Source organism: Turicibacter bilis, assembly GCF_024499055.1.
GTDB classification, from domain to species: domain Bacteria; phylum Bacillota_I; class Bacilli_A; order MOL361; family Turicibacteraceae; genus Turicibacter; species Turicibacter bilis.
The window spans coordinates 2664730-2722400 of record NZ_CP071249.1 but is presented as its reverse complement, the minus strand read 5'-3'; the positions used below and the strand labels follow the sequence as shown (position 1 = coordinate 2722400).

Genomic DNA, 57671 nt, shown 5'->3' with positions numbered 1-57671 from the left:
TATTTGTCATTCCGACTCCTCCTCAAGATTGTGAATTCATTCACTTACTTACAACGCTATTATATTACATTGTGAATTATTTGTCTAATGAAAACGGATTGAAAACGTTTATAATTTCACAAATAGTAAATTTTATGATAGAAAGCGTTTTTCACTTATATATTTTACCTTATTTAACTATAAATGTAAAAATATAGATTTTTATTTCTTTCTACATTCGCACCCAAGAAAGATTATAGTTCGACAAAAAATAACTTTAACAGTACAAATTAATCGTTTTATCATTAATATTTTTTTCTAATTGAGGTATATTTTTTTGATTCATAAAATGAACTTAAATACAAAAAAAGCTGGAAGAATATTACTTCTTTCAGCTTTTTATTTATATCAATTAGAATAAATCATTTAATGGACAAGCAGTATTATCTTCTAACTCAATGATTTCACCCGCATGAACTGTAATGATTTCTGTATTATCAATACATTTTTGTACTAATGATTCAAAATCAAAGTTTTGTTCAAATTCAATACATTTTTCAAGCGATGGATTAGTCGCTGGGTGCTCTGGAACAAAGACCGTACAGCAATCTTCATATGGACGAATTGAAATATCATATGTATCGATTTGTTTCGCAATTTCAATAATTTCATTTTTATCAAGTGTAGCAACTGGACGAATAATTGGCATATTCGTTACAGCATTAATTGCATACATACTTGCTAATGTTTGAGAAGCAACTTGCCCTAAACTTTCACCATTTGCTAAAACTAAAATCTCACGTTTTTTAGCAATTCCTTCAGCGATACGATACATCATACGACGCATAACTGTCATTGTATAGCTGCTAGGAATATTCTCATAAATGGCTGTTTGTAATTCCGTGAATGGAACTACATGAACATCAATTGAGTCTACCGGTGCATAATGAGCATTTTTCTCCATTAAGTCTAACACTTTTTGTTTTGAACGAACTGATGTATATGGTGGTGATGCAAAGTGAATCGCTTCAATCTCAACTCCACGTTTTTGCATTAGGTATCCAGCAACTGGACTATCAATTCCACCTGAAATCATTAATAAACCTTTTCCACTAATTCCAACTGGGAACCCACCAAGACCTTTAATGTGATCAGCCATAATGAATGTTCCTTCGCGACGAACTTCAACAAACACCGTCATATCCGGATTATGAACATCCACGCTTAAGTGATCCGTATTAATTAATAAATGTGCCCCTACTCCACGTGAAATTTCACCTGATTGCATTGGGAATTGTTTATCTGAACGTTTTGTTTCTACTTTAAATGTAGTTGGAACTTTTGGTTGTTCATTAATAATCTCTAAAGCTAATGCTTTAATTGCATCAATTTCATTTTCACAACGAGCAGCTAAACTATAAGATTGTAATCCGAAAACTTTATCTAGCTGCTCTGTTACTAATTCTGGCGCTGTCCCATTTAAAATGATATAGAAACGGTCACGTGTCACTTCATATTTTAACTGATCAAGCCCACGTAACTTGCGGCGAATAATTTTGTGTAATGCATTTTTAAAATACTTACGATTTTTTCCTTTAATCGATAATTCACCATAACGGACTAAAATACGGTCATAAATCATTTCATCATTTCCTTCCTCGATAACCTGCTGCGATTTGTAGTACTAGTGTTTTAGTTGTGCCACAACGATTTTTAAAGCTTTAATTAGTCGATCTACTTCCTCCATTGTCGATAGATTAGAGAAACTAACACGTACACTCTCTTGTGCAACCTCATCACTAATCCCTAATGCTAATAAGATACGTGATGCAGTCGCTGATTTAGATGAGCACGCTGATTTTGCTGAGATATAAACATCATATTCCTCAAGCGCATGAACTAACGTTTCACCTTTAATCGGAGCGGCAGCAAAATTGATGATATAAGGCGTTTGATGTTCGTGATTACTATTTACCACTACACCATCAATTTTTCTTAATTCGTTCATTGTATGATCGAATAATTGTTTAACATGTTGGTAGTTTGTTTGCAGTGGCTCTATTGCTAAGCGTAAAGCCTTAGCAAGCGCAACTGCACCCGCTACGTTAATTGTTCCTGAACGAAGGCCATACATTTGATGTCCCCCTGTAATTTCAGGTGTTAAACTTAAATATTGATTCACGATTAGTGCTCCACTTCCTTTTAATCCATGGAATTTATGAGCAGATAATGATAATAAATCAATATTCATTTTATCAATATCAACAGGAATTTTACCCACGCTTTGAACGGCATCAACATGGAATTTTACCTTTGGATATTTTTTTAATAATTGACCAATTTCATAGATTGGAAATACCATTCCCATTTCATTGTTCACATGCATGCATGAAATTAAAATTGTATCTTCACAAATGGCTTCTTGAATTTGCTTTACAATATCAGCATTGCTACCTTTGACGTCAATATATGTAACACGGAACCCTTCCGCTTCTAGTTCCTCAATTGTTTCATGAACTGAGGCATGCTCAACAGGGGTTGTAATAATGTGACGTCCACGATTTTTGTAAGCATGACACAACCCACGAATAGCCAAGTTATTACTCTCAGTTGCTCCTGATGTAAAAATAACTTTGTGTTGTTTCGCATTTAATAGGGATAAGACTTGCTTTTCTGACTGAATTAGTAATTGTTCAGCACGAGCACCAAATGCATGTAACGAACTTGGATTACCCCAAAAATTTTCATTAACTTTCACGAAAGCATTTAAAACTTCTGGATCAACAGGAGTCGTCGCACTATTGTCTAAATAAATCATTTTGATTCTCCTTCCGACATAAACATCTCAGACCCATTTTAAACTTTTAACTCTTACGAACTCTGCTCAGATAAGAGGCAGACGAATTCATTGAATATGAACCTTGTTACTTTATCGTTTCGACATTATATCACATTAAAGCTATAATCTCAAATTGCAACTATTTTCTGAGTTTATGACGTAGAAAATGGTCGTTCTATGATTTGCTTACACTATAAAGTATGAATTTCATCATGAATTTGCTAGAAAAAATTCACTTTTAATAGCAAATCATCTAGATGTTCTTATTATTATATTATGCATTTATTTTTATTTCACTTCATTTATCTGCACCATAAAACTTTTTTTGGCTCTGTTTTAGATAAGTGTTGATGAGTAAAAACATTGATCTCATCATACTTAATCAATGAGTTAGGGAAAGAAATCATGATTTTTATTAAATATCAACATTCTTTTATATCACAGCCTTATTTTTTGCATTTGTTTACTCAAAATAAAAACTGTCTATAACTCACGACGTCCTTATAGACAGTTTCCTCTATTATAATAGATAGCAATCTAATTGTTGCTTAAATTGATCATAAGTTAAATCAAAACGTGAACCTTCAATCTCTTTTAATAATTCACGCATTTTTTCAATCACTGTTTCATAATTTCCTTGACGGAATTGATCCTCAGCAATCGTTAAATCGACAACATACATTCCTTCTCGTCCAATATAACGATGACCATATACCATTAAACGTTCGGCTAATTTAGATTGTTGAACCTCAATCTCCACTCGATTAGATAATTCTTGAATCGACTCTTGTGCTAGAGCAAGCTGTTTATCAATCTCTGCAATATTAATAGGTAATCGTCCAATCGTTTCAAATAATAATTGAATGGCGAAGTTTGCACGTTTAATCATCTCTTCAGTTTCCTCATTCTTAACCGGGAAGTTAACTTGATGATACATTCCTTTAAGATGATTGAATGTTTTCAATAAATGAAGTGCACGCTGGCGACATTCTTTTTCTCCAGCATATAAGCTTTCAATTTCACCATCAAATACAGCTAATTGTTCTTTAATCTCATCTAATTGTTGGTTAAGCGATGATAACTCACGTAATAACACAGAATTTGCACTTTGATGTTCATCGACTTTTCCGACTAAATAGAATAATTCATTACTTACAATTTGAATTTCATTTAATAAAAAGACGAACTGACTCTCCTCTTCCTCAGGCATGCGATAATTTCCTTTAATATTTTCATAACGCTCTTGAAGTTGCTCGCTATGCTCTTGTAGCTCTTGCATAAGCGATTTCGTTTTAACAACCGTCTCTTTTAACACCTCTTGAAGTTCATATTCTTTCTTCATGAATTCAATCATTTGTTTAGCATTATCATGAATCTCAACCAGCATTCCTTCAATCTTAACAAAATCAAAACGTTTGATCCAATTTGGAATCTCATCTAATTGCTCATGATACACTGCAATCGTTTCTTCAATTTGAAGATGCTTTAAATAGACCCCTGATTTCATAATCGATTCATAGCTCTTTAAAACTTCACGTAATAAAGGCTTGATTTCTTGTGTAATTGTATCTTTATACATTGGAGTGCGTTCAAACATATGAACAATAATTTCAATATGTGACTTAATCAGTTCAATCGTTTCATCAGCTAAATCGTAATTACATTCTTCCATACACTCATTAAATTTTAAGAAAAAGACTTCAACATCTTTAAATAAGGTCTTCATCTCTTCTTTAAACTCAATATAGTTCTCTTCTTCTTTTTCATAACGACGTTTTAATTGTTCAAACGTTTCTTTTAATCCAACGACATTTGAACGACTACGTTCTTCTGATTTCTTTAACGACTTAATTTCTTCAATTAATTGTTCAACTTCTTCTTTTAACGACTCAAGCGTTTGTTTTAACTCTACTAAATGCTCATCGGCTTCAACGAAACTTTTATTGGCAACAAGCTCTTCCGTATAAATAATCTGCTCCGTGACGGTAATAAAGTCGGATTCTAATTTTCCCCAACGTCGTTCCCATTGTTGAACTAACTTAACAATACGCTCACTCTTTTTTGTGCTACGTAGCTTGGCTAATTCAAACGGGACCGTCTGATTAGAAATCTCATGTTTTAAATAATCAAGTTCATCAATTTTAGCATAGTATTGTTTCTTTTTTGATACGATAATAACTGAGTAAATTAATACGATTGCTAAGACGACGATCATCACTATTAAAATTAGTAATTTAAAATCTGTCATAGTATCCTCCCATCACGCTTTCTTAAACTGTTTACTGTCTTTTAATGATATCATAATTTGATAAAAAATCCTATTGTTTCTATGTTTTTCTATTTATTTTTGCTATAATGTGTGCAAACTATTTTATATCATACCAAGGGGGGAGAAAATGTTTCATCCAACTGTTTATCAAGGAACATTAGAAGAAAACTATGAAACAGTATTATTACAATTAAAAGGATTGACTTATGAGGAATCAGATTTGATTGCAAATTTATCTAATGCATCAGCTTTATTAAATCAATTTTTAGAGGACATTAACTGGGTTGGATTTTACTTAAACAAAGGCGAAGAGCTTGTACTTGGACCATTTCAAGGATTACCTGCTTGCATCCGTATTCCATTTCATAAAGGAGTTTGTGGTTATGCAGCTACAACAAAGCAAACAGTTGTCGTTAAAAATGTTCATGAATTTCCTGGACATATTGCCTGTGATGGTGCAACCAACTCTGAAATTGTAGTTCCTATTTTAAAAGATGGTGAACTAATTGGAGTATTAGATATCGATAGTCCTCGCTTAAATCGATTTAATGAAATCGATCAAAAATATTTAGAACAATTTGTGCAAATCATTGTGGAAACCATTCCTACTAACTAAATTTAAGCTTAATTATTGGAAAATGTTTAGAACTCGTATTTTTTGTTGACAATAAAGTAGAATATTGATATTATACTTGAGTGCGTATATTAAAGGCAGCTTTTTATCTGACTATAACGTATAGATTAAACCTCAATATCACTTAAAGGTATTGATGGCATATCGTATAACCTTTTGGCTGCAAAGGCGAGGATATGAGATTTTAATCTATCCTATAGTATTTGATAAATTTTCTCCTTTTTTGATATGCAAAATCAAAATTTCTGACAAATTAAAAGGAGGTCATAGCATGGCTCGTTATACTGGACCAAGCTGGAAAATTTCTCGTCGTTTAGGATACTCTATCTTAGAAAACGGAAAAGAATTACAAAAACGCCCTTATGCACCTGGGCAACACGGACAAGCTCGTAAAAAAATCTCTGAATACGGATTACAATTACAAGAGAAACAAAAATTACGTCATGCATACGGAATGACTGAGCGTCAATTCCGTCGTACATACGATCGTGCTGGTAAATTACAAGGTAAACACGGTGAGAACTTCTTATACTTATTAGAATCTCGTCTTGATAACTTAGTATACCGTTTAGGATTAGCTAACACTCGTCGTCAAGCTCGTCAGTTAGTTAACCACGGTCACATCTTAGTAGATGGACAACGCGTTGATATCCCATCTTACTCAGTAAAACCAGGACAAACTATCAGCGTTCGTGAAAAATCAGCTAACTTAGCTATCATCAAAGCTGCTTTAGAAGGAACTGTACACCGTCCAGACTTCGTATCATTCGACGAAGCTACAATGACAGGAACATTCGTACGTTTACCAGAACGTTCTGAAGTATTCGCTGACATCCACGAAAACTTAATCGTAGAGTTCTACAGCCGTTAATCTTTAATGGCACTAAAAAGACTTCGGATTTTCCGAAGTCTTTTTTTATTTCTCCAAACCTCCCTGCTCCCCATAACATTATCCCCTACTTTTAGTCATGACTACTATTACTTAAACTTTTAGCTACTTCAATTATTTTAATAAATTATAAAATCAATTTTCTCATCTATTAAATTACCATCAATTAATATGAATAGAATCTATTATGTAAAAACTGGGATATAGAAGTATAATTCTTATATCAGTTAAACGTATTATCAGATAATAAGTAAGAGCTAAGTACGTTTATAATCTAAGTATTTATAATAAGGATATTAATGATTTTAATAGGACTTTTTACACTTCTCAAACCAGATTTAACTTTAGAGATATGACTGACTCATAGAGATCTGATTATTCTAAAGAACTCTCTTAGATCTACAAAAGCTCTACAATATTTGATGGGTTAATAGTATTAGATATAGAAATTCAATATATTATCATAACTTTTATAAGTTAAAAAGGGCAACTTCAGCATTGTCCTTTTTTTAGTCTTTATCATTATTAACAATTTCTTAAAATACAGCACCGTTTTAAGATCTCATTGTCTCATCTAATTCATTTAATAAACTAATCATACACTGTACTCTTTTACTTAAAACGACTCCCTCTTTAGTCACATAGTAAAATAAACGCGATAATGTATAAGCCTCTTCTTCTAAATAACTAATTCCTTTAAAATCTTGATGTTTCATTAAGGTAGAAGCAAAAGTCATTCCGTGTTGGTGTCTTAGTGTTTCTTTAATTAAATAATTGCTTCCAAGTATCACTTTATGTTTGGGTATAATCCTTAATTTCTCTAAGAAGAAATCAGTGATTGCTCGCGTTCCAGAGCCCTCCTCTCGAATAAACCAGGCTTGCGAAGAAAAGAACGTGTGATACTGTGCTGGTGACTTAGGTAATGTTAATTTATCACTATAAGCAATCTGTAACGTATCACAATAAAACGGCTGACGATTAAGAGTTAAATGTACTTCATCATCCTCAATTAATCCAATTTCTAACTCAAGTTGATTGATTTTCTCCATTATCGTATGACTATTTTCAATAATAACCTCAAACATTAAGTTTGGATATAACTTGGATAATTGTAGCAAGATTTTAGGTAATAAATACTCTCCTATTGTTAAACTAGCTCCAATTTTCAATGTTCCTTGAACTTCTGTTTTTTGACTCTTGATCTCGTTCATCATTTCCTCATATTGATGCACAATCTTTTTAGCACGCTTATAAAGTAATTCTCCATCTGGTGTTAATAAAAAATTCTTTTGTTTATTTGAACGCAAAATTAATATGGTATCTAATTGTTTTTCAAGTCCAGAAATGTGCATACTAACTGCAGGCTGTGACAAATTCAATTTCTGAGCAGCTTTCGTAAAATTTTGTTCATCTACAACTTGAATAAATGACTTTAACTCATCTATCATTAGAAACACCTCTACTATAATTTTATCTTATTATAACTATTATAATAATTAATTTTAATTATATCAAAAACTATTATATACTTATAGCGTAGATTTTAAGAGAAGGAGTATTAAACCAATGAAAACTCAAGACTTTATCCAACAAAAACTTACAAATTTTAAAGATATCTTCCCAGGTCTTATCGTTTGTATTCTCATCGGCTTAGTAGCTAAATATCTTGGAACATTAGTTCCAACACTCGGAGGAGCAACTATTGCTATTTTACTTGGGTTATTATTAGGAAATACTGTTTTAACGCATAAAAAACTTCATAAAGGTATACGTTTTTCAGAATCAAATTTATTATCTTACTCAATTGTTCTACTTGGTGGAACCTTAAGCTATACAGTCATTTTAGAGTTAGGGGTTTCTGGTGTTAGCTTTATCATTTTACAAATGGCATTAACGATTGCATTTTGTTTATTCGTCGGTAAGCAGCTTGGATTTTCAGAAAATTTCCGCTTATTAATGGCCTCAGGAAACGCTGTATGTGGTTCTTCAGCTATCGGTGCAACAGCTCCAGTCATCAAAGCAAATGATGTGGAGAAATCAATTACAATTACCTTAGTTAACTTAACAGGTACCATCTTAATGATGATTTTACCATTTTTGACAAATCTACTATATGAAAATGAAACGATGTTATCATCCGCTTTAATCGGTGGAACATTACAATCAGTAGGACAAGTCGTCGGAAGTGCCTCAATGGTTAACCATGATGTCTTAAAGTACGCAACGATTTTTAAAATTGTTCGAATTATTTTCCTAGTATTCGTTATTTTAGGGTTCGCTAAACTAAAAAAAGATGAAGAAAATCATGACGCCGAGTTACATCATAAAAAACCAAATGCTAAAATAAAAATCCCTTGGTATGTTAAAGGATTCTTCTTAATGTGCTTCCTATTCAGTATTGGATTTATTAGCGAAAATATATCTCTTGGCTTTAAACAAATCAGTAACTACCTCGAAATCTTCGCTTTAGCCGGAATCGGAATGAGCGTTAAATTTAAAGATTTAATGAAAGCTGGATTAAAGAGTGGTGTTTACTGTTTAGCCATCGGGATTGCTCAAATAATCATTGCCATTATCTTAATTTGGATCTTACTCTAATCAAGAAAAGACGTCCCGGCGTCTTTTTTTATTTTTTGTCGAAATTAAATCTCTCTTCATCTATTGATAAATGGAAAAATATAGTTTATACTTTGTTTTACAAAGTACTTTATTCATCCTGAGACTTTCTTTTTATCTGTTGTACTTTGATATCAGATTCGAAAGGAAGAATTATTATGACGACATCAGTCTTAAATTCAGCAGAAGCTTTAAAGGATTTAAATCAAATTAAGCAAGTACTTAATGAGACGACGTATCGAGTAAACAAACTTTATCTTTTCTTTTATGGAGTATTAACTATTTATCTTATTCCTATCATTTTATCTCTGTCAATTATTTATTTCCCTATGTCTAACGATATAAGAATTCATTTATTAATGGCTCAAGGATACTTTAATTTATTTTTCCCCTTTTTACTCATTCCTTTATTTATTATTATAAAGTTTAAAATACTCCCAAAATCTAACCGTTTTGCTCATAAACTACTTCATATTTGGATGTATGGCTTTATGATTATCTTCTTTGGAGCTACACTTATCCAAATTCGCTTTTCTTATTTTATACAAACTTATATATCATCCTCTTCAAATCTAGAAGTTGATGATTTTAATATTATTAATGATATTAAGCTTGGATTTGATTATATGAATCCGTTTTTAATATCTCTTGTCCTACTTTTTATTTATCTTATTATGAACTTGATTACGAATAAAAAAGGATTTTTAATCGGATTTTTCGTAAACTTAATCGCTTATGGTGCAGTTATTTGGGTATTACCTAGTTCTCCAATTATCATTAATGAGTTATTAGAAATGAATCTACTAGACACCATCATACATCATATCATTAGTTCGGCTGATGAGATTCTTCTAATTATCAATCTTTTAGTCATGGGGACTTATTTCAAAAATATGTATCGCATGGAGCAACACGCATATGAAAATCAATGATATTCCTAATCTTTTTCAATCAAAGATACGATTGGCCATTATCACCTCGCTGATTGATGGAAGTAAGGATTTTAAACAGCTAAAAGAACTCACAGAAGCAACAGATGGCAATTTGAGTACTCATTTATCAAAATTAGAAAAAGAAGGTTATATTTTGAGTGAGAAACATTTCATTCAGCGTAAACCCAAATCTACCTATACACTAACCTTAACTGGTCGGAAAGCATTTGAAGAATACGTTGAGTTATTATCAAGTCTACTGAAAAGATAGCTATACTCAATTTTACTCTTTAGGTCCATTTTAGCCAAATAAATCATAATTAAAAGGAAGATCATAGATCTTCCTTTTTACTTTATTAAACATGTTTGATTAAGAAATATTTTTTCTTACCACGACGGATAACAGTGAATTTACCACCGATTGCATTTTCTTTTGAAACTGTAAATTCTAAATCGTTCACTTTTTCTCCGTTAATCGAGATTGAGTTATTATTGATGAACTCACGTGATTCACGTTTTGAGCTAGCTGCTTTCGTAAATACAAGTGCATCCACTAAGTTAAGATTTTCAGCTAATTCAACTGATGGTACATCTTTGAATCCAACCTCAATTTCTTCAGCTGTTAACTCAGATAAGTTTCCACTGAATAATGCTTGAGTGATTTTTAACGCTTGCTCGTATGCCTCTTGACCATGCACGATTGTTACGACTTCTTTCGCTAATGTTTTTTGTGCTAAACGCTCATGTGGTGCAGCTTTGAAAGCTTCCTCGATTGTAGCAATTTCTTCTTGTGATAAGAATGTGAAGTATTTTAAGAACTTAATAACATCTTCATCTGCTGTATTAATTAAGAATTGGTACATTTCGTAAGGTGTCGTTTTATTGCGATCTAACCATACTGCTCCACCTGCAGTTTTACCAAATTTTGTTCCATCTGCTTTTGTTACTAATGGCATTGTTAATCCAACAGCTTTTGCTTCATGCCCCATTGTTTTACGAATTAACTCTAATCCTGATGTAATGTTACCCCATTGATCTGATCCACCAATTTGTAACACACAGTTTTTCGTTTCAAATAAATGTTTGAAGTCCATTCCTTGTAGGATAGTATAAGAGAATTCAGTAAATGTCATCCCATGCTCTAAACGAGAGCATACTGTATCTTTCGCTAAGATATAGTTAATGTTGAAAAACTTACCGAAATCGCGTAAGAATTCAATCATGCTTAAGTTTGAAGTCCAATCATAGTTATTAACTAACTCAGCAGCATTTGGTTGATCTCCAAATTCCATGAATTGTGATAACTGGCGCTTAATACTTTCAGACCATTTGATCACTGTCTCATGACTATTTTCTTGACGCTCAGCTGAACGACCTGTTGGGTCACCGATTAATCCTGTTGCTCCACCTACTAATGGTAATGGTTTATGACCAGCCATTTGGAATCGTTTTAACGTTAAAATTGGTAATAAAGAACCAATATGTAAACTATCTGCTGTTGGATCAAATCCACAGTATAATGTAATTTTACCTTCTTCCATTAATGCATCTAACGCTTCTAAATCCGTGCAGTCATTAATTAATCCACGCCACTCTAATTCTTTTAAGAATTCGTTTTTCATTATTTTCACCTCATTTAATCTTTTGTAGGATAATTTTATTATCCTCTATCGTCTTAATTCAAAACCAAATTCACCTTATCAAATGAGTTGATTAATCAAAAGTTATACAAGTTGAATTAATAACCCTCTGTTAGTTCAGACTATCTTTCTCTTTAATAAATGAGCAAAACTATGATCTATATATAAACAGATAAGTATTCTACATCTTGAGTAGCAAATAAAAAATACTGATATGTTTTATCTATCAAGGCAGCCTATAGTCCAGTTAAAAATTTTCTCTGAAGAAAATTTATCTGGACTTATATAGATAAGATTTTCTAAACAAACATCCCTCTAATACAAGTCTTTTCCTTTAGTAGGGATCGACTCTGCCTCGCCTATAGACTATGGATAACACTGTCCATCAAGGGAAGATAGATTAAATAATCTACTAAAGCTAGAAATGGAACTAACAACCCTTCATGAGAATATCTAAACTACGTTAGATATTCTAGCGTTCAGGATAAGTTTACGCTAAAGTAATCCAAGATTACTAGCGCAACTAAAAAACCCTTCATTCTATCTAAAAAAGATAAAATGAAGGGACGAAAGTTCGCGGTACCACCCAACTTGTTAAATCTATGATTCAACCACTCAATTTGATAACGGTAAAGACCGGTTCATATGAACATGCTCCAAGAGTGTAATTCGTGATTATTACTGCCTTAGTTCTCACCTACCACTAAGTCTCTGTGACTGCTCTTAATAATCACTACTAAATTCTTATCATTGCACTAGTATTAATGCTTGGATTATAACAAATTGTGTATGTTTATGTCAACCTTATTTTGTTGTACTACGCCAAACAAATGAGTGAGGTAACGTGATTTGAGTTTCAGTTACTTCCTCTTCTTTCATTAATTTCGTTAATAAACGCATCGCAACAGCACCAATATCGTACGTTGGAATGTTGATTGTACTTAATTGTGGACGTGACATAATCGCATATTTTGTATTTTGGAATCCGATGATTTCTAAATCATTTGGAACACTAATTCCATGCTCAATCGCTGCATTCATGAACATGACAGCCACTGAATCACGTACAGCTAATGCTGCATCAGGAGCCGCATTATTAGCGAAGAATTCTTTAAATGCTTCTAATGAGTTTTCAAATTTATTATATAGTCCTAAAATGCGTGGTTCTAACCCTGCTTCTGCTAATGCACGACGATATCCTTGTTCTTTTAACTCGTTCATTGCATAATATGAGCTTGATGTAATAAAGGCGATATCTTTATTTCCATTTTCAATTAATTTTTTAGTAGCTTCATAAGCGGCTAATTCGTAATCAATTAAAACGGCTGGTAAACGTCCATCTAAATCTTTAACTGATAATAAAACTGTTGGCACGGTATCGTTCGCTAAGCGCTCGATTTCATCGTCACTCAGTTTATCTGCCATCATTAAAACACCATCGACTTGAGAAGCAATCATGTTTTGCCATACATTTGTAGCAATATCATTTTCATTATGTGTCACGTTTAAGAAGACTGAGTAACGGTATTTATCAGCGATATCTGCTACTCCATCGATCATTTCTGATACAGAAGCACGTGAGCATGTTGGAACAATTAATCCAACGTTTGTTGAACGACGACTTGCTAAACCACGAGCAATCGCATTCGGACGATATCCTAATTCATTAATTGCTGCTAAAACACGCTCACGAGTTTTCGGCTTTACCTTTTCAGGGTTATTTAAAACGCGTGACACTGTCGCTAATGACACATCAGCAACACGTGCTACATCATAAATTGTTACTTTAGACATAACATCAACTCCTAATACATTAAAATTTTCCTGTACCTATCTATCATTCTAACCTACAAAGTACGACCTTGTAAGCATTAACATCGTCATAATCTTCGATACTACATTCATTTTATCGAAAAAGATTTGATTAATCAACAATTTAATGAAAATTTTCATTTTAAAATCGCTTGCTTTTTTATGATTATTTTTATTATAGGCAGGAAAACTTTAACTTATTCTAGCTTAATAAATTTTTGAAAAAAACATCAAATTCTTCCAAGCTCATTTGTTGATTCGCATCTGATAATGCCACAGTCGGATTTGGATGAACTTCAGCCATAATTCCATCTGCACCAACAGCTAAAGCGGCTTTTGCAATTGGAAGTAAGATGTCTTTACGTCCCGTTGAGTGAGTAATGTCAACAAAAACTGGTAAATGCGTCTCACGTTTTAAAATTGGGACCGCTGAAATATCAAGTGTATTACGCGTTGCTTTTTCATATGTACGAATTCCACGTTCACATAACATAACATTTGGATTTCCATGCATCGTAATATATTCAGCAGCATTTACAAATTCTTCAATCGTTGCACTTAATCCACGTTTTAATAAAACAGGTTTATTAATATGTCCAACTGCTTTTAATAATGAAAAGTTTTGCATATTACGAGCACCAATTTGCACAACATCTAAATAAGGTAAAGCTGCTTCTAAATCACTTGCATCCATGATTTCACTGATCACGCGTAAATCATATTTTTTCGCCACCTCAGACATGATTTTTAAGCCTTCAATTCCAAGACCTTGGAAGTCATAAGGAGATGTTCGCGGCTTAAATGCGCCTCCTCGAATATATTTTAAACCTTTGGCAGCTAGATTAGCTGCGACACGTTCCATTTGCTCTTGTGATTCAACACTGCATGGTCCAAAAACAAAGGTTGCTTCTCCTTCCCCAATAGAATCTCCATTAACTTCGATAACTGTATCTTCCGATTTATTTTTACGCGATACTAATAATCCTTTTTTATGGCTCTTTTCTTCTTGTAATTTCACACTTACTTTGAAAATTTCTTTAAAAATGTGGACCATCATTTCATCACTCATAGGTCCTTGATTTTTTTCTTTTAATTGTTCAATGATTTGTTGTTCACGAATGGGATCATATTTTTTTAATCCCTGTTTATCTTTTTCACGACCCACTGCTTCTACTAATTCTGTACGTTCATTTAATAATTGTAAAAGTTGTAAATTAATCTCATCAATTCGATTTCTTAACTGATTTAAATTTTCATTTTTCATTTGATCACCTCATGCTATAGTCTATTTCTATTATAGCTAATAATTGATTCTTTTAAAGTTAGTTTCATTATTGAGCGGCAAAAAAGGGAACAAGATAAAAACTTGCTCCCCTTTTCTCACTATCCACGTAAAACAGCGTCATGCTCTTTAGTTAAAGCATTTAATACTTTTTGGTGTGTTGGTTGTAAATCTTCATCTGTTAATGTTTTTTCACGATCTAAATAGTAAAGTGAAATTGCCACTGATTTTTTACCTTCTTCAACACCTTTACCTTCGTAAATATCAAAGACTTCAACCGTTTGTAATAATTTATTAGCTGCTTTTTTGATGGTTTGAACTAAGTCATCTGCTAATACTTCACGATCAACGACTAACGCAATATCACGTGTCATACCCGGATGTTTAGGTACCATTGCATAAGCAGGTTTTGAAGTTTCTAATCCGAATAACACATCTAATGATAATTCAAATACATATGTTTCATGTAAGTCTAATTCACGTTGTAATTCAGGATGAACTTGTCCAACTACCCCTACTAAGATATCATTTACATAAACCATAGCCGTACGTCCTGGATGGAACTCTTTATATTCATCAGCTACGACTGGACGATAAGTGACATTTAAGTGACCCATTTCAGTTAAGACTGCATCAACATAACCTTTCGCCACATAGAAGTCTACTTTTTCAACTTTTGCTTGCCATTTATTTGTAATGATTTGTCCTGTCACAGCCCCTGAAATTTTCGTTTCTTCTGTATATTCTCCATTAGCTTGACCGTAAACTTTTCCAATTTCATAAATAGCTACCGTATCCATTGTACGTGCATTATTATAACGCACTACTTCTAATAATTGAGGAATGGTTGATTGACGTAAGTGTGAGCGATCTTCACTCATCGGCATCGCTAATTTAACTAATTCTTTCTTGTTAGCTGGGATCGATAAGAATTGCTCTGCTTTTTCAGCACTTGTTAATGAATAAGTAATGACTTGTGTTAATCCGCAAGCCATTAATGTTTGGTGTGCTTTATTGCGCATTAATTGGATTGGTTTATATCCACCTTTAATATCTGTTGAAGGTAACGTTGTTGGAATATTATCGTACCCATAAATACGTCCCGCTTCTTCAATTAAATCCTCAACAATTGTAATATCTAATCGACGAGATGGAACGTGTACCGTAAATACATTACCATTTAAATCATAAGTAAAGTTTAATCGTGTCCAAACATTTGCTACCTCTTCATTGCTCATGTTTGTTCCGAGTACTGAGTTGATTTTAGCTGCTGTAATTTCAATACTTACTGGTTCAACTGTTAACTCATCATGAGCAACGATTCCAGCACATACTTGCCCATTAGCTAACTCAGCTAATAACTGTGCTGCACGGTTAATTGCTAACTCTGTACGTTTTGCATCAATTCCTTTTTCAAAACGAGCTGATGATTCAGAACGTAATCCTAAACGAGTTGATGTTTTACGAACTGATAAACGATCGAATAATGCTGATTCTAATAACACGTTTGTTGTATTATCTGTAACCTCAGTCGCTGCTCCTCCCATCACACCAGCAATGGCAATTGGTGTTTGACCATCCGTAATGATAATATCTCCTTCTGCTAATTCACGATCTTGCCCATCCAATGTTTTCATTGTTTCACCAGCAATGGCTTCACGAACAACAATTTCTTTAGAAGCGATTGTATCGTAATCAAAAGCATGTAATGGTTGTCCCATCTCTAACATGACATAGTTCGTGATGTCAACTACGTTATTTTTCGGGCGCATTCCAGCTGCGATTAAACGAGCTTGTAACCATTGTGGAGATTCTTTGATTTCAACGTTTTTCACAACGCGTGATAAGTACATTGGTGCTTTCTCAGTTTTTGAGCTAACTTTGATTAAGTCTTTAGCAGCTTCTGCTACTTCTTCCACTGTTACTTCATCAAATTTAACGTCACGTGATAAAATAGCAGCTACTTCGTAAGCAACGCCATACATTGATAAACAATCCATACGGTTTGGCGTTAATCCAAGCTCAATCACTGTATCATGGAATTTTAAATATTCTAATGCGTCCATTCCAACTGGAGCATCATCTGCACAAATGAAGATTCCATCTGCATAAGCTTGAGGAACTAACTTTTGCTCAATCCCTAACTCTTTTAATGAACAACACATTCCGTTAGATTCTTCACCGCGTAGTTTTGATTTTTTAATTTTAAAGTTTCCTGGTAAAACAGCTCCTGGTTTAGCCACGATGATTTTTTGTCCAGCCGCTACGTTTTTCGCACCACATACGATTTGAACAACACCGTCTTCTCCACCAACATTTACTTGACATACTGATAATTTATCCGCATTTGGATGTTGTACACGTTCTTCAACATAACCAATTACAACATTCGTTGCATCTGCTAATACATTAACCGATTCTACTTCAATCCCTGTTCTTGTAATTTTTTCTGCTAAATCTTTTGGATCAATATCGCTTAAATCAATATATTGACTTAACCAATTCACTGAAACTAACATCTATATGGCCTCCATTCAATCTTATTTAAACTGATTAATAAATCTTAAATCATTTGTATAGAAGTTACGGATATCTTCAATTCCGTATTTAAGCATGGCGATACGCTCTGCTCCGATACCGAATGCAAATCCTTGATATTTCTTAGAATCAAATCCTGACATTTCTAAGACGTTTGGATGCACCATCCCTGCTCCTAAAATTTCAATCCATCCTGTTCCTTTACAGATGTTACATCCACATCCTGAACATTTTGAGCATGTTACGTCAACCTCTACTGATGGTTCAGTAAATGGGAAGAATGATGGACGTAAACGGATTTCACGATCTTCACCAAACATTTTACGAGCTAATTCTAATAATGTTCCTTTTAAGTCAGCCATTGTAATATCTGTATCAATAACTAATCCTTCAATTTGAGTAAATTGATGTGAGTGAGTCGCATCATCATCGTCACGACGATATACTTTACCAGGGCAGATAATTTTGATTGGTCCTTGACCTTTAGCTGCTTCTAAAACACGTGCTTGTACAGGTGACGTATGTGTGCGTAATAAAGACTCTTCAGTAATATAGAATGAATCTTGCATATCACGAGCTGGATGTCCTTTAGGTAAGTTTAATAATTCAAAGTTATAATGATCCCACTCTACTTCTGGACCTTCTTCAACTGTGTATCCCATTGAGATAAATAAAGCTTCTAATTCGTTCGTCACGGCTTGTAATGGATGAACAACACCAATATAGTTTGTACGTCCTGGTAATGTCACATCAATTGTTTCATTTGCTAACTGTTGTTGAATGGCTAAAGCTTCTAACTCAGCTTTTTTAGTTTCAATTGCTTGTGAAATTACAGATTTAACTTCGTTTGATACTTGCCCAGCACTTTTACGTTCTTCTGGCGCCATATCTTTCATGTTTTTCATCACTTCTTGAATTGGACCTTTTTTTCCTAGGTATTTTACGCGAAGATCATTTAATTCTTTTAAATCAGTTGTATTTGCTACTTCTGATAAAGCTTCGACTTGTAATTGTTTTAATCGATCTAGCATCTTAATTCCTCCAAACTGTTTTTTAAAAAATAAAAAAACGTCCTTAAAAAAGGACGTTTCACACGCGGTACCACCTTTATTGCTAAGATAAATTCTTAACCTCTTAAAACGGATAACGGCCGCAACCGGATGTGATTAGCATCACTCACAAGGTGAATTCATGAGTTTAACTATAAGAGTGCTTCCAGTCTTAGACACCCTCTCCCTTAATAGCAAGTTCCTCATTACTACGCCTTAATCAACGTTTTTTTATTTTTTCTTATCTCTATTATATACATTCAAATGAAAAATGTACAATATTTTATGATATTTAGTAAAATTTTCAATTCATTAAACGAATTTAAACGGTTCCGTACTTAACTCAGAGGCCAGTGCAATATCGCCCATTAATTCATTTAATAAACTTGCAACATGTTGCTTCATAATACACTCTGCATGGTGTCCCACATCTAAAATGTTTAATCCCATCTCTTGAGCATCTTGGGCATCATGGAATCCTACATCACCTGTAATAAATAAATCAGCTTTCTTAGCCTTAACAGGTCCAATATAGCTACTTCCACTTCCACCAATAATCGCAACTGTTTTAATTTTTTTATTCAGCTTACCAACGAAGCGGGCATGTGAAACATTTAAAGCCTGTTTAACGTGTTGAATATACTCAGAAGCTTCAACTGGATTTTCAACTTGCCCAATACGTCCAAGACCATACTCAGCATCAGGCATCGTCACATTTAAGGCATACACATCATATGCCATTTCTTCGTAAGGATGTACCGTTTTAATTTTAGCAATCACACAACTTACTAAAGAAGTTGGAAGTACCCCTTCAATCTTCACTTCATCCACGTATTCAATTTCACCAGTTTGTCCGATAAACGGTTGACTACCCGCTAATGGTTGAAATGAACCAGTTCCTGAAGTCGTAAATGTGCAGTGTGAATAAGCACCAATCTGTCCAATGCCTGCATCTCCCATAACCTGACGAACATCTTCAACATGTGTGCTAGGAACATAAATCGCAATTTTTGAATATTCTTCACGTTTCGTCGGAATTAAAGGTTGAATGTTCATTAACCCTAGAGCATTAGCTAAACAGTCATTCATCCCATTTTTTGCGATATCAAAGTTGGTGTGCATAGAATACACACAAATATCGTGCTTGATGCAAAGCTCTACGATTTTCCCTTTTGGAGTATTCGTATTAATTGAAGCTAATGGACGATAAATAAATGGATGATGCGCCACGATTAAATTGGCTCCACGTTCAATCGCTTCTTCAACGACCGCCTTAGTTACATCGAGTGTCACTAAAACTTTAGTTAATGGGCGATTCACATTTCCGATATGTAATCCAATAGGATCTTTATCGTAAGCTAAATGTTTTGGAAATAAGACTTCCAATTGTTTAATGACATCTGAAATACTAAGACTCATTTATAACACCTCTTTTAATAATGCTTGGCGTTGTTTTAAACTCTCCAAACGTGGATGATTCACTGGTAATTGATGAATGATGGATTCATTTTTAGCAAATTCTTTACTCCATTTTGCATGGAAAACGTCATGTTCTTTGTTTAAGCGTAAAATTGGCCCAAATTCAATATCTAACTCGCTATAAGGGACTAATTCCTCAACTGGTTTAGCAACAATAATCTCATAGAACTTTCCTTCATCTAAAACGATTTTTTCATCAATGATTTCAAATTGATGTGCTGCTAGCCAAGCACGCAATAAGTTAGCATCAATATTAGGTTGTAAGACTAAACGTTGAAATGATTGAGACAATGAGATATTGTCTTCTAAAATAGAGACAATTAATTTCCCACCCATTCCAGCAATCACAACACCTTCAACTTCAGAAGGATTTAAAACCGTTAAGCCCGGACCTAAGCGTGTTTCAATTTTCTCATTTAAGTTGTATCGAGCAATTGTTGTTTTTGCTGCTTCTAAAGGACCTACCCCGATATCAGCCGCAATTGCTTTTTTTAATTGACCATTTAAAATACCTACACAAGGTAGGTATGCATGGTCTGTTCCAACATCCGCTACAGTTTGTAGTGGTGCTAGAGAATTTAAACATGTTTGTAAACGTAACGATAAATCGTAATTCATACTATCGAATCCTATTCTTCCATGAAGTCTTTTAAGCGACGGCTACGAGAAGGATGGCGTAGTTTTCGTAATGCTTTTGCTTCAATCTGACGAATACGTTCACGAGTTACACCGAATTCTTTTCCGACTTCTTCAAGTGTACGTGTGCGTCCATCTTCAAGTCCAAAGCGTAAACGTAACACGCGCTCTTCACGATCGGTTAACGTTTCTAAGACATCATCTAATTCTTTTTTAAGCATTTCGTTAGAAGCAAACTCAGATGGTGATAATGCATCCGCATCTGGAATGAAATCTCCTAAGTGTGAATCATCTTCTTCACCTACTGGTGATTCTAATGAAACGGGTTCTTGAGAGATTTTTAAGATTTCACGAACTTTCTCAGGTGAAATTCCCATTTTTTCTGAGATTTCTTCTGGTAATGGTTCACGCCCTAATTCTTGAACTAATTGACGTTGAATACGAACTAATTTATTAATTGTTTCAACCATGTGAACTGGGATACGAATTGTACGTGCTTGGTCAGCAATCGCACGAGTGATAGCTTGACGAATCCACCATGTTGCATATGTTGAGAATTTGAATCCTTTACGGTAGTCAAACTTTTCAACGGCTTTAATTAATCCCATGTTTCCTTCTTGGATTAAGTCTAAGAATAACATTCCACGTCCCACATGACGTTTTGCAATACTTACAACTAAACGTAAGTTTGCTTCAACTAGACGTTTTTTCGCGTACTCACCTTCATGAATCACGCGACGTGCTTCTTCATCACTTAACTCAGTAATTCCAATTAAGAATTCATTTCCATCATTTGCTTCTCCAGCATCTTTAATTAAAGAGTCAATACGCTCTAATAATTCAGCTGGAAGCTCTTCATTGCGACGACGTAAATCTAAAATCTCAGTCGAAATATCTCCGCGCTCAATTTTCTTCGCAAAGTTAATCTCTTCTTGGCTTGATAATAATTCAACACGTCCGATCTCTTTTAAGTACATACGAACTGGATCGTTGATTTTAAACTGTGATGTAAACTCAAAATCATCGAATTTTTCTTCTAAATCTACTTCATCCTCAGCATTAAAGTCAGCTGGGATGTTTTCATCATCTTCATCTTCGTTATCGAAATCAGGTAAGATTAAAACTGTTTCTTCCTCTTCTGCTTGAGCAACTTCTGGTTCAACAATTTTTTCTGATTTAACGATATCAATTCCTTCTGCATCATATAAATCTAAAAATGAACTAATCATTTCTGGGTCTAAATGAACTTGTTCAAAGTTATTATTGATTTCATCGTATGTTAAATAACCACGTTTTTTTCCTAACTTGATTAATTGATTATTAATTTCTAAAATCTTTTTTTCGTCAAGTACCGGATTTGACATAAAACCACTCCTTCTATTTCCCAAACTGTTGTTTGAGTTGATTTACTTTACCTAGTAATTCCAATTTCTCGTGATCTAATGTTGCTTCGCTAATTTGTTTTTTTAATTGCTCCATCTGAGCTCTATAAACATATTCTTTAACGACAGAAATTAAATCATAAATGACTTCATCACTTCCAAGGGGTGGAAGCGACTCGCACTCAAAAATAATATCTGTAATCGGCTTAACTAAGGCTTCGTCAATCCAATTTAAAAAATATTGTAAATTCATCGTTTCATGTGTCGTGTAATAATCTAAAATATATAGCACGATATTACGACGCGTTGGATCATTCAAATAACCATTTAACTCTTTTTCTACCTGTAAAGCGACACGGCGCTCTTTTAACATGTAGTGAATTAACATTTTTTCAGAACGTTCATATTTAGTATCTCGCACTTGTCTTGAATGTATCTGTAGGTTTTCGTTTTTATTGTTATTAATATTGGCATTTTTATACACTTGACTTTTGCTACTATTGAACTCCTGCAAAATACTTTGCTCACCTATTGAAATATCATACGCTAATTTTTTTAAAATTAACTCTTGCAGAGTGTGACTTTGCAAGGTATAAGCAAAATGGTAGATTTGACGTTTAAATTGCTCTCGATGGCTAACAAATTCTAAATTAAACTGTCGTTTAATATAACGATACTGATAATCGACAGCTGGAATTGCTTGATCAATTAACTTAGAAAAGGCCTCTTTCCCGTGTGTCTTAATAAACTCATCAGGATCCATTTTATTTGGAATTTCAACGACACTGACTGAAAAGTTTTGTGCCATTAAAATAGGAATTGCTTTGTTCGCAGCAGCGAGTCCGGCTTTATCCCCATCAAAACATAATATAATTTGATCAGTTAGACGGCGTAATTCACGACTATGATCTTCGGTCAAAGCGGTTCCCATCGTCGCGACTGATTCAACAAATCCCGCTTCAACTGCGGAAATAACATCTAAAAATCCTTCAAATAATAAGACTCGATTATGACGACGAATCGCTAACTTAGCATCATTTAAATGATAAATAAGCTTTCCTTTTTGGAAAATAGGTGATTCAGGTGAGTTCACGTATTTCCCTAAATGAGTATCCCCTTCTAAGAAAACACGACCACTAAATCCAACCACGTGTCCGATTTTATCAAAAATAGGGAACATAATACGGGATTTAAATCGATCATAATATTGTCCATTATGCTCATTAAGTAAACCTAATTTCATCGCCACATCTAACGAATATCGATTATTAGCTAACGTTTTAACTAAAGCGTCCGAATAAGATGGAGCTAACCCGATTCCAAACTTCGCAATCGTTTCATCACTCATCCCACGATTATGAAGATAATCTAATGCCACTTTTCCTTCTTTTGTGTGATTTAAATAATAGTGATAAAATCCTTTAGCAAACTCTAAAATATCAAATTCATTTTTAAACTTAGCGTCTTGAATCGATTCATCTGATGGTAGAACAATGTTCGTTTCAATCCCCGCACGCTTGGCTAATTTTAAGATAGCTTGTGGATATGAAATAGCTTCAAGTGAAGAGACGAACGAAACGACGTTTCCTCCTTCTCCACAACCAAAGCACTTATAGATTCCTTTATCTGGTGACACGACAAAAGAGGGGGTATTTTCCCCATGGAAAGGACATAAACCTTTATAATTCTTCCCAGCTTTACTCAATTGTACATAGTCACTAATGACATCAACGATATCACTTTTTTCTACGACTTCATCAAATAATTCTTGTGGAATTCGACCCTTTCCCATCGTGTTCACCCTCTCTCCTATAATGTCTTAATTTTAAAATTTTAAAGCAACTTTATGTAGAAATTAAAATTGAATTTTTGAAGTAATGTACTCAACTAATTCATCGATTGCTACACGTTCTTGTTCCATTGTATCACGATGACGAACTGTTACTTTTTTATCTTCTAATGAATCATAGTCGAATGTGACACAGAATGGTGTTCCAATTGCATCTTGACGACGATAACGTTTACCGATTGTTCCCGCTTCATCATAATCAACCATCATATGTTTAGATAATTCTGCAAACACTTCTAATGATTGTTCATTCAATTTCTTAACTAATGGTAAGACCGCCACTTTGTAAGGAGCTAAAGCTGGGTGGAATTTTAAAACTTCACGTGTTTCTCCATTTTCTAACGTTTCTTCTTCATAAGCATCAATTAAGAACGCTAATGTCACACGGTCTGCTCCTACTGATGGTTCAATACAGTATGGTACATATTTTTCATTTGTTGTTGGATCTTGATATTCGAAGTTTGCTCCTGATTCTTTCATATGTGCTTTTAAGTCGAAGTCAGTACGGTTGGCAACTCCCCATAACTCTCCCCAACCAAATGGGAAACGGTACTCGATATCTGATGTTCCGTTACTGTAGTGACTTAATTCTTCTGGTGAATGTTCACGTTGACGAATATGTTCTGGATTCATTCCTAAATTTACCAACCAATTCCAGCAATATTGTTTCCAGAACTCATACCATTGTCCATCTTCACCTGGTTTACAGAAGAATTCTAATTCCATTTGTTCGAATTCACGTGTACGGAATGTAAAGTTTCCTGGTGTAATTTCGTTACGGAATGATTTCCCGATTTGTCCAATTCCAAATGGAATTTTTTTACGGCTAGTACGTTGAACATTTTTGAAATTAACGAAGATTCCTTGTGCTGTTTCTGGACGTAAATAAACAGCTGATTTATCGTCTGAAACAACTCCCATGTGTGTTTTAAACATTAATTCAAATTGACGAATATCTGTAAAGTCATGAGCTCCACAGTCTGGACATGCAATATTGTGCTCACGAATATAAGCCATCATTTGCTCTTCTGTCCATCCATCAGCTACGATATCGTCTCCATGATCTTCGATTAATTTATCTGCACGGTGACGACTCTTACATGCTTTACAGTCCATTAAAGGATCACTAAATCCTCCAACGTGCCCTGATGCAACCCAAGTTTGAGGATTCATTAAGATGGCACTATCTAACCCCACATTATATGGTGACTCTTGGATAAATTTTTTCCACCAAGCTTTTTTCACGTTATTTTTTAATTCCACACCTAACGGCCCATAATCCCAAGTATTTGCTAATCCTCCATAAATTTCGCTTCCTTGGTAAACGAATCCTTGTGTTTTACACATATTTACGATTTTTTCCATTGTTACTTGACTCATTTTAACGCTCCTTCACTTAACAAAATTCTGGTCTCGTGAACATAGAGAAAATAAAAACTCCCATACCTATGCCACGAGCATAGGGACGAGAGTTATTCCCGCGGTTCCACCCTATTTGTAAAATCCTATGATTTTACCACTTTGTTAACTATGCTCAAAAGTTCCCTTCCTTAAGACCTTGAAATCTGGCTCCCACCTTCCCAGACTCGCTGCCATTCAAATGTTCAAAAGTACTACTCTTCGTCTTCACATAAATATTGCATTATACTACTACCATTATAGTATATCAATAGTTAAAAGACAATATACAAAAATACGAAAAACGACGGCAAAAAAACAATAATTACAACTAATAATCACACATTTATTAAAATTCATACATAAAGATAATTTATACAACATGACTCTTTCTACTTTCTATTATGCTTTTCAAATATAAAGTAGAAAAAGAAGAGCAAATTCGCTCTTCTTTAAATTTCTTTCATAAATTTCTTAGTCTGAAGATGTAAACCAGCATATGAATCATAATAGGCATCTAAAAATTGCTCAATTGGTTTCAACAATTCTTCTTCTAATTCAACCTCAGGTAAATGATTAATATCAACCTTATACAGTGCACGAACAATTGGAATAAGGGGAGCATCAATTAAAATAGGTTCCGCTGGGTGATAACACTTAGCACAAACTAATCCTCCTTGGCGTACACTCAGTGTTGCGATATGTTCTGTACTTCTACACACAGCACAGCAATCCATTACAGGTTCAATGCCAATAATAGGCATCATTTTAAGTTGAAAAATTAAACTTAATAAATAAGCTGAATAACCTTGTTCAGCTGCATCTAAGAAATTTTTCAACATACGATAAACATACGAACTGTACTCAGATTCAGCCATCCCTTTTAAAATTAATTCAATCATAAAATAAAAATAAGCTATATTTTCATAATCTAACTTTACATTTAAATAATAATCAATAACGTCTCCACTATAAACATAATATAGATCGCTATTGGCATTTGTTGAGGGCTTTAAATTAAAACGTGCACAAGTCAATGGCTGGACGAGTGCACTTTTTTTTGTATTAACTTTATTGGCGTTTTGTACAAAAACGCCAATAACCCCCTGATTCTCCGTCAGAACTTTAACAATTTTATGGTGTTCTCCATAGTTAAAGCTCTTCAATATAATTCCTTCAACATCAATTGCCACGCTACTCCTCCTCTGTAACTTTAGCAGGCTTTACATTAGCAATCTCTTCTGAGAACTCAGTATTTATATTGTCTATCGCTAACTTATCTGATTCTTTCATTAACAAATAGTGATCAATTTTTCCTGTACGTTTAAAGATTTCCCATTCTAGACTATTCATGTATGATCCCTTCTTACTAGCTACGCTATTATTTTTAGCCCCTATACATTAGTATGGCTAAGAAGAGAAAATCTATGATAATTCCAATTTAATTTTGTCTTAAAAAGTCGAATTAGTATTCTTTTTCACTATATCCAAAGTCATTTAGATATAATTTTTTATTACGCCAATCTTTTTGAACTTTTACCCATAATTCTAAGTAGATTTTTGTTCCTAATAATTTAACGATATCTTTACGAGCTAATGTCCCGATGTCTTTTAACATCTTTCCACCTTTACCAATTAGGATTCCTTTTTGAGATGGACGCTCTACAACAATCGTTGCCATCACATCAATGACATTTTTCCCATCTACTTTTTCAATTTTATCAATAACAACAGCTACTGAATGTGGCACTTCTTCATGTGTTAAATGCAATACTTTCTCACGAATTAATTCTGAAATAATGAAACGTTCTGGATGATCCGTAATATGATCTGATGGGTAGAATTGTGGTCCTTCTGGCAACTCTTCTTTGATAACAGAAAGTAAAGTATCGATATTTTCTCCTGTCATCGCTGAAATTGGAATAATACCCGCAAAGTCATGCTGATCACGGAAAGTCGCAATCACTGTTAATAATTCTTCTTTTGTAATTAAATCAATTTTATTGATCACTAAGAAGACTGGTTGTTTAACTGATTTTAAATGCTCTAAAATGAATTGATCTCCGCGACCTAACTTTTCAGTGGCATTTACCATGAACATAACGGCATCGACTTCATTTAATGTTCCAATTGCTAAATCAGTCATGAATTTACCTAACTCATGCTTCGGTTTATGGATTCCTGGTGTATCGATAAAAATCGTTTGCGAATCGTGATCCGTAATAACCCCTTGAATTTTATTTCGTGTCGTTTGTGGTTTATCACTCATAATAGCAATTTTTTTTCCTAAAACTTTGTTTAAGAATGTTGATTTTCCAACATTAGGACGCCCAATGATAGAGACAAACCCTGATTTAAATGCTTCGTTAGTCATTATAGATCCTCCGATGTGAATGAATATGGTAATAATTCTGCGACTGTGTATGTTTTTACTTCATCTTTGTTACTTAATAAAATAACTTGTGCATCTTGTGGCATTAACTCACTAATCACTTGACGACAAGCTCCACATGGTGAAATTGGACGATCCGTATTAGCAACAACAGCAATCGCTTCAATATCGTCGCGACGATAACCTTTTGTAAAAGCTGTAAATAAAGCAGAACGCTCTGCACAATTTGTTAATCCAAATGAAGCATTTTCAACGTTTGCTCCATTAATAATATTTCCATCTTTTAATTTTAAAGCCGCTCCTACTGGAAATTTAGAATAAGGCACATAAGCATTTTGATAAGCTTCTTTTGCTGCTGCGATTAAGTCTGCATACATTTCTTTCATAAACTCTTCACCTACTATTTAAATATATATGGAAGAAAGATAATTCCTCCGATAATTGTCGCAAAAATAGCTGCGACAAGAACCGCTCCTGCGGCAACATCCTTTGCAATTTTAGCATAAATATGATACTCAGATGTCACTAAATCAACCGTTCTCTCAATAGCGGTATTCACCATTTCCAAACAGATGACTTGTGCACTGATGAGTAGAATAATTAGAAGCTCTACTTTACTAATACCAAAAGAAAGGCCACTTAAAACAGCAGCCAAAGCTGCTGTATAGTGGACCTTTATATTACGCCCTATTACAAACGATGTCAAGATACCACAAAAAGCATGTTGAAAAGATTTTATTAATGCTTTAACGGAATGTTCCTCTTTAACGTCGAATTCCGAGCGCATTTAAGACATCCTCCTGTTTACCAAACATGATTTTCTCTTCTTCTGGCTCTATATGATCATAACCTAACAAATGAAGACATCCATGAACAGCAAGGAAACTTAATTCACGTTCAAATGAATGTCCATAACGCTCAGCTTGCTCACGTGTTCTTGGTAAAGAAATAAAAACATCTCCAAGCATTCGAGGCATTGGAATTCCTTGAATTTTAATTTCTCCCGGCATTTCATCTTCAATAGCAAACGTAATAACATCTGTTACGGCATCTTTTTGACGGTAGTTCGCATTAATCTCACGAATTTGCTCATTATCAACGAAGATAAAACTGCACTCTAACATCTCATTTGTCAAATTTTCTTGTTTAATCGTTTCATTAACTACTGTTGTAATCATTGCTTCATAAGTCTCAACCGACTCACTCGTTTGATTATAAAATTGGATATCTACTCCCATATCTGTTACTCCTTTTTACTCACCAGTCTTTTCATAGCTTTCAATAATTTTTTGAACAAGCGTATGACGAACAACGTCAACTGTTTCGAATTGAACAAATTCAATTCCTTTTACATCTGATAAAATTTCTTTTGCATGTTTTAAACCTGATTTTACTGGTTTAGGTAAGTCAATCTGAGTCTCATCACCTGTGACTACCATCTTAGAATTAAATCCTAAACGCGTTAAGAACATTTTCATTTGCTGTTTCGTTGTATTTTGTGCTTCATCTAAAATGATATACGCATCTTCAAGGGTACGACCACGCATATAAGCAAGTGGCGCAATCTCAATAATTCCACGTTCAATCATTTTTTCTGTTTGTTCCAGACCTAGTACATCATATAATGCATCATATAGCGGACGTAAATATGGGTCAACCTTTTCTTTTAAATCTCCTGGTAAAAATCCAAGGTTTTCTCCCGCTTCAACGACTGGACGCGTTAAGATGATTTTACGAACAATATTCTTTTTAAGTAACGCAACACCAATCACAACCGCTAAATAAGTTTTTCCGGTCCCGGCTGGTCCAATTCCAAAAACAAGGTCATTGTCTTGAATTTTACGATAATATTCTTTTTGATTGAATGTTTTAGCATAGATGGTTTTTCCTTGAATCGTTTTGATAATTTTATAACGCTCATCAAAGAGTGATTCTAATTCACCTAAACGATGCTGTTCATTCATTTTTATTGCATATAACACATCACGTTCTGTAATTTCTTTTCCTTTACGATGTAACTCCACAAGTGCTAATAACACTTGACGAATAATTTCGGCTTTTTTCTCATCACCGAATAAATACAACTGATCGCCTCGTAATGAAATCTCGACATTGTAGTAATCTTCAAAGATTTTTAAATGTTTATCGTGATGTCCAACAACTGAGATTGTCTCATCAATAGTTTCAAACACTGCAGGTATTTTAATAGGGTCTTTACTCATAATTCAGCTCCTCTAATATGCAATATTTTCGTATATTGTCAGATGACACTTATAAATAAATTGTGTCTCTGTCTCTTCTTCTGATATTATCTCCAAATTCTTAATGATAAACTCCCCATCTGTCTCTTGTTTAAATTTATTTTTAACAAGTGTCAGAAGATTTGCCTTTAATTCTTCAGAAGTATTTACTCTCATTATATCACGTTTTTCATAATATTGTCTTTTTTCTAAATAAAGGGGAGATTCTTCCATAAAAAAGAATGGATTGTACTCTTTTGTCACTTCTTCATACTTCTCATAAGCAATCTCTTGTGAAGGAAAGTTAAACTTCATTCCACCCAGATGGAGAACATAAGTAGTTTGTTTGTTAGCTGTAAAACCTTCTTGTACATCAACTTTTTCCGCCGTCACATTAACTTCATACCAGGTATCTGCCCAAACTTCTCCCTTAGCCGTATCTTCAATAGGTATAATTTCAGTTGTATACGGTTGCTCGACATAGCATGTAACTAATGGATCCCCTTCTTTAACCAGCTGGTTTTGTTCAACCAACACCCGACAACTTGAAACTTTATAATTTTTAATGATCCCTGAACGCTTCGCATATAGTGTGTCAGAATAAGTATCTAAATCATCACGCTCATCCACTGGTGTATTATAAACATCGAAAACGATATCTGTTCCTTTTCGATAAATATTTATCCAAACATATTCATTATAATACGCTTCAAGTTCAGTTTTTATATCTTCAACCTCACTTTTTAAAAAGTGAAATGGTCCAACCTGATTAAAATGGGGCTCAAGTAATGCCTCTAACTCTTGTTGTTCTTGAGTATTTAAATTCCCATTAATTCGATAACCAATTGTATGTTTATTCATCAAAATCATTAATAAACACGTTAAAGCGACAATGGGAACAATAATTTTCAAGATGGCAGGATAAATCGATAACTCTGTCACAATCGGATAACGAGTTTCAAGCTGTTTGGCTACATCCTTTCGAATTGTAACCAAATAGCCATCTTCATGTTTTTTCACCCCATAAATCATTATATTTTGACACCTGAGCTGGGTGACTTCTGTCATAGAAGGCACTATAATTTGTACTTTTGTTATAAAGATACTTAACCATTTATTATTCATCCATATCACCGACTATTTCTATTTTTTTTATCCCATCACTTTCAATTCGAATGACTAAGTCACCATACTCTTTAATACGTAAGTTCACCCCAAAAATCACATAGCGGTTATCTGGGGTCTTCAAAATACAAGATTCCTCTGTAAAATTCTCTACCGTACAACGATCATTGACAATGACGCTTTTATTCTGTATGAGTTGAATAAGAGGATAACTCAAGGCTTGCTTAAAGATTAATGATTCAACCTTATTAATCATTTCCATTCTATCACCATCGTTTTTGTCTTAACTCTTCTTATACTCATAAGATTGTATGAGATGACACCTTGGAATATGAACATTTACTTAAAAATGCTTTTGATAAACTACATGAAGCCGCCATTTTTACTCTAAATTTAAATACACTACCAATCTATTACTGATTTAATTAGAATAAAAAAATCGATTCTCTAAAGAGAATCGATTTTTTTATTCTATATCTTCAACCACAAATTTAAAGACCTCAGCATCAACCATATTTGTTCCAACTGAGTTTAAATCAACAGGTTTAAGTATTGTATTTAATTTAGTTATCCCATCAATTGTTAAAATTGAAACCTCTTGTTTTGGTAAAACCTTGATACAATCAACAAATTGATGTGGATTTGATTTAATGGTTTTAATTCCTAAACATCCCTTTTTGTTACGCGTTGATAACGCAATGTCTTTTACTTTTAATTTTTTAATATTTCCACGTTGCGTTAACAGCAAAATTTCATCATTAACAGAGGCTAAAACAACTTTAATTAATTGATCACCTGATCCTAATTGAATCCCTTTGACTCCCATCGCCTTTAATCCAGTTGGGGTAATTTCATCATCACTAAACTTTAACAGATATCCATTTTTTGTTACCATAATGACATCGTTCATAAACGTACAACGAATGACTGAAATTAATTCATCATCTTCTTTTACCGACATGGCTACCATGGCACGGTTATAACGTGTCACCTCTAAATCACTTAATCGAGTTTTCTTAACCATTCCGCTTGCAGTCGTAAAGAAGAAGTACTCTTCCGTTTTGAAATTAGAAACCGCATGTACCGCAATAATTTTTTCTTCTGAATCCATCGTCACTAAGTTTGAAACGTGTTGACCAATATCTTTCCACTTAAACTCAGGCAACTTAAAGACTGGTAAATAAATAAAGCTTCCTCGATTTGTAAACATGACAAGTGTTTGAAGCGTATCTAACTGAAGTTTAGCAACTAATTCGTCGCCTTCTTTCATCGTTGACGTATCTGATTTTGTAGCATTGTAAGAACGTAGACTTGTACGTTTAACATAGCCATCTTTTGTGATTGCAACCATGACATCTTCCTTAACAACCATATCTGTTTCATCAATTTTGATTTCTTGGATATGTTTTTGAATGACACTACGGCGAGGTGTTTCAAATTGCTTTTTAACTTGTTTCAACTCATCTTGAATGACTTTTAACAGTTTAGTTTCACTACTTAAAATAGCTGTTAATTCTTGAATAGTTTTTGTTAATTCTTCATTCTCTTTTTCAAGAGCTGTGACGTCTGTATTAGTTAAGCGATATAACTGTAACATCACGATAGCTTCTGCTTGACGCTCACTGAATCCAAAGGCTTGAATTAAATTTTTCTTCGCATCTGCTTTGTCTTTTGAATGACGAATAATTTGAACGACTTCATCTAAAACAGACACCATTTTAATTAACCCTTCAACAATGTGCTGACGTTCACGAGCACGTTTTAAATCGAAGTTTGAGCGGTTAGTTACCACTTCTTTTTGATGCTGAATATACGCATCGATTAAATCCATTAATCCCATTAAGACTGGACGCTTATTATGAATCGCAACCATGTTAATGTTATAAGAGATTTGTAAATCAGTATTTTTAAATAAGTAATTTAAGACGATTTCTGATTTAACATCTTTTTTAAGTTCAATGACGATTCGTAATCCATTGCGGTCCGTTTCGTCACGTACTTCCATGATTCCTTCAACTTTTTTATCAATACGAAGATCATCAATTTTCTTCACTAAATTTGCTTTATTGACTTCATAAGGAATTTCAGTGACAACGATTTGTTCACGTCCTCCACGAACTGGTTCAATCTCAGCTTTTGAACGAATGACAATACGACCTTTTCCAGTTGTATAGGCTTTTTTTATTTCTTGTTCCCCTTGAATAATAGCACCTGTTGGGAAATCTGGACCTTGAACAAACGTTAAAATATCATCTAATGCACATTGTTTATGATTCATTCGATAAATAACGGCGTCAATAATCTCACCTAAGTTATGGGGGGGGATATCAGTTGCATAACCGGCTGAAATCCCTGTTGCCCCATTTACTAATAAGTTTGGGAAAAAGGCTGGTAATACTGTTGGTTCTGTCATCGAATCATCAAAGTTTGGAACAAAATCAACTAAGTTTTTATCGATATCTTTTAATAACAATCCTGAAATAGCTGATAAACGAGCTTCCGTATAACGCATCGCGGCTGCTGGATCGCCATCAATACTACCATTATTCCCATGCATTTGAACTAATGGTTCACGAAGCTTCCAATCTTGTGATAAACGCACCATAGCATCATAAACGGAAGAATCTCCATGAGGATGATAGTTACCAATCACGTTACCGACTGTTTTAGCCGATTTACGGAATGGTTTTTCATAAGTATTTCCGTCTTTATACATCGCATATAAAATACGTCGTTGTACAGGCTTCAATCCATCTCGCACATCTGGTAATGCACGATCTTGAATAATATATTTCGAGTAACGTCCAAAACGATCACCCATAATATCCTCTAAACGCATGACCTGCACACGTTCTTGGGTAGCTTTATTCATAAATTACACCCTTTCTATGTCATAATCATCTTCCATGGTAAAGTCGACATTTTGCTCAATCCATTCTCGACGAGGCTCAACTTTATCTCCCATGAGTGTTGTCACTCGATGATCTGCGTCCGCAGCATCTTCGATGGTTACTTGAATTAAAGTTCGTGTTTCAGGATTCATAGTTGTATCCCATAACTGATCGGCATTCATCTCACCAAGACCTTTGTAACGTTGAAGGGTATAACCTTTTCCAACTTTTGCAATAACATCATTTAACTCTTCATCTGTCCAAGCATATTCAATGACTTGTTTTTTACCTTGACCTTTTGAAACTTTATAAAGTGGTGGTAAAGCAATATAAACCTTTCCTGCTTCTACTAATTCTTTCATGTAACGGAAGAAGAATGTTAAAAGCAACACTTGAATATGCGCACCATCAGTATCGGCATCGGTCATGATAATAATTTTATCGTAATTAACATCGCTTAATTCAAAGTTCGCCCCTACTCCGGCACCAATAGTATAAATCATCGTATTGATTTCTTCATTTTTAAAGATGTCTTCCATTTTTGCTTTTTCGGTATTAATAACTTTACCACGCAATGGAAGAATCGCTTGAAAGGCACGGTTTCGACCTAGTTTAGCTGAACCGCCCGCCGAATCCCCCTCGACTAAGAATAACTCATTCTTTTGTGGATTCTTTGTTTGTGCTGGCGTTAGCTTCCCAGATAAATTAGTTTCTTTTTTCTTTTTTGTTTTCCCGCTACGTGCATCTTCACGTGCTTTACGAGCCGCTTCTCGAACTTGAGCCGCTTTCACTGCCTTCTTAATTAACTGTGTCGCAACTGCTCCATTTTCATTAAAGAAGAATGTTAACTTTTCGGCAATAACGTTATCTACAGCTGAACGTGCTTCTGGTGTTCCAAGCTTTGCTTTCGTTTGTCCTTCAAACTGTAATAAACGCTCTGGAATACGAACAGAAACAATTGCTGCTAATCCCTCTCGAATATCAGCACCTTCTAAGTTTTTATCTTTTTCTTTTAAAAGTCCGTTACGACGGGCATAATCATTAAAAATACGGGTTAAGACAGCTTTTGCACCTGTTTCATGTGTTCCACCATCTTTTGTACGGACATTATTAACGAATGATAAAATATTTTCTGAATAGCTTCCCGAGTATTGGAAGGCAAAATCAACTTCAATATCTTGGCTCTCACCTTCAAAATAGACGACTTCATGTAACGTATCTTTACCTTCATTTAAAAAGCTAACAAACGATTTAATTCCGTCCTCATAGTAGAACGTTTCTTCTTTATCATTTCTTAAATCAACTAATTCAATTTTTAATCCTTTTAGTAAAAACGCTGACTCTCGTAATCGTTCACTTAAAATATCAAAAGAATAAACTGTTGTTGAAAAAATTTCTGGATCTGGCTTGAAAGTCACTAATGTTCCTGTTTCTTTTGTTTTACCCATCACTTCAAGTCCCGTAACCGGATGTCCACCCTTTTCAAAGCGTTGACGGAAAATAGATCCATCGCGTTTAATTGTTACCTCTAACCATTCCGATAAGGCATTGACTACACTGGCCCCTACACCATGTAATCCACCTGATGTTTTATAACCACCCGTTCCAAACTTTCCACCCGCGTGTAAAACTGTATAAATAACTTCAGGAGTTGGCTTTCCCGATTTATGCATTCCGGTAGGAACTCCACGTCCACAGTCTTGGACACTAATACTATTATTTTCATGAATTGTTACTTTTATATAATTACCGTAACCGGCTAAAACTTCATCAATAGCATTATCAACAATTTCATAAACGAGATGATGTAATCCACGGCTATCTGTAGAACCGATGTACATCCCAGGTCTTTTTCGTACCGCTTCTAATCCTTCAAGTACCTGTATCGAATCTTCGTTATAATTTAAGTGCGTCGACATGATGACACTCCTTTCTCTTTCCATTATCTCATTTTAAAAGATTTTACCTCAGAATAAAAGAGATTATTTGCACAAATTCATCGAACTTTTGTTTTATTTCTATACAAAATAAAAGTATTATACATTAATTAGAATACGAATAACAGTGTGAAATATGTCGAAAAAGAAGTTTTTTATATTTTTTTTGTAATTTTGACTAATATTATTAGACTCTATGCTATAATATTTCTACAAAAAAGGAGGATTTAAATGAACAATATAATTTTAATGATTGTCGCTTATTTATTAGGCTCATTCCCCTCAGCACTTGTGATTGGGAAGACTTTTTATCAAAAAGATATTCGTAACTACGGCTCTGGAAATCTAGGAAGCACGAATGCGTTCCGTGTTCTAGGAAAAAAAGGAGGGGCCGTTGTTTTTATTCTAGATATTTTAAAAGGGGGATTGGCTCTATTAATTGCTACTTATGGGGGAGCAACGATTTCACCATTAATTATTGCTGTATTTGCTTTAATCGGTCACATCTATCCCATTTTCGCTAATTTTAAAGGGGGAAAAGCTGTAGCTACAAGCGCTGGAATTATATTATTTTACTCACCCGTTCTATTTGCGATACTATTCATTATTTTCGTTATTACATTAAAAATTTGGAAGATGGTTTCACTATCATCAACGATTATTTCCATCGCCGCTGTCTTCATCGTTTGGTTCGGAAATTATGATTTAACGGCACAAATTATGTTTTCAATCTTCGCAGCTCTTATTATTATTAAACATATTCCAAATTATAAGCGTATCTTAAACGGGACAGAGAACAAAGTTTCATTCTTATAAACACGTCATTGGGGGAAACATAATATGAAAACGAGTAATTGTTCAACACACACAACATCTAATGAGGCACAAATCCTATATGCACGCATTACTAAAGTCAAAGCTGAATTACATGAATTAGTTAAAAATCTTGGAATGGTGCATGAATTAACTGTAGCCAAAAGCCAAGAACTTGATGTTGTTGTTAATGAATATATGACACATAAAAACCAATTATAAGAAAAAAATGGCCATTTAGGCTATTTTTTTTATGTTCTATATCCATTTGTTCTACATACAAACAGAAATGTTTTCTACATCTACTATGGTAAATTAAATATTTAATAGTTATGCCATGGGTTACCTGCTATGCGAAGCATATTTCCTCCGCTGGTAGAGTCTTAAAAGTTTTAAGATGCAAAAGGCTTATGTGACTTATATATTTCCTAAATTTTTTAGTAAAAGAAAAGCATTAAATGATTAAGGATCATCTAATGCTTTTAGTTTTACTTCATATTTTGATTAATTTGTTTCATTACTTGGTTAATTTGTTTTTGAGAAGGTGTACGCCCCATTTGCATCATCATTGTACGTACGACTTCTTCATTAATAGGTGGGTTTTTTTGTAAATATTTCTTTAATTGACGTTGTGCGACGAAAAATCCAACAACAGCTCCTACTAATAATGCGATAATAATCCATAACCAAAATACCCAACTTGTAAACATATGTATTTCCTCCAAACGTTTTTACTATTCAATAGACCACTATTATACTCAATTTATACTAGATTATGGTCAATATGTCAAGTAAATATAGGATAAAGAAACCATCCTTACTAACCTATTGATAGCGTTTTTAAAAGAAGGTACCAAAGGGTTGAGAAAAGAATGAGGAAAATTCCGATAAGTTCACTATTTATGATTCCCATCATTCTCATATGAATTAAACTTCCTAATTCATAAGCAAGCAATCCTAATAAACCAATCACAAATAGATTAGAACAAATCGTATATTTCACTTGATAAAAACTCAAATAGCTTAGCGTAATAATCGTCATCACAAAGCTTAAAACCCCCACCATGCCCTCATTACAATAAGTAGCTCTTAATAAATATAACCAATGAACAGCCATTCGTTGTTTTGGGATGACTTCACTAATAAGTATTAGATACTCGTTCTAAAGTAAAACGACAAAAAAATCTCGGTAGTAGCAAATAATTCCTCCTAATAAGGTAATGAATCCTATCATGATAATCTCTACCTCTTCACTGATAATTGACATTCCTAGCATGGTTTTAAGACTAATTTGATAAGCTCGCGAAATAGCGGTGACATGTAAACCTAAAAAGCTAATCATTTAAAAAAAGTGTGATGATTATTAAGTCACTAACTTTCCTTTTAGAGTGTTCACATATATCAATAAATACTGACTAAACATCCGTGGTAAATGAATAATTTTATCAATTTTTTTATATTCAGACAAATAGATCAGTAGTAAACTAAAGATTTTTAATATCAAACAAAAAAATAATCCCGCAAGCCAATCGAAATCTCTACTTAGATTTGATACTTCATAATATCCATCCACCTTTAAAAAATGTAAGTTTTTGAAATAAAAAAGGTTGCTCCCCTATGAGGAAACAACCTTTTAATGATTCATTACATTCCTTTGTATAAAGAAACAATATTTTCAACTGTGAATCCGTATGCTTCAATGACTTGATTTGCTGGCGCAGATGCTCCGAAGCGATCAATTCCTAAAACAACGCCATCGAATCCAACATATTTATGCCATCCGTATGTTGCTCCCATTTCAATTGACATACGTTTTGTCACTGATTTTGGAAGAACTGATTCACGGTATTCTTTAGATTGTTTTTCGAATAAATCCATTGAAGGCATGCTTACAACACGAACATTGATTCCTTCATTAGCTAAAGCTTCTTGTGCTGCTACAGCTAAGTTGACTTCTGAACCGGTTGCAATTAAGATTCCATCCATCTTACCTTGTGCTTCACTTACAACATAAGCCCCTTTACTTACCCCTTCGTATGAAGTGTTAGCCATTGTTGTTAAGTTTTGACGAGTTAAGATTAATGCTGTTGGAGTTGATTTTGATTCCACTGCTAAACGCCAAGCCGCTGCTGTTTCATTTGCATCAGCTGGACGAATCACTGAGAAGTTTGGAATCGTACGTAACATGGCTAATTGTTCGATTGGTTCATGAGTTGGACCATCTTCTCCAACAGCAATTGAGTCGTGTGTTAAAACATAAGTCACTGGTAATCCCATTAACGCTGCCATACGCATCGCTGGTTTTAGGTAATCACAGAATACGAAGAATGTTCCTCCGAATACGCGTACCCCACCGTGTAACATCATACCATTTAACATCGAAGCCATCGCAAATTCACGAACTCCAAAGTAAATATTACGTCCTTCTGGTGTTACTTTTGAAAAGTCCCCACCATTTTTAATGTTTGTTTTATTTGAGTGCGAAAGGTCAGCTGATCCTCCTAAGAAGTAAGGAATCGCATTTGCAATCGCATTAATTGCTTCATTATTTGTATCACGTGTTGCTTGTGAATGTCCGATTTCATATGAAGGCATAACATCTGCTAAATCAATGATTAATTCATTGTTCATTGCTTTTGTTAATTCTTCAGCTAATTCTGGGTATTCTTTTGAATAACGTGCGAATAATTCATCCCATGCTTTGTTAGCTTCTTCTCCACGAGCTTTGATTGTATTTTCAAAATGAGAATAAACTTCTGTTGGTACGGTGAAAGGCTCATGATCCCATCCATATTGTGCTTTTGCATAAGCACTATCTTCTTCACCTAACGGTGCACCGTGAACAGCATTCGTTCCTTGTAATTTTGAACCATATCCAATGACTGTTTTAATTTCAATAATTGATGGTTTATCTGTTGTTTGTTTTGCACATTCAATAGCTGCATTGATAGCGTCAATATCAGTTCCATCTTCAACACGTTGAACGTGCCAACCATAAGATTCATAACGTTTTAATACATCTTCAGTAAAGCTTTGTGTTAAGTCTCCATCTAAGCAGATATCATTTGAATCGTATAAAACAACGACTTTTCCTAACCCTAAGTGACCTGCAAGTGATGAGGCTTCACTCGTTACACCTTCCATTAAGTCTCCATCACCACAAATAACGAAATTGTAATGATCAACTAATGGATACCCTTCTTTATTGTAACGACTAGCTAAGAATTTTTCTGCTAGAGCCATTCCAATTGCCATTGGAATCCCTTGACCTAATGGTCCACTTGTTGCATCAACACCATCTGTATGTCCAAACTCTGGATGTCCTGGAGTTTTAGAATCCCATTGACGGAATTGTTTAATATCATCCATGCTTACATTATATCCTGATAAATGTAATAATGAATAAAGTAACATTGAACCATGTCCAGCTGCTAACACAAAACGGTCACGATTGAACCAATTACTATTGCTTGGGTTAGCATTCATATGTTTTGTAAATAAAGTATATGCCATCGGAGCTGCCCCTAATACAACACCTGGATGACCTGAATTCGCCTTATTAATTGCATCGATTCCTAATGTACGAATTGTATTAATTGATTGTAATGAGATGTTATTTTCCACGTTATTGACCTCCTTTTATACCATCTATATCATACCCTTTTGCCGAAAAATTTACAATATTTTCGAAAAAAAAGTTATTTTCTTTCATTTTGTTATAAAAATCAAGGTCAGCAACATATTAAAGATTCAGACAAAAATGAAGTTTTCCTACATGATTATTTTAAAAATCACCACATTTCCCTTCATGATAAACTTGTATTTCCATTTGTTTATATAATAGGGATTACGTGAAGGAGTTGGATGTGCTATAATGATTTAGTACTTTTGATAGGGAGGTAATGATTATGCCACGTAAAATTTTAGATACTTGTATCGCTTGCGGTTCATGTGCAGCTGAATGTCCAGTAGAATGTATCTCTGAGGGAGATATCTATGTTGTTGATGCAGATGTATGTATCGACTGCTGCGCTTGCGAAGCTGTTTGTCCAACAGACTCAATCGTAGAAGCTTAATCATTAAAATAAAAAAGACCTTTTTCATTTCAAAAAGGTCTTTTTTATTTTAATGAATCTCTTCTGTATGACGCTTCGCTTGAATTTGTTTTAATTTTTCAGGCGTTACATCTTCACCATTTGGATCGATCACACGAACGTTTTCGATTGTATTTTTCATACTTTCTCTAAAAGTCACTAAATATTCTTCACGTAATGCTTGTTGTTCTTTTAATTCTTCATCCGTGATTGTTCCAAGTTTCTTCTTTTTTGCAAGTTCATTTAGACGATTCAATTTTTCTGCTGTTAACATGTCGTCACCTCCGTTAATCCTACCCTCATTAATATACCAAATTTCACTTCACTTGATAAGCAATAACTTCTAAAAAAGGAATAATCATTTGCGGCTTAAAGCTTTCAATTAAAGTTGTAAAGTCAACAAAACAAAGTCCTAATAGAGCTAAACCAAAACAATAAACTCCTAATAAACAACGGTATTCATAAATAAATAAACAAATTTTATTAAACATCTCAATCCCTCTTTTTAAAACAAATGTTCGATTTATGCTTTTTATTATATTAGAACACTCGTTCGTTGTCAACACAAAAAGAACAAACGTTTGCCTTATTCTACATTTACTGATATAATAAACTTATTAAATGGAAGGAGGTCAGAGAACATGAAACCTATTACTAAACGTCAACAAGCGATCCTTGATTTTATTAAAGAAGAAGTTGATAAACGAGGGTATCCACCCAGTGTCCGTGAAATTGGATTAGCTGTTGGATTATCATCTACTGCATCCGTTCATAATCAATTAAACCAACTTGAAAAAAAGGGACTTATTCGTAAAGATAAGTCAACAACACGTGGAATTGTAATCTTATCACCAGACTCAAAACAAGAAGAGCCAAAACAAGCATCAAATGTTATTGAATTAAAATCGGTTATTAATGTTCCGGTCATCGGTAAAGTAACAGCAGGGACACCAATTGAAGCAATTGAGAATCCTGATGATTTCTTTCCCCTTCCGACACATTTAATCCCATCAAACCAACAAGTCTTTATGTTAAATGTTCGTGGTGATTCTATGATCAATGCTGGAATTCATGATGGCGATCAAATTATTGTTCAACAACAACAAGATGCACTAAACGGTGAAATTGTTGTTGCCATGCTAGAGGATGATCACGAAGTAACAGTTAAACGATTCTTTAAAGAATCAGACTATATTCGTTTACAACCAGAAAACGATTTATTAGAACCTATCATTGCAAAAAATGTAATCATTGTTGGGAAAGTCATTGGACTATTTAGAACAATGCACTAACAAAAAACACCTTACTGAAAAGTCAGTAAGGTGTTTTTTGTTAGTGACTAGATATCCTGTCTAGAAATTTATTTTAAAATTATTTATTAAACTGCTTTGATATTAAAGCATCTTATAGTCAGTCTATCAACTCCAAAGGATTTGATAGCAATTCAACCAAACCTTAATGGTCACCCCTATTCAAAGCAAATAAAAAGGAGATTAAAAGCCTCCTTTTTATTTATTCTGAACATAAGTTAACACTTCTTTAACTGTTTTATCAAAATGTTGTACATCAACCTTAAACCATGTAACATCCATTTGATTATTAAACCATGTATATTGACGTTTTGCATAACGTCGGGAATTTCGTTTAATTAATTCTTTACTTTCTTCTAATGAAATCAATCCCTTAAAATAATCATAAAGTTCTTTATATCCAATCGCTCGAATCGACTGAGATTCAGCCGGAATACCTTCATCAAATAAAGCTTTTACTTCTTCAACTAACCCTGTTTCATACATCGTATCAACACGCTTATTGATACGATCATATAAAACATTACGATCATCCGTTAATCCGATTAAGCAAGCGTCATAAATCATTTTATGTTCTTGTTTTTCAATCATTTCAGATTTTTTAACCCCTGAAGTTTCATAAATTTCAAGTGCTCGAATAACACGTTTACGGTTATTAGGATGAATGTCTTTTGCCCCCGCTTCATCAACAGCTGCAAGTTTAGCATGTAACTCTTCATTACTTAAATGACCATACTTCGCTTCATCAACCTCTTTTGATTCAGATTCTCCAGCAAATTCATAATCATACAAAACACTTTTAATATATAATCCTGTTCCACCCACGATAATCGGTAGCTTTCCACGAGATTTAATCTCTTCTATTTTAGCACGAACGGTTTGTTGGAATGCGGCTACAGAATATGGTTCATCTGGATTTTTTTCATCGATTAAATGATGTGGAATCCCTTGGCGCTCATCCATTGTTGCTTTAGCTGTTCCAATGTCCATTCCACGATAAATCTGCATCGAGTCGCCACTAATAATTTCACCATTTAATTGCTTCGCCAACTCGATACTCATTTTGGTTTTCCCAACGGCTGTTGGGCCAACAATACATAATACATCCATTTTTTCACCTACATTACGCGTTTAAACAATTTTTCAATTTCATACTTTGTCATTTTTACGATAATCGGACGTCCATGCGGACACGTATAAGGTTGCTCACAATAACAAAGGCTTTGAAGCAACTCTTTAATTTCATACTCATTAATGTACTGATTCGCTTTAATTGATCCTTTACAACTCATCATAATTGCCACTGATTCACGCAACTTCCCAATATCAACTTGGTTATCTAAAATCACCTGATGTAAAATTGTCTCAACAATCGATTTCGCATCCAATTTCTGTGCCCAAACAGGAATACTACGAACGACTAATGATTGACCTCCGAATTCTTCAATTTCAAAACCAAATTTCATTAAAGATGGAAGGGCTTCTTTTAAAAGTAATAGTTCGTTAGCTGCATATTTTAATACAATAGGAATCAACAACTCGACACAATCTCCACTCACATCACGTAAGAGTTGATAATTTTTCTCATATTGCACACGCTCCATCGCTGCATGTTGATCAACAATAAATAGTCCTTCTTCATTTTGAGCAAGTAAATATGTTCCATGAAGTTGTCCAATATAATAAAGTTCAAGTTTCGCTTCTTCCAGTTTCGTTGGTGCCACCACTTTAAGTTTCTCTTGACTCGATTGGGCTAAAGGTACTGATTGTGCGATCGTTTCAACTGACTCCTCGTGAACTGAATTCGCTTCCACATCAGTCACGACCGTACTCTCTTGAATTTCTTCAATGACTAACTTTTGCTTCATCACCATTGGTTCTGGTTGAATCACTTTTGACGGTGTCTCTACTTTGGGTGCCTGGAAACTTAGCGTTTGTTGAACTGGTTTTGATAGCTGAGGCATAACGGGAGCTTTAATTTCTGGTTGTGGAATATACTCCATGTGATTTAACACTTTTTTAATTTCTGTATAAATAAACGTTCTTAGCGCTTCTTCTTGTGAAAAGCGAACCTCTAGTTTAGCAGGATGAACATTAACATCCACTAACATCGGATCAAGCTTTAGATTAAGGACCACAATCGGATATTTATCTTTAGGTAATAAGGTATGATAGGCTTCTAAAATAGAGCGCATGACATTATAATTACGAATCGCACGCCCATTTACAATAATTGTCATATAATTTCGAGACGCACGGTTAATGATAGGATCACTAATAAATCCTGAAATTTCATATGTATCATTTTTCGCTGAAAAAGGGATCATCTTTTTCGCAATATCAAAACCATAAACACTAGCAATGACACTTTGTAAATTATTTTGGCCATTCGTTTGGAATAATAGTCGTTGATTATTAAATAATTTAAACGCAATCTCTGGATGAGAAAGTGCAATCTTATTGATATAATCTGTGATATGACTCAGTTCAGTATTCAACGATTTAATATGTTTCAAACGAGCTGGTGTATTAAAGAACAGATGATTCACTTCCATCTCAGTTCCCTTACGCATGACACCTGGTTTTGATGCAAGAACATCGCCACCTTTAATATTTAAATGCAATCCACTATTGATGCCATCTGATGTTTTTACATGAACATCTGAAACTGAAGCAATTGACGGAAGGGCCTCACCTCGAAACCCAAGCGTTTGAATTCTAAATATATCATATTGTGTTTTAACCTTACTTGTGGCGTGACGTTCAAAGGCGAGATGAGCGTCTTCTTCACTCATCCCTTCTCCATTATCAATGACTTTAATTTGACGAACACCTGAATCTTGTAAATGAATTTCAATATTCGTACTTTGGGCATCAATCGCATTTTCAAGCAACTCTTTCACGACCGAGGCGGGACGTTCAATGACCTCTCCCGCTGCAATCATATTGGCCAGTTGCTCACTCATACGCTGTATTTTTCCCATAAGTCACCTACTTTCTTTGATTCATTTTCACCTTTAATTCATACATGACATTCATCGCCTGCATTGGTGTTAATTGATATAAATCAATCTGATCTAGTTCCTTAATGATATCTTCATAAGGATTTACATATTCTACTTTAACTTCAACTTTTGCTTTTTCTTTTTTCGGAGATTCTACAACTCCAAATAACGAAAGCTGTCCTTGCTCAGCTTCAAGAACTGGTTGTAGCTTTACCTCTGGTTCCTTTACTACTGGGAGATCTTGAACAGGTTGTGCCTCCACTTTCACTGCCGTTTCTAGTGAGTTTTGAATGGCTGTTTTATCTTGTTCAAGCGCATCTAATAATTGTTTCGCACGAGAAATTAAACTTGTCGGAAGCTTTGCAATCTGTGCGACATGAATCCCGTAACTCTTATCTGATGGTCCTTCCATGACCTTATGCATGAAGATTAATTGTCCTTCGTGCTCTTCAGCACGCACATGACGATTTTCTAAATGCTCACACTTCTCTTCTAATTGAGTTAACTCATGATAGTGTGTCGAGAATAATGTTTTCGCTCCGACTTTATCATGAACATACTCAATAATGGATTGTGCCAAGGCCATTCCATCAAACGTTGCTGTTCCACGCCCAATTTCATCAAGTAAAATTAAACTATCTTTCGTAGCATGTTCAAGCGCATAATTCGTTTCCATCATTTCAACCATAAATGTACTATGTCCTGAAACTAAATCATCAGCTGCACCAATACGTGTAAAAATTTGATCAAAGATTGGTACATTAGCGACACTTGCCGGCACATAACATCCAATTTGAGCCATAATTGCAATTAAAGCTAATTGACGCATGTACGTGGATTTCCCCGACATGTTAGGACCTGTTATTAACAAGATGGATAAATCTGATGGCATCACACAATCATTTTCAACATATTGTGTGTCTTTTAATACCTTTTCAACTACTGGATGACGTCCATCTTTAATATCAATGATATGCTCACGATTTAATTGAGGTCGTGTATAGCGATTCTCTTCACTAATCGTTGCAAAGGATTGAAGAACATCAAAATAAGCCATCACTTTTGCAATCTGTTGAATCTTTGGAATCTCATTTTTAACAAGTTGGCGTAACTCACTAAATAATTCATATTCTAATTGAATCGATTTTTCTTCTGCATTTAAAATTAAATTTTCTTTTTCTTTTAATTCTTTGGTAATGAAGCGCTCCGCATTAACCAACGTTTGTTTACGCTCATAACCAGCATCTTCAGGAATTAAGTGTAAGTTCGCTTTACTAATTTCAATATAGTAACCAAACACTTTGTTATATTTAATCTTTAACGAACGAATCCCTGTCTTTTCACGTTCGGCCGCTTCTAATGCTAAAATCCACTCTTTTCCATGTGTCACAATGTAACGATACTCATCTAGTGTCTCATGATAGCCATCTTTAATGATACCACCCTCTTTAATTCCAATGGGTGGATTGTCAACGATTGCTTTTTCTAAAATATCCGTAATATGAGAACAATCCGCCATACGAGCTAATTGTTGCTGTATTGTTGGCATTGGCAATTGACTCAATAATGCTTTAATATGCGGGATTTGATTTAATGACGAGTTTAATTGTAATAAATCACGTGCATTCGCATTTCCAAACGCAATACGCCCTGATAAACGTTCTAAGTCATAAACTTCATCTAAGTGACGCTTTAACTCCTCTTTTAACATAAAATCACTCATGAATGATTCAACTACATCTAAACGTTCATTAATCATTTGTGCATTAATTGATGGACGTTCAATCCATTGTTTTAATAAACGACTTCCCATTGCAGTCTTTGTTTTATCAAGTAACCAAAGTAATGAACCTTGACGTGATTTTGAACGGATGGTCTCTGTTAACTCTAAGTTTCGGCGTGAATTATAATCTATGCTTAAATAGTCTTCATTCTTTGTTAAACTAATCGGTTGTAAGTGACCGAGTGCACTTTTTTGCGTACGAACTAGATAGTTGACTAAACGACCAAAGGCTTGCGTTAAATAACCATCGTTCACTTCCTCCGCTAAAATTTGATATTCAATTGGAATCAGGCGTTCTTCTTCATACGATAACACGATTTGTTTGAGTGCACGTAAGTTATCAAATATTTTAACATCAACGTCAGATCCAATAACGATTTCTTTACATCCTAAACTAATTAATTCCCCGACTAATGATTGATCCTCTTTCTGTAAACGCATCGCATAGTTTTCTCCGGTTGATAAATCACTGTACGCAATAGCATAGGCATCCTCAAAAGAAACGACTGATAAAATAAAGTTATTTTCTTTTTCATTTAATGCCGTTTGATTCATGACTGTTCCTGGTGTTAATAAACGAACGACTTCACGGCGAACAACCCCTTTCGCACTCGCTGGGTCTTCAACCTGCTCACAAACCGCTACTTTATAACCACGTTCAATTAAACGATTAATATAATTTTCAGCTGAGTGATGAGGAACCCCACACATAGGAACACGTTCTTCAGCTCCTGCTTCACGACCAGTTAGCGCAATTTCTAATTCTTTTGATGCTAATTGGGCATCTTCAAAAAATAGCTCATAAAAATCACCTAATCTAAAAAAGACAAAGGCGTCTTGATAATTCTCTTTGATAGTCAAATATTGTTGCATCATAGGTGTGTATTTAGACTTATCTCGCATGATAAAAACTCCTTCTTTTTTCACATGTTTTTATTATAGCATAAAGTGTCGATTTAAGGACGTTCGGAAGGCGCGATTACAAACATTTCAATTTCTTCTATGATAGACGAATTTAAGGAGTTTTAATCATTCGAATAATTTTCTCAGAAATAAAAAAAAGAATAAGGCATTTCTGCCTTATTCTCCTCTAAAAGGTGAGTTTTTTAAGAAGTTTGGATTAATTTGTTGGTCGATTTCATCTTCTTCATCGTCTGTATCGCAGTCGTTTTCAACTGGTCCTAAGATTGACACACGCATTTTTGTTTCTCCGATGACTTCAACCACAATTTCGAACTCAACTTCAACAACGATTTCACCATCTTCAATTCTTGCATCGACGCAAGTTGGTTGTTGAATGGTTCTCGCAATGACTTCATCACCTTCATATAAGCAATCACGGATGGTACGATGAACATTAACTTGATCATCATATTCAATTGTTTGACGCGCTACTTCAGTTTGTGTATTATCAGCAAATGAATACCACACGTTAATGTCATAAACACCTTTTACATCAACAGAATTATCACATTTTCTTGCTCCGAATTTATGATTAATAATCCAGCATCCTAAGATACTATCTGCTGGGCTTCTTAAATCATTAAGAGGTGATGTGATTTTAAATCTTTTTTTACCTTTACCGATTACGGCTTTTGTTACAATTTCACGAATATCATTCATCCTAATACCTCCTCACTGATACTATATTCAGCTCTTAACCTATTTGATACTTAATTGAATGACTTTATGAGATTTCATTCAAGAAAAACTTCATGCCTCCTCACGAATTTTCCTGAATGCCTATCACCCATTGGCCTCACAAAAGTATGTAAAATTAAAAAACATCTTAGCTATTCACTAAGATGTTTATTAACCTTATATTGTATTATATGAGTCATCGTCGAAAAGAGTTCATTCAACTCAATCTGAGTCTGAATATATTCATTAAAGAGCGGATTATCGTAAAGCTCGTCTTCTAAAGCTTTCATTTCAGCTTCCTTTTGTAACTTCGCATTCAATTTTCCATAATGCTCAAATTTAATGAGCTCTTTTTGTTTTTTAATATATTCATCATATAACGCTAACAGTTTTTCATTTTGGTGCACCTTTTGCGTTAATTGACGATAACGTTCCATAATCGGATCAGTTGCTAATTTTTCTTTTAATTTTTCAAAAGAAGGCAAGTTAGTTTGTTGTGTCATCGTTAACCATCTCTCCAGCTAAATGCCATGTTTTAGCTTCAGTGATTTTAACATTAACGATTTGACCGATTTTAGACGCATCTCCTTTGAAGTTAACTAGCTTATTGTGGCGTGTATATCCCGCTAACATCGTATCATCATTTTTACTTGTTCCTTCAACTAAAACATCAACGATTTGACCTTCAAAGCGTTTATTTCCAGCGCGGAATCCACGATTAATTGCTTCATTTAAGCGATTTAAACGATCTTTTTTATCCGCTTCAGATACGTTATCTTCCATACGTGCAGCTGGTGTTCCTTCACGTGGAGAGAAGATAAATGTGAAGGCTCCTTCATATCCTACCTCTTCTACTAATGATAATGTATCTTGGAATTGTTCCTCTGTTTCACCTGGGAATCCAACGATAATATCTGTTGTAATTGATACGCCTGGGATAGCCGCTTTAAGATCACGAACTAACTGTAAATACATTTCACGTGTATATTTACGGTTCATACGTTTTAAAACTTCATTATTTCCAGATTGAACTGGTAAATGGATATGCTCCACTAAGTTTCCACGTTTCGCTAAAGCTGCGATTGTTTTTTCATCAAAATCACGTGGATGTGATGTTGTGAAACGGATACGTGGAACATCGATTTTATTTAAATCGTTTAATAAATCACCGAATGTATATTCACGGTCTTTGAAGTCTTTTCCGTATGCATTAACGTTTTGTCCCAATAATGTGACTTCTTGATATCCTTCCGCTGCTAAGTGTTGAATCTCAGCAATGATATCTTCTGGTAAACGGCTACGCTCTTTACCACGTGTATACGGTACAATACAGTATGTACAGAATTCATCGCAACCATACATAATATTTACCCATGCCTTAATACTTCCTTGACGTGTACGAGGCATGTTCTCAATAATTTCTCCTTCTTGAGACCAAACTTCAATCACGCGTTCTTTCCCCATTAATGCATTATGAATGTACTCTGGTAAGCGGTAGATGTTATGTGTTCCGAAAACTAAATCAACATATTGGTATTTTTCCATGATTTGATTAACGACTTTTTCTTCTTGTGACATACATCCACAAACCCCTAAAATCAAATCAGGATTTGTGCGTTTTAAACGTTTTAAACGCCCTAATTCACCAAAGACACGGTTTTCTGCGTTTTCACGAATAGCACACGTATTTAAGATAATTAAATCAGCTTCTTCTTGTGATTCAGCTTTACTATACCCTAATTCTTCTGCAATACCGATAATCGCTTCTGAATCATGCTCATTCATTTGACAACCATAAGTTTGAATTAAATACTTCTTCCCTTTTCCAATATTCTTAATTGACTGTTCAATAACGAAATCACGGTGAACGTGTGCTTGTTCACGGCTACGTTTACGAGCGCTATTGATGCTTGGACGTTGGAAATAGCGGCTATAATCTTTTTCAGCTTTTGGCTGATTTGCTTGTAACGATAATTCTTTTTGTTGTTCATTCATCCTTATCACCTATATCTTAAAGCTTTATTAATCCACTTTATTCTCTATGTGACAAAACACGAGTCACTTTGTCTATTATACCTTACAACATATACAATAATCAACTCATGTCCACCTCGCTTTACCCCTTTAAAAAAGGATACAAAAAAAGACTAGTGACCATTTATAGCCACTAGTCTTTTCTATTCAAAACTATTGTCTTGATTCAACAATCAGTTTAATTGCCGTACGTTCTTCTCCATCAATTAAGATATCAGTAAACGCTGGAATACAAATTAAATCTTTACCAGTCGGTGCTACATATCCTCTAGCAATAGCAATGGCTTTCACTGCTTGATTTAATGCTCCTGCTCCAATTGCCTGAATTTCAACAAGCCCTCTTTCACGAAATGCATTTGCTAAAGCACCCGCAACTGAATTAGGATTAGATTTTGATGATACTTTTAATACTTCCATACTAGTCCCCCTCTGTTTTGTTTTACACAGTAAGTCTATGCTCTCTCACCCTAATACATGACTAATTTTTATAAAGTTGATTCTTTCTTCAAATTAATACGTTGAATAGATGAAGCTTTCCCCGTCTTCTCATTAATATCAACTAAGACAGCATTTAACTGTGCTGCCCCTTGTTCAACAGCATTAAAACGAATCGGTAATCCAGTTAGAAACTTATTAATTACATTTTCACGTTCAACACCGATTACCCCATCTAAAGGTCCTGTCATTCCAACATCAGTAATATAAGCAGTTCCTTTTGATAAAACACGATCATCAGCTGTTGGTACGTGTGTATGTGTTCCTACAACAGCACTTACACGTCCATCTAAGAAGTACCCCATAGCTACTTTCTCACTTGTTGCTTCCGCGTGGAAGTCGACAAAAATAATATTAGTACGTTTCTTTGCCTCTTCAACTAACTGCTCAACTTTTTCAAATGGACAGTTAATCATTGGCATAAATGTACGTCCTTGGATTGAAATAACAGCCACTTCATGTGAATTAAACTTAACAAAGGTTAAACCCTTTCCTGGATTTGATTCCGGGAAGTTTGCTGGTCGAACTAACTTATCTGCATCATCAATAAAATCAAAGATAGAACGATTATCCCACGTATGGTTTCCAAGTGTGACCACATTGACACCTTGCTCTAATAAAAACTTATAATACTTTTCATTAATTCCTTTTCCATGAGAAATATTTTCACCATTTGCAATAATGAAGTGAGGTTTATAAGTCTCCTTAATTTTCGGTAATTGTTCTTGAATCATTTGGCGTCCTAGCGATCCATAAATGTCTCCAATAAATAAAATTTTCATTCTATCAGCCTTTCTAGTGGTTACTTAAAATCTGTATTTACTTTTATAGAATTAGTATACATATTAAAGAGCTATTAATGCTAACACATTAATAGCTCTTTAGTCAATCACATAAATTTAGCGTGTTATCTTGCAGTTTCCACAGCTCGAGTTTCACGAATAACTGTGATTTTAATATTTCCTGGATACTCTAGCTCATTTTCAATCGTTTGACGAATTTCACGCGCAACACGATGTGCTTGAACATCATCAAGTTGTTCAGGAATAACCGCAACACGTACTTCACGTCCTGCCTGAATCGCAAAGGCTTTTTCAACCCCTTCGAATCGACAAGCAATATTTTCGAGTTGCTCTAGACGTTTCACGTAGTTCTCTAATGATTCACTTCGTGCACCCGGTCTTGCAGCTGATAATGTATCTGCCGCTGCAACAATGACTGCAATTAAACTTTGAGGTTCACGATCTCCATGGTGAGATGCAATTCCATCGATAACAACTGGGTGTTCGCGATAACGAGTTGCTAACTCAATACCAATTTCAACGTGGCTACCTTCAACCTCATGATCAACCGCTTTCCCGATATCATGAAGCAATCCGGCACGTTTTGCTAACTTTACATCTTCTCCAAGTTCTGCAGCAATAATTCCTGATAAGAAAGCTACTTCCATTGAGTGTTTTAAAACATTTTGCCCATAACTTGTACGATAATTTAAACGTCCTAAAATTTTCATTAAATCCGGATGAACTTTTCCAATTCCAACTTCAAATACCGCATTTTCCCCGTATTCACGAACACGTAAATCAACTTCACGACGTGTCTTTTCTACGATTTCTTCAATACGTGCTGGATGAATTCGACCATCTTGAACTAATGTTTCTAATGTAATGCGAGCCACTTCACGTCTGATTGGATCAAAACATGATAAAACGACTGCTTCAGGCGTATCATCGATGATTAAATCAACCCCCGTTAATGATTCAATCGTACGAATATTACGTCCTTCACGACCAATAATACGTCCCTTCATCTCATCACTTGGTAAGTTCACTACATTGACACTGTAATCACTTGTTTGTTCTGAAGCATATTTTTGAATCGCTAAGACGATTAATTCTTTAGCCTTTTTATCAGCTTCTAAACGAGCTTTCTCTTCTTCTTCTTTAATGTACTTAGCAACTTCGTGAGACATCTCATCTTCAACTTGTCTAAAGATAATGTCACGAGCTTCTTCTGTTGTTAAGCCTGAAATTTCGACTAATTTTTGTCGTTGTCCTTCTAAAGTTTCTTCCACTTTGCTTTTTAGTTCTTTTAGTTCGAGTTGTTTTTCAGCGATAGCTTCATCTTTTTTCTCAAGAGCAATTTCGCGCTTTTCTAAATTTAAAATACGACGATCAATCGTCTCTTCTCGTTGTACTAAACGCTCTTCTAAACGTACGAGTTCCGTTTTCTTCTCCTTAATGTCACGTTCTGCATCAACTTTAAGTCGTTGAACTTCTTCTTTCGTTTCTAAAAGTGCTTCTTTCTTTTTTGATTCCGCTTCTTTTTCAGCTTTTGAGATTATATGTGTAGCTGTTTGTTGAGCTCTCTCTAACTCAGCTTCATACACTTTCTTTCTCATAAAATACCCAATAACTAACCCTATCCCTACTAGCAAAATGGAGATGATAAATTCAATCATATGCACACCTCCAATTATTTGATATACGATTATCCGCCATAGATCTATTTAACGGCTCTATAGTTTTAAGATAATTAGTATTATGATATAATACTACATTGTTTATTTTAATATTATTGTAATAACATGTCAAGAATTCCACTACAATCTAAAAAAAAGTGTCCCAATTTTTGGAGGCAACTAAAAAAACTCTATCATTAAATTAATGTCCTAAAAATCATCCAAAAATAAACAAAAACCTGAGAAAAAAGCGCCCAACTGGTCTATTTTCTCAGGTTTTTTCAATCACTAAATTCCTTTTAATCTTTTAATTTTGTTAAGACTTAGTTTTTAAGTAGTTTCAACTTCAAAGACACCTTTTTATTCTTCTGACATCATGTCTTCAGCATTAGATGTTGGAATACTTAATTCCGCACGGATTAAATCAGCAATCTCTTCCATAATAAATGGATTTTCTTTTAAGAACAATTTCGCATTTTCACGTCCTTGTCCCATTTTCTCACCATTGTACGAATACCAAGATCCACTTTTCTCAATAATATTGTAATCCACTGCAAGGTCTAAAATCTCACCTTGTTTAGAGACTCCTTCACCATACATAACGTCTACTTCAACCGCTTTAAAAGGTGGAGCCACTTTATTTTTTACCACTTTTATTTTTGCGACGTTTCCAACAATGTCAGTTCCTAATTTAATAGTTTCTCCACGGCGTACTTCTAAACGAATTGTTGAATAGAATTTTAAGGCACGTCCACCAGGTGTTACTTCAGGATTCCCAAACATAACTCCAACTTTTTCACGAATTTGGTTAATGAAAATAGCAATCGTTTTGGTTGTATTGATGGCCCCTGATAACTTACGTAAGGCTTGTGACATTAAACGAGCTTGTAACCCAACGTGTGAGTCTCCCATTTCACCTTCGATTTCCGCACGTGGCACAAGGGCTGCAACTGAATCGACAACTAAAATATCGATTGCACCACTTCGAACTAATGCTTCAGCAATTTCTAATGCTTGTTCACCTGTATCAGGTTGTGAAACTAATAATTCATCTGTGTCCACACCTAATTTAGCTGCATATGCCGGGTCTAATGCATGTTCTGCATCGATGAACGCTGCTGTTCCACCAGCTTTTTGAACTTCTGCAATCGCATGTAAAGCAAACGTTGTTTTACCTGAACTTTCTGGTCCATAAATTTCTACAACACGTCCACGTGGATATCCACCGACACCTAAAGCAGAATCTAATGCTAATGATCCTGATGATACAACTTCAATACGCGTATCTGTTTTTTCACCCAGTTTCATAACTGAGCCTTTACCGTATTGCTTTTCAATGCTTTTTAAAGCTTGCATTAAAGCTGCTTCACGATTATTACTCATATTGTTAATCCTCCAATTTTATATTTTTATCTACATTTAACATACACAATTTGATGCAAATTTCCTCGAATTTATTTCAATAATAAACTATTTTTTATTTAAAAGCAACAAAAAAGCGAACAAATTTTCGCTTTTTTGTTTTTATTTAGCTTCATCAAAAATATGAAGGTTCTTATAAATGTATTCGACTCCTGATGCTACTGTTAAAACAACAGCTAATGCAACAAAGATTTGATCGACTGGCCAATTAAATAACTCAAATGGATAATTTAATAATAATAACGTTGAAATCATAATAAATTGAACAACCGTTTTAATTTTGCCAAGCCATCCAGCAGCAATTACAACACCTTTCGAAGCAGCAATCGTTCTAAATCCGGTAACAATAAATTCACGTGCTAAAATAATAAACACAACCCATCCCGCAATCAATCCATTTTCAAGTAAGATTAATAAAGCAGCTGTTACTAATAGTTTATCTGCTAATGGGTCCATGAACTTTCCAAAATCAGTAATCATGTTATATTTACGAGCAATATAACCATCAATAAAATCGGTGATAGCCGCTAATAAGAAAATCACTAAACCTAAAAGATTAGCATATGGAATTAAATAATTATTTACTGAAATCGTATTTACGACTAAATTTGGAATATAAAAACAAACAATAAAAAATGGAATTAAAATAACACGTAATAACGTTAGCTTATTTGCTAAGTTCATACTCTCTCACCTACTCAGTTTTAATATTAATTTTTATGTATTGATGGGGGGTTGAAGGTTCAAAATCAATCACTTGATTATTTACTGAAATTTTAACTGCTGTTGCATCTCCAACATTAAACTCTAATGTTCCAAATTGATCACCTGCAATTTTTTGTTCAAATACCCCACCCGCTTGATATGTTTCTCCAGGAATTAAACTTTGATCACCTAAGTTTAAACTTAACCAACAAGGAGCAGTAAAATCTAATTTCAAATCAGCTTCCGTTTGATCTGTAACAATATCAAAAATAACTTCCTTACTTTGTTGAGAAACCATTGATACTGTTGTAACTGGCTGTTGTGGTTTTTCTTCCGGTACTTGTGTGGGTGTTTCCTCTAGTGTTTCAGGTGTTTCTTCATCCTTTTCAACCATCTCTGATGAATTTGGATTATTAATAACAATATTATTGTCCGCTTTAGGCGTAGCATTTTTCACCACATCTACTACGTAAAAGACTCCAAGAGCAATGACTAAAACAGCACATACTAATCCTGCAACGCGCCCTAAATTACGATTACGTTTTTGCACTTTTTGTTTATGAATTTTCACTTCAACTTCTTTCTGAATTTGAGTTCCATAAAACTGTTGATATAACTCCTCAACATTCAATGATAAGTATGTTGCATATTTTTTAATATACATTTTCAAATAAAAAGTATCAAAGCGATCAAAATTTCCATTTTCAATATTTTTTAAATGCTGAATTGGAACCCCAATCTTATCAGCTACATCTTCTAAATTAAGATGGCGATTTTGTCGTTGTTCGCGCAAATAATCAGCTAATTGTTGATTGTTTTCTTTATTTGAAAAATCCATTTCGGCACCTCCCATAAACATCCATAAAAGCAAACTAAATTAATAATAGCATACCTATATTTAATAAAAAAGTAAATAAAGGGATTTTTTTCAAGGTATGACTATTTTTCATATCGTTTATTCAGATTTTTTCAAATTGTTCATCTCTAATCATTCATATGTTTAGTCAATTTAATTAATTCATACATTTTCGTCTAAAAGAATCATTAAAAAAGCACAACTTAAATGTTGTGCCTTATCGTTTAATTTAGTGCATAAATAGCAATCTGTAAGCCATGTTCTGTACCGTCGTACTCAAACGGATGCCTCCTCGTACTTAGGTGGTAATTATCTGTCTGTAGAGATGACTCTCTACCTCCCATATGCGTTCAATTCCGCTTTAGGAGTGCCCCTACCAAATTTGGGTTTCTCGCTCGTGGGGTTTACCCGTTCCACGTCTCTCGTTTCCGATCGACATCGTCACTGTGGCACTTTTAAAGGTACTCATACCATATCTTACGACTTAGGTATTTTCCCAGCCGTCAGCCAAGAAACTTGACTGCCCTAACTTATTGTTTCGTTAGGCACGAACACTACAACCATCGCAGGTTGTGCGAGCATGGACTTTCCTCACCGTCATAAATGACAGCGCAATTACCCGAATGCTATCGGAATACTATTATGTCAAACTTCTTCAAAAAAGTCAATTGTTAATAATATCCATAAGTATTAAAAATTGTGTGAATTCCTGGTGAAATATCATGAAAGGTTAGCTTTTTTTCCTTTTATTTGATAAGATATACACTTAGGAGGTGTATAATTCTGTGGTAAATTATCCTCATAAAAAGAAAGCAACACTTACGAGTGAAAAAAACATTTCATTTGGAAAACGTGGGATGTCTTTTGAAGATGATTTAACAAAATCAAATGAACACTATTTAGCAGCAAACAAAGCTGTCATCCACAAAAAACCAACACCTGTTCAAATTGTTAAAGTTCATTACCCTAAACGTGCGGCTGCTGTCATCACAGAGGCTTACTTCCGCACCCCATCAACGACTGACTTTAATGGGATTTTTAAAGGGCGATATATTGATTTCGAAGCAAAAGAGACTTCAAATGCTACTATCTTTCCTTTACAAAACTTACATGAACATCAAGTCAATCATATGATTGAAGTTAAAAAACATGGTGGAATTACGTTTCTACTCGTGAAGTTTTCAAAATTTAATGAAATTTATTTATTACCTTGTGAAAACCTTGCAAAGTTTTGGCAAGAATAT

The 57671-nt window shown here is 34.3% G+C and carries 53 protein-coding genes, 1 other RNA gene and 3 other annotated features (2 of these 57 only partly in view); of the genes, 10 read left to right on the top strand and 44 right to left on the bottom strand.

Annotated features, from left to right (window positions below; translation table 11 throughout):
- The 4 genes from adhE to J0J69_RS13045 all read right to left on the bottom strand — a co-directional run.
- Positions 1–10, bottom strand: partial view of a bifunctional acetaldehyde-CoA/alcohol dehydrogenase gene (gene adhE, locus J0J69_RS13060; RefSeq protein WP_212725754.1) — the beginning only. It extends 2588 nt beyond the left edge of the window; only the first 10 of its 2598 coding nucleotides appear in the window; the start codon lies at positions 8–10; the stop codon falls past the left edge of the window.
- A 381-nt stretch (positions 11–391) separates the two neighbouring features.
- Complete coding sequence (gene thiI, locus J0J69_RS13055) at positions 392–1621, bottom strand: tRNA uracil 4-sulfurtransferase ThiI (protein WP_212725753.1); 1230 nt, start codon at positions 1619–1621, stop codon at positions 392–394.
- Positions 1622–1663: 42 nt separating this feature from the next.
- Entirely contained in the window at positions 1664–2797 is a 1134-nt protein-coding gene (locus tag J0J69_RS13050; RefSeq protein ID WP_068759504.1) for a cysteine desulfurase family protein, read from the bottom strand.
- Positions 2798–3338: 541 nt separating this feature from the next.
- A complete protein-coding gene (locus J0J69_RS13045; protein WP_212724392.1) occupies positions 3339–5066 on the bottom strand; it encodes a septation ring formation regulator EzrA in 1728 nt (575 codons plus the stop codon).
- A gap of 148 nt (positions 5067–5214) precedes the next feature.
- Here J0J69_RS13045 and msrC point away from each other — a divergent pair, with 148 nt between their 5' ends.
- Together msrC and rpsD are read left to right on the top strand one after the other, a co-directional pair.
- A complete protein-coding gene (gene msrC / locus J0J69_RS13040) occupies positions 5215–5703 on the top strand; it encodes a free L-methionine (R)-S-oxide reductase MsrC (RefSeq protein WP_212724391.1) in 489 nt (162 codons plus the stop codon).
- A gap of 289 nt (positions 5704–5992) precedes the next feature.
- Positions 5993–6592 carry a 30S ribosomal protein S4 gene (gene rpsD / locus J0J69_RS13035; protein ID WP_055241189.1) on the top strand — a complete coding sequence of 200 codons (600 nt, stop codon included), beginning with the start codon at positions 5993–5995 and terminating at the stop codon, positions 6590–6592.
- Between the two features lie 572 nt (positions 6593–7164).
- On the opposite strand, the gene J0J69_RS13030 is transcribed toward rpsD, so the two are convergent.
- Positions 7165–8058 (bottom strand): LysR substrate-binding domain-containing protein, encoded by an 894-nt coding sequence (locus tag J0J69_RS13030; protein ID WP_212724390.1) that lies wholly within the window; start codon positions 8056–8058, stop codon positions 7165–7167.
- A gap of 118 nt (positions 8059–8176) precedes the next feature.
- On the opposite strand from J0J69_RS13030, the gene J0J69_RS13025 reads away from it, so the two are divergent.
- The 3 genes from J0J69_RS13025 to J0J69_RS13015 all read left to right on the top strand — a co-directional run bounded on the left by J0J69_RS13025 (position 8177) and on the right by J0J69_RS13015 (position 10429).
- Complete coding sequence (locus tag J0J69_RS13025; RefSeq protein ID WP_212725752.1) at positions 8177–9208, top strand: YeiH family protein; 1032 nt, start codon at positions 8177–8179, stop codon at positions 9206–9208.
- Positions 9209–9384: 176 nt separating this feature from the next.
- Positions 9385–10158, top strand: coding sequence for a hypothetical protein (locus J0J69_RS13020; RefSeq protein WP_212725751.1), 774 nt, complete (start codon positions 9385–9387; stop codon positions 10156–10158).
- Positions 10145–10429, top strand: a complete 285-nt coding sequence (locus J0J69_RS13015) for a winged helix-turn-helix domain-containing protein (protein WP_212725750.1) — start codon at positions 10145–10147, stop codon at positions 10427–10429. Before J0J69_RS13020 ends, J0J69_RS13015 begins: the two co-directional genes overlap by 14 nt.
- A gap of 85 nt (positions 10430–10514) precedes the next feature.
- On the opposite strand, the gene tyrS is transcribed toward J0J69_RS13015, so the two are convergent.
- The 21 genes from tyrS to parE all read right to left on the bottom strand — a co-directional run bounded on the left by tyrS (position 10515) and on the right by parE (position 35790).
- Complete coding sequence (gene tyrS, locus J0J69_RS13010) at positions 10515–11780, bottom strand: tyrosine--tRNA ligase (RefSeq protein ID WP_055241196.1); 1266 nt, start codon at positions 11778–11780, stop codon at positions 10515–10517.
- A 577-nt stretch (positions 11781–12357) separates the two neighbouring features.
- Positions 12358–12558, bottom strand: a binding site (T-box leader).
- 44 nt (positions 12559–12602) lie between these two features.
- Complete coding sequence (locus tag J0J69_RS13005; protein WP_055241198.1) at positions 12603–13592, bottom strand: substrate-binding domain-containing protein; 990 nt, start codon at positions 13590–13592, stop codon at positions 12603–12605.
- 220 nt (positions 13593–13812) lie between these two features.
- Positions 13813–14874, bottom strand: coding sequence for a bifunctional 3-deoxy-7-phosphoheptulonate synthase/chorismate mutase (locus J0J69_RS13000; protein ID WP_055305013.1), 1062 nt, complete (start codon positions 14872–14874; stop codon positions 13813–13815).
- A gap of 119 nt (positions 14875–14993) precedes the next feature.
- Positions 14994–17411 (bottom strand): phenylalanine--tRNA ligase subunit beta, encoded by a 2418-nt coding sequence (gene pheT, locus J0J69_RS12995; RefSeq protein WP_212725749.1) that lies wholly within the window; start codon positions 17409–17411, stop codon positions 14994–14996.
- Positions 17412–17432: 21 nt separating this feature from the next.
- The gene (gene pheS / locus J0J69_RS12990; RefSeq protein WP_055241204.1) at positions 17433–18461 is read right to left on the bottom strand and encodes a phenylalanine--tRNA ligase subunit alpha; all 1029 of its coding nucleotides are present in this window, start codon (positions 18459–18461) and stop codon (positions 17433–17435) included.
- 46 nt (positions 18462–18507) lie between these two features.
- Positions 18508–18712: a binding site (T-box leader), on the bottom strand.
- Between the two features lie 79 nt (positions 18713–18791).
- Complete coding sequence (locus J0J69_RS12985; protein WP_212725748.1) at positions 18792–19898, bottom strand: Nif3-like dinuclear metal center hexameric protein; 1107 nt, start codon at positions 19896–19898, stop codon at positions 18792–18794.
- Entirely contained in the window at positions 19899–20576 is a 678-nt protein-coding gene (locus J0J69_RS12980) for a tRNA (adenine(22)-N(1))-methyltransferase (RefSeq protein ID WP_212724387.1), read from the bottom strand.
- Between the two features lie 11 nt (positions 20577–20587).
- On the bottom strand, positions 20588–21958 hold the full coding sequence (gene rpoD, locus J0J69_RS12975; RefSeq protein ID WP_055241209.1) for an RNA polymerase sigma factor RpoD: 1371 nt from the start codon (positions 21956–21958) through the stop codon (positions 20588–20590).
- Positions 21959–21971: 13 nt separating this feature from the next.
- The gene (gene dnaG / locus J0J69_RS12970) at positions 21972–23768 is read right to left on the bottom strand and encodes a DNA primase (RefSeq protein WP_212724386.1); all 1797 of its coding nucleotides are present in this window, start codon (positions 23766–23768) and stop codon (positions 21972–21974) included.
- Positions 23769–23831: 63 nt separating this feature from the next.
- Complete coding sequence (locus tag J0J69_RS12965) at positions 23832–25205, bottom strand: glycine--tRNA ligase (RefSeq protein ID WP_055241213.1); 1374 nt, start codon at positions 25203–25205, stop codon at positions 23832–23834.
- 78 nt (positions 25206–25283) lie between these two features.
- Positions 25284–25461 (bottom strand) — a binding site (T-box leader).
- A gap of 214 nt (positions 25462–25675) precedes the next feature.
- Entirely contained in the window at positions 25676–26416 is a 741-nt protein-coding gene (gene recO, locus J0J69_RS12960) for a DNA repair protein RecO (RefSeq protein ID WP_055241215.1), read from the bottom strand.
- A gap of 1 nt (position 26417) precedes the next feature.
- Positions 26418–26576 (bottom strand): YqzL family protein, encoded by a 159-nt coding sequence (locus tag J0J69_RS12955; RefSeq protein WP_156344942.1) that lies wholly within the window; start codon positions 26574–26576, stop codon positions 26418–26420.
- A 112-nt stretch (positions 26577–26688) separates the two neighbouring features.
- A complete protein-coding gene (gene era / locus J0J69_RS12950; RefSeq protein ID WP_212724385.1) occupies positions 26689–27597 on the bottom strand; it encodes a GTPase Era in 909 nt (302 codons plus the stop codon).
- Positions 27597–28001: a cytidine deaminase gene (cdd, locus tag J0J69_RS12945; protein ID WP_055276331.1), complete on the bottom strand. Its 405-nt coding sequence runs from the start codon at positions 27999–28001 to the stop codon at positions 27597–27599. The genes era and cdd overlap by 1 nt, the downstream gene beginning before the upstream one ends.
- Before the next feature lie 14 nt (positions 28002–28015).
- The gene (locus tag J0J69_RS12940) at positions 28016–28402 is read right to left on the bottom strand and encodes a diacylglycerol kinase family protein (protein ID WP_055276329.1); all 387 of its coding nucleotides are present in this window, start codon (positions 28400–28402) and stop codon (positions 28016–28018) included.
- The gene (gene ybeY / locus J0J69_RS12935; RefSeq protein WP_055241222.1) at positions 28380–28853 is read right to left on the bottom strand and encodes an rRNA maturation RNase YbeY; all 474 of its coding nucleotides are present in this window, start codon (positions 28851–28853) and stop codon (positions 28380–28382) included. The genes J0J69_RS12940 and ybeY overlap by 23 nt, the downstream gene beginning before the upstream one ends.
- 15 nt (positions 28854–28868) lie before the next feature.
- Entirely contained in the window at positions 28869–29837 is a 969-nt protein-coding gene (locus J0J69_RS12930; protein WP_055241225.1) for a PhoH family protein, read from the bottom strand.
- A gap of 12 nt (positions 29838–29849) precedes the next feature.
- Positions 29850–30887 (bottom strand): sporulation protein YqfD, encoded by a 1038-nt coding sequence (locus J0J69_RS12925; protein ID WP_256637886.1) that lies wholly within the window; start codon positions 30885–30887, stop codon positions 29850–29852.
- Between the two features lie 85 nt (positions 30888–30972).
- Entirely contained in the window at positions 30973–31242 is a 270-nt protein-coding gene (locus J0J69_RS12920; protein ID WP_055241229.1) for a YabP/YqfC family sporulation protein, read from the bottom strand.
- Between the two features lie 204 nt (positions 31243–31446).
- A complete protein-coding gene (gene parC / locus J0J69_RS12915; protein WP_212725747.1) occupies positions 31447–33852 on the bottom strand; it encodes a DNA topoisomerase IV subunit A in 2406 nt (801 codons plus the stop codon).
- A gap of 3 nt (positions 33853–33855) precedes the next feature.
- Positions 33856–35790 (bottom strand): DNA topoisomerase IV subunit B, encoded by a 1935-nt coding sequence (parE, locus tag J0J69_RS12910; RefSeq protein ID WP_055276326.1) that lies wholly within the window; start codon positions 35788–35790, stop codon positions 33856–33858.
- 249 nt (positions 35791–36039) lie between these two features.
- Here parE and plsY point away from each other — a divergent pair, with 249 nt between their 5' ends.
- Together plsY and J0J69_RS12900 are read left to right on the top strand one after the other, a co-directional pair.
- Positions 36040–36624: a glycerol-3-phosphate 1-O-acyltransferase PlsY gene (plsY, locus tag J0J69_RS12905; protein ID WP_055241235.1), complete on the top strand. Its 585-nt coding sequence runs from the start codon at positions 36040–36042 to the stop codon at positions 36622–36624.
- Between the two features lie 24 nt (positions 36625–36648).
- On the top strand, positions 36649–36843 hold the full coding sequence (locus J0J69_RS12900) for an aspartyl-phosphate phosphatase Spo0E family protein (protein ID WP_055241237.1): 195 nt from the start codon (positions 36649–36651) through the stop codon (positions 36841–36843).
- 266 nt (positions 36844–37109) lie between these two features.
- Here J0J69_RS12900 and J0J69_RS12895 read toward each other — a convergent pair whose 3' ends face one another.
- From J0J69_RS12895 to tkt, 3 genes are all read right to left on the bottom strand, one after another.
- Complete coding sequence (locus J0J69_RS12895) at positions 37110–37331, bottom strand: YneF family protein (RefSeq protein WP_055241239.1); 222 nt, start codon at positions 37329–37331, stop codon at positions 37110–37112.
- Positions 37332–37441: 110 nt separating this feature from the next.
- Positions 37442–37684: a hypothetical protein gene (locus J0J69_RS12890; RefSeq protein WP_212725746.1), complete on the bottom strand. Its 243-nt coding sequence runs from the start codon at positions 37682–37684 to the stop codon at positions 37442–37444.
- 581 nt (positions 37685–38265) lie between these two features.
- On the bottom strand, positions 38266–40245 hold the full coding sequence (gene tkt, locus J0J69_RS12885) for a transketolase (RefSeq protein WP_212725745.1): 1980 nt from the start codon (positions 40243–40245) through the stop codon (positions 38266–38268).
- A gap of 284 nt (positions 40246–40529) precedes the next feature.
- Here tkt and fdxA point away from each other — a divergent pair, with 284 nt between their 5' ends.
- A complete protein-coding gene (gene fdxA, locus J0J69_RS12880; RefSeq protein ID WP_055276319.1) occupies positions 40530–40697 on the top strand; it encodes a 4Fe-4S ferredoxin in 168 nt (55 codons plus the stop codon).
- Positions 40698–40746: 49 nt separating this feature from the next.
- Here the strand turns inward: fdxA and J0J69_RS12875 are convergent, their stop codons facing one another.
- Positions 40747–40989 carry a DUF896 domain-containing protein gene (locus tag J0J69_RS12875; protein WP_055276317.1) on the bottom strand — a complete coding sequence of 81 codons (243 nt, stop codon included), beginning with the start codon at positions 40987–40989 and terminating at the stop codon, positions 40747–40749.
- A 43-nt stretch (positions 40990–41032) separates the two neighbouring features.
- Complete coding sequence (locus J0J69_RS12870) at positions 41033–41206, bottom strand: hypothetical protein (protein WP_156344104.1); 174 nt, start codon at positions 41204–41206, stop codon at positions 41033–41035.
- 150 nt (positions 41207–41356) lie between these two features.
- Between J0J69_RS12870 and lexA the strand changes: the two genes are divergently transcribed.
- Positions 41357–42007 (top strand): transcriptional repressor LexA, encoded by a 651-nt coding sequence (gene lexA / locus J0J69_RS12865; protein WP_055276315.1) that lies wholly within the window; start codon positions 41357–41359, stop codon positions 42005–42007.
- 216 nt (positions 42008–42223) lie between these two features.
- On the opposite strand, the gene miaA is transcribed toward lexA, so the two are convergent.
- The 13 genes from miaA to rnpB all read right to left on the bottom strand — a co-directional run bounded on the left by miaA (position 42224) and on the right by rnpB (position 57054).
- Positions 42224–43135, bottom strand: coding sequence for a tRNA (adenosine(37)-N6)-dimethylallyltransferase MiaA (miaA, locus tag J0J69_RS12860; protein WP_212725744.1), 912 nt, complete (start codon positions 43133–43135; stop codon positions 42224–42226).
- Between the two features lie 8 nt (positions 43136–43143).
- Complete coding sequence (gene mutL, locus J0J69_RS12855; RefSeq protein ID WP_212725743.1) at positions 43144–45009, bottom strand: DNA mismatch repair endonuclease MutL; 1866 nt, start codon at positions 45007–45009, stop codon at positions 43144–43146.
- A gap of 7 nt (positions 45010–45016) precedes the next feature.
- Positions 45017–47716, bottom strand: a complete 2700-nt coding sequence (gene mutS / locus J0J69_RS12850; protein WP_212725742.1) for a DNA mismatch repair protein MutS — start codon at positions 47714–47716, stop codon at positions 45017–45019.
- Between the two features lie 177 nt (positions 47717–47893).
- Positions 47894–48436, bottom strand: a complete 543-nt coding sequence (gene cotE, locus J0J69_RS12845; protein ID WP_055241268.1) for an outer spore coat protein CotE — start codon at positions 48434–48436, stop codon at positions 47894–47896.
- A gap of 170 nt (positions 48437–48606) precedes the next feature.
- A complete protein-coding gene (locus J0J69_RS12840; RefSeq protein ID WP_055241270.1) occupies positions 48607–48957 on the bottom strand; it encodes a YlbF family regulator in 351 nt (116 codons plus the stop codon).
- Entirely contained in the window at positions 48941–50449 is a 1509-nt protein-coding gene (miaB, locus tag J0J69_RS12835) for a tRNA (N6-isopentenyl adenosine(37)-C2)-methylthiotransferase MiaB (protein ID WP_055241271.1), read from the bottom strand. The genes J0J69_RS12840 and miaB overlap by 17 nt, the downstream gene beginning before the upstream one ends.
- 192 nt (positions 50450–50641) lie before the next feature.
- Positions 50642–50905, bottom strand: coding sequence for a stage V sporulation protein S (locus J0J69_RS12830; RefSeq protein ID WP_006785428.1), 264 nt, complete (start codon positions 50903–50905; stop codon positions 50642–50644).
- Positions 50906–50973: 68 nt separating this feature from the next.
- A complete protein-coding gene (locus tag J0J69_RS12825; protein WP_055243090.1) occupies positions 50974–51765 on the bottom strand; it encodes a TIGR00282 family metallophosphoesterase in 792 nt (263 codons plus the stop codon).
- Between the two features lie 125 nt (positions 51766–51890).
- Positions 51891–53444, bottom strand: coding sequence for a ribonuclease Y (rny, locus tag J0J69_RS12820; RefSeq protein WP_055243092.1), 1554 nt, complete (start codon positions 53442–53444; stop codon positions 51891–51893).
- Positions 53445–53804: 360 nt separating this feature from the next.
- Positions 53805–54827 (bottom strand): recombinase RecA, encoded by a 1023-nt coding sequence (recA, locus tag J0J69_RS12815; protein ID WP_055305937.1) that lies wholly within the window; start codon positions 54825–54827, stop codon positions 53805–53807.
- A gap of 141 nt (positions 54828–54968) precedes the next feature.
- The gene (pgsA, locus tag J0J69_RS12810) at positions 54969–55550 is read right to left on the bottom strand and encodes a CDP-diacylglycerol--glycerol-3-phosphate 3-phosphatidyltransferase (RefSeq protein ID WP_055243096.1); all 582 of its coding nucleotides are present in this window, start codon (positions 55548–55550) and stop codon (positions 54969–54971) included.
- A 10-nt stretch (positions 55551–55560) separates the two neighbouring features.
- A complete protein-coding gene (locus J0J69_RS12805) occupies positions 55561–56409 on the bottom strand; it encodes a helix-turn-helix domain-containing protein (RefSeq protein WP_068759486.1) in 849 nt (282 codons plus the stop codon).
- Positions 56410–56673: 264 nt separating this feature from the next.
- Positions 56674–57054: RNase P RNA component class B (gene rnpB / locus J0J69_RS12800), an RNA gene on the bottom strand.
- Between the two features lie 158 nt (positions 57055–57212).
- Between rnpB and recU the strand changes: the two genes are divergently transcribed.
- On the top strand, positions 57213–57671 hold the 5' portion of the coding sequence (gene recU, locus J0J69_RS12795; RefSeq protein ID WP_068759485.1) for a Holliday junction resolvase RecU. Its footprint extends 120 nt past the window's final position; the window shows 459 of its 579 coding nt (coding positions 1–459); its start codon is at positions 57213–57215; its stop codon lies beyond the right edge, outside the window.

Bases quoted from the DNA above. Each gene is read 5' to 3' on its own strand.
- thiI (WP_212725753.1), bottom strand. From the start codon at position 1,621: ATGATTTATGACCGTATTTTAGTCCGTTATGGTGAATTATCGATTAAA.
- J0J69_RS13050 (WP_068759504.1), bottom strand. From the start codon at position 2,797: ATGATTTATTTAGACAATAGTGCGACGACTCCTGTTGATCCAGAAGTT.
- J0J69_RS13045 (WP_212724392.1), bottom strand. From the start codon at position 5,066: ATGACAGATTTTAAATTACTAATTTTAATAGTGATGATCGTCGTCTTA.
- msrC (WP_212724391.1), top strand. From the start codon at position 5,215: ATGTTTCATCCAACTGTTTATCAAGGAACATTAGAAGAAAACTATGAA.
- rpsD (WP_055241189.1), top strand. From the start codon at position 5,993: ATGGCTCGTTATACTGGACCAAGCTGGAAAATTTCTCGTCGTTTAGGA.
- J0J69_RS13030 (WP_212724390.1), bottom strand. From the start codon at position 8,058: ATGATAGATGAGTTAAAGTCATTTATTCAAGTTGTAGATGAACAAAAT.
- J0J69_RS13025 (WP_212725752.1), top strand. From the start codon at position 8,177: ATGAAAACTCAAGACTTTATCCAACAAAAACTTACAAATTTTAAAGAT.
- J0J69_RS13020 (WP_212725751.1), top strand. From the start codon at position 9,385: ATGACGACATCAGTCTTAAATTCAGCAGAAGCTTTAAAGGATTTAAAT.
- J0J69_RS13015 (WP_212725750.1), top strand. From the start codon at position 10,145: ATGAAAATCAATGATATTCCTAATCTTTTTCAATCAAAGATACGATTG.
- tyrS (WP_055241196.1), bottom strand. From the start codon at position 11,780: ATGAAAAACGAATTCTTAAAAGAATTAGAGTGGCGTGGATTAATTAAT.
- J0J69_RS13005 (WP_055241198.1), bottom strand. From the start codon at position 13,592: ATGTCTAAAGTAACAATTTATGATGTAGCACGTGTTGCTGATGTGTCA.
- J0J69_RS13000 (WP_055305013.1), bottom strand. From the start codon at position 14,874: ATGAAAAATGAAAATTTAAATCAGTTAAGAAATCGAATTGATGAGATT.
- pheT (WP_212725749.1), bottom strand. From the start codon at position 17,411: ATGTTAGTTTCAGTGAATTGGTTAAGTCAATATATTGATTTAAGCGAT.
- pheS (WP_055241204.1), bottom strand. From the start codon at position 18,461: ATGCTAGATCGATTAAAACAATTACAAGTCGAAGCTTTATCAGAAGTA.
- J0J69_RS12985 (WP_212725748.1), bottom strand. From the start codon at position 19,898: ATGAGTCTTAGTATTTCAGATGTCATTAAACAATTGGAAGTCTTATTT.
- J0J69_RS12980 (WP_212724387.1), bottom strand. From the start codon at position 20,576: ATGAATTACGATTTATCGTTACGTTTACAAACATGTTTAAATTCTCTA.
- rpoD (WP_055241209.1), bottom strand. From the start codon at position 21,958: ATGTCAAATCCGGTACTTGACGAAAAAAAGATTTTAGAAATTAATAAT.
- dnaG (WP_212724386.1), bottom strand. From the start codon at position 23,768: ATGGGAAAGGGTCGAATTCCACAAGAATTATTTGATGAAGTCGTAGAA.
- J0J69_RS12965 (WP_055241213.1), bottom strand. From the start codon at position 25,205: ATGAGTCAAGTAACAATGGAAAAAATCGTAAATATGTGTAAAACACAA.
- J0J69_RS12955 (WP_156344942.1), bottom strand. From the start codon at position 26,576: ATGAATAGTCTAGAATGGGAAATCTTTAAACGTACAGGAAAAATTGAT.
- era (WP_212724385.1), bottom strand. From the start codon at position 27,597: ATGACTAACGAAGCATTTAAATCAGGGTTTGTCTCTATCATTGGGCGT.
- cdd (WP_055276331.1), bottom strand. From the start codon at position 28,001: ATGAAAGAAATGTATGCAGACTTAATCGCAGCAGCAAAAGAAGCTTAT.
- J0J69_RS12940 (WP_055276329.1), bottom strand. From the start codon at position 28,402: ATGCGCTCGGAATTCGACGTTAAAGAGGAACATTCCGTTAAAGCATTA.
- ybeY (WP_055241222.1), bottom strand. From the start codon at position 28,853: ATGGGAGTAGATATCCAATTTTATAATCAAACGAGTGAGTCGGTTGAG.
- J0J69_RS12930 (WP_055241225.1), bottom strand. From the start codon at position 29,837: ATGAGTAAAGACCCTATTAAAATACCTGCAGTGTTTGAAACTATTGAT.
- J0J69_RS12925 (WP_256637886.1), bottom strand. From the start codon at position 30,887: ATGATTTATGGGGTGAAAAAACATGAAGATGGCTATTTGGTTACAATT.
- J0J69_RS12920 (WP_055241229.1), bottom strand. From the start codon at position 31,242: ATGGAAATGATTAATAAGGTTGAATCATTAATCTTTAAGCAAGCCTTG.
- parC (WP_212725747.1), bottom strand. From the start codon at position 33,852: ATGAATAAAGCTACCCAAGAACGTGTGCAGGTCATGCGTTTAGAGGAT.
- parE (WP_055276326.1), bottom strand. From the start codon at position 35,790: ATGTCGACGCACTTAAATTATAACGAAGATTCGATACAGGTACTTGAA.
- plsY (WP_055241235.1), top strand. From the start codon at position 36,040: ATGAACAATATAATTTTAATGATTGTCGCTTATTTATTAGGCTCATTC.
- J0J69_RS12900 (WP_055241237.1), top strand. From the start codon at position 36,649: ATGAAAACGAGTAATTGTTCAACACACACAACATCTAATGAGGCACAA.
- J0J69_RS12895 (WP_055241239.1), bottom strand. From the start codon at position 37,331: ATGTTTACAAGTTGGGTATTTTGGTTATGGATTATTATCGCATTATTA.
- fdxA (WP_055276319.1), top strand. From the start codon at position 40,530: ATGCCACGTAAAATTTTAGATACTTGTATCGCTTGCGGTTCATGTGCA.
- J0J69_RS12875 (WP_055276317.1), bottom strand. From the start codon at position 40,989: ATGTTAACAGCAGAAAAATTGAATCGTCTAAATGAACTTGCAAAAAAG.
- J0J69_RS12870 (WP_156344104.1), bottom strand. From the start codon at position 41,206: ATGTTTAATAAAATTTGTTTATTTATTTATGAATACCGTTGTTTATTA.
- lexA (WP_055276315.1), top strand. From the start codon at position 41,357: ATGAAACCTATTACTAAACGTCAACAAGCGATCCTTGATTTTATTAAA.
- miaA (WP_212725744.1), bottom strand. From the start codon at position 43,135: ATGGATGTATTATGTATTGTTGGCCCAACAGCCGTTGGGAAAACCAAA.
- mutL (WP_212725743.1), bottom strand. From the start codon at position 45,009: ATGGGAAAAATACAGCGTATGAGTGAGCAACTGGCCAATATGATTGCA.
- mutS (WP_212725742.1), bottom strand. From the start codon at position 47,716: ATGCGAGATAAGTCTAAATACACACCTATGATGCAACAATATTTGACT.
- cotE (WP_055241268.1), bottom strand. From the start codon at position 48,436: ATGAATGATATTCGTGAAATTGTAACAAAAGCCGTAATCGGTAAAGGT.
- J0J69_RS12840 (WP_055241270.1), bottom strand. From the start codon at position 48,957: ATGACACAACAAACTAACTTGCCTTCTTTTGAAAAATTAAAAGAAAAA.
- miaB (WP_055241271.1), bottom strand. From the start codon at position 50,449: ATGAATGAACAACAAAAAGAATTATCGTTACAAGCAAATCAGCCAAAA.
- J0J69_RS12830 (WP_006785428.1), bottom strand. From the start codon at position 50,905: ATGGAAGTATTAAAAGTATCATCAAAATCTAATCCTAATTCAGTTGCG.
- J0J69_RS12825 (WP_055243090.1), bottom strand. From the start codon at position 51,765: ATGAAAATTTTATTTATTGGAGACATTTATGGATCGCTAGGACGCCAA.
- rny (WP_055243092.1), bottom strand. From the start codon at position 53,444: ATGATTGAATTTATCATCTCCATTTTGCTAGTAGGGATAGGGTTAGTT.
- recA (WP_055305937.1), bottom strand. From the start codon at position 54,827: ATGAGTAATAATCGTGAAGCAGCTTTAATGCAAGCTTTAAAAAGCATT.
- pgsA (WP_055243096.1), bottom strand. From the start codon at position 55,550: ATGAACTTAGCAAATAAGCTAACGTTATTACGTGTTATTTTAATTCCA.
- J0J69_RS12805 (WP_068759486.1), bottom strand. From the start codon at position 56,409: ATGGATTTTTCAAATAAAGAAAACAATCAACAATTAGCTGATTATTTG.